The 57,671-nt window shown below is 70.3% G+C and carries 47 protein-coding genes, 1 tRNA gene and 1 riboswitch (1 of these 49 running past the window's edge); of the genes, 17 read left to right on the top strand and 31 right to left on the bottom strand.

Annotated features, from left to right (window positions below):
- Positions 1-134: 134 nt before the first annotated feature.
- Positions 135-208: transfer RNA gene (locus tag QSK18_RS07940), tRNA-Ala, on the bottom strand.
- 206 nt (positions 209-414) lie between these two features.
- Between QSK18_RS07940 and QSK18_RS07935 the strand changes: the two genes are divergently transcribed.
- Positions 415-1,506 (top strand): CapA family protein, encoded by a 1,092-nt coding sequence (locus tag QSK18_RS07935; protein WP_285617535.1) that lies wholly within the window; start codon positions 415-417, stop codon positions 1,504-1,506.
- Positions 1,507-1,513: 7 nt separating this feature from the next.
- On the opposite strand, the gene QSK18_RS07930 is transcribed toward QSK18_RS07935, so the two are convergent.
- The 3 genes from QSK18_RS07930 to QSK18_RS07920 form a co-directional block, all read right to left on the bottom strand.
- On the bottom strand, positions 1,514-2,185 hold the full coding sequence (locus tag QSK18_RS07930; protein WP_232809441.1) for an NADPH-dependent F420 reductase: 672 nt from the start codon (positions 2,183-2,185) through the stop codon (positions 1,514-1,516).
- A gap of 3 nt (positions 2,186-2,188) precedes the next feature.
- Positions 2,189-3,220, bottom strand: a complete 1,032-nt coding sequence (locus tag QSK18_RS07925) for an LLM class flavin-dependent oxidoreductase (protein WP_285617534.1) — start codon at positions 3,218-3,220, stop codon at positions 2,189-2,191.
- Between the two features lie 119 nt (positions 3,221-3,339).
- Complete coding sequence (locus QSK18_RS07920) at positions 3,340-3,561, bottom strand: hypothetical protein (protein ID WP_232809443.1); 222 nt, start codon at positions 3,559-3,561, stop codon at positions 3,340-3,342.
- 449 nt (positions 3,562-4,010) lie between these two features.
- On the opposite strand from QSK18_RS07920, the gene QSK18_RS07915 reads away from it, so the two are divergent.
- The gene (locus QSK18_RS07915) at positions 4,011-4,448 is read left to right on the top strand and encodes a nucleotidyl cyclase domain-containing protein (RefSeq protein WP_285617533.1); all 438 of its coding nucleotides are present in this window, start codon (positions 4,011-4,013) and stop codon (positions 4,446-4,448) included.
- Between the two features lie 38 nt (positions 4,449-4,486).
- A complete protein-coding gene (locus QSK18_RS07910) occupies positions 4,487-5,209 on the top strand; it encodes a GAF and ANTAR domain-containing protein (protein WP_285617532.1) in 723 nt (240 codons plus the stop codon).
- A 38-nt stretch (positions 5,210-5,247) separates the two neighbouring features.
- Here QSK18_RS07910 and QSK18_RS07905 read toward each other — a convergent pair whose 3' ends face one another.
- Entirely contained in the window at positions 5,248-7,623 is a 2,376-nt protein-coding gene (locus QSK18_RS07905) for an ATP-binding cassette domain-containing protein (protein ID WP_285617531.1), read from the bottom strand.
- 116 nt (positions 7,624-7,739) lie between these two features.
- The gene (locus QSK18_RS07900) at positions 7,740-8,363 is read right to left on the bottom strand and encodes an acyltransferase (protein ID WP_232809447.1); all 624 of its coding nucleotides are present in this window, start codon (positions 8,361-8,363) and stop codon (positions 7,740-7,742) included.
- A 140-nt stretch (positions 8,364-8,503) separates the two neighbouring features.
- On the opposite strand from QSK18_RS07900, the gene QSK18_RS07895 reads away from it, so the two are divergent.
- Together QSK18_RS07895 and QSK18_RS07890 are read left to right on the top strand one after the other, a co-directional pair.
- Positions 8,504-9,412 carry a phosphotransferase gene (locus QSK18_RS07895; RefSeq protein ID WP_285617530.1) on the top strand — a complete coding sequence of 303 codons (909 nt, stop codon included), beginning with the start codon at positions 8,504-8,506 and terminating at the stop codon, positions 9,410-9,412.
- 230 nt (positions 9,413-9,642) lie between these two features.
- Positions 9,643-9,879 (top strand): hypothetical protein, encoded by a 237-nt coding sequence (locus QSK18_RS07890; protein ID WP_232809449.1) that lies wholly within the window; start codon positions 9,643-9,645, stop codon positions 9,877-9,879.
- 27 nt (positions 9,880-9,906) lie between these two features.
- Here the strand turns inward: QSK18_RS07890 and QSK18_RS07885 are convergent, their stop codons facing one another.
- Together QSK18_RS07885 and QSK18_RS07880 are read right to left on the bottom strand one after the other, a co-directional pair.
- Positions 9,907-10,569, bottom strand: a complete 663-nt coding sequence (locus tag QSK18_RS07885; RefSeq protein WP_285617529.1) for a DUF305 domain-containing protein — start codon at positions 10,567-10,569, stop codon at positions 9,907-9,909.
- Complete coding sequence (locus QSK18_RS07880) at positions 10,566-11,417, bottom strand: lytic polysaccharide monooxygenase (protein ID WP_285617528.1); 852 nt, start codon at positions 11,415-11,417, stop codon at positions 10,566-10,568. The genes QSK18_RS07885 and QSK18_RS07880 overlap by 4 nt, the downstream gene beginning before the upstream one ends.
- 469 nt (positions 11,418-11,886) lie before the next feature.
- Here QSK18_RS07880 and QSK18_RS07875 point away from each other — a divergent pair, with 469 nt between their 5' ends.
- Positions 11,887-13,758, top strand: coding sequence for a rhamnogalacturonan lyase (locus tag QSK18_RS07875; protein ID WP_285617527.1), 1,872 nt, complete (start codon positions 11,887-11,889; stop codon positions 13,756-13,758).
- Between the two features lie 9 nt (positions 13,759-13,767).
- The gene (locus tag QSK18_RS07870) at positions 13,768-15,738 is read left to right on the top strand and encodes a sigma-70 family RNA polymerase sigma factor (RefSeq protein ID WP_285617526.1); all 1,971 of its coding nucleotides are present in this window, start codon (positions 13,768-13,770) and stop codon (positions 15,736-15,738) included.
- A 163-nt stretch (positions 15,739-15,901) separates the two neighbouring features.
- On the opposite strand, the gene QSK18_RS07865 is transcribed toward QSK18_RS07870, so the two are convergent.
- The 6 genes from QSK18_RS07865 to QSK18_RS07840 form a co-directional block, all read right to left on the bottom strand.
- Positions 15,902-17,155, bottom strand: coding sequence for a cytochrome P450 family protein (locus QSK18_RS07865; protein WP_232809453.1), 1,254 nt, complete (start codon positions 17,153-17,155; stop codon positions 15,902-15,904).
- Positions 17,156-17,229: 74 nt separating this feature from the next.
- Positions 17,230-18,513, bottom strand: a complete 1,284-nt coding sequence (locus tag QSK18_RS07860; RefSeq protein WP_352396492.1) for a cytochrome P450 family protein — start codon at positions 18,511-18,513, stop codon at positions 17,230-17,232.
- Between the two features lie 47 nt (positions 18,514-18,560).
- A complete protein-coding gene (locus QSK18_RS07855) occupies positions 18,561-19,169 on the bottom strand; it encodes a GTP-binding protein (protein WP_285617524.1) in 609 nt (202 codons plus the stop codon).
- A complete protein-coding gene (locus QSK18_RS07850; protein WP_269809748.1) occupies positions 19,147-19,476 on the bottom strand; it encodes a DUF742 domain-containing protein in 330 nt (109 codons plus the stop codon). The genes QSK18_RS07855 and QSK18_RS07850 overlap by 23 nt, the downstream gene beginning before the upstream one ends.
- Positions 19,477-19,553: 77 nt before the next feature.
- Positions 19,554-19,970: a roadblock/LC7 domain-containing protein gene (locus QSK18_RS07845; RefSeq protein ID WP_232809457.1), complete on the bottom strand. Its 417-nt coding sequence runs from the start codon at positions 19,968-19,970 to the stop codon at positions 19,554-19,556.
- Positions 19,967-21,445 carry an ATP-binding protein gene (locus tag QSK18_RS07840; RefSeq protein WP_232809458.1) on the bottom strand — a complete coding sequence of 493 codons (1,479 nt, stop codon included), beginning with the start codon at positions 21,443-21,445 and terminating at the stop codon, positions 19,967-19,969. Before QSK18_RS07840 ends, QSK18_RS07845 begins: the two co-directional genes overlap by 4 nt.
- Positions 21,446-21,621: 176 nt before the next feature.
- Between QSK18_RS07840 and QSK18_RS07835 the strand changes: the two genes are divergently transcribed.
- On the top strand, positions 21,622-21,990 hold the full coding sequence (locus QSK18_RS07835) for an RNA-binding S4 domain-containing protein (protein WP_232809459.1): 369 nt from the start codon (positions 21,622-21,624) through the stop codon (positions 21,988-21,990).
- A 93-nt stretch (positions 21,991-22,083) separates the two neighbouring features.
- The gene (locus QSK18_RS07830) at positions 22,084-23,691 is read left to right on the top strand and encodes a methyl-accepting chemotaxis protein (protein ID WP_232809460.1); all 1,608 of its coding nucleotides are present in this window, start codon (positions 22,084-22,086) and stop codon (positions 23,689-23,691) included.
- 239 nt (positions 23,692-23,930) lie between these two features.
- Here QSK18_RS07830 and QSK18_RS07825 read toward each other — a convergent pair whose 3' ends face one another.
- The 6 genes from QSK18_RS07825 to QSK18_RS07800 all read right to left on the bottom strand — a co-directional run bounded on the left by QSK18_RS07825 (position 23,931) and on the right by QSK18_RS07800 (position 31,600).
- On the bottom strand, positions 23,931-25,007 hold the full coding sequence (locus QSK18_RS07825) for a LacI family DNA-binding transcriptional regulator (RefSeq protein ID WP_232809461.1): 1,077 nt from the start codon (positions 25,005-25,007) through the stop codon (positions 23,931-23,933).
- 117 nt (positions 25,008-25,124) lie between these two features.
- The gene (gene mmsB / locus QSK18_RS07820; protein WP_232809462.1) at positions 25,125-26,525 is read right to left on the bottom strand and encodes a multiple monosaccharide ABC transporter permease; all 1,401 of its coding nucleotides are present in this window, start codon (positions 26,523-26,525) and stop codon (positions 25,125-25,127) included.
- Positions 26,526-26,530: 5 nt separating this feature from the next.
- Positions 26,531-28,066, bottom strand: coding sequence for a multiple monosaccharide ABC transporter ATP-binding protein (gene mmsA, locus QSK18_RS07815; RefSeq protein WP_232809463.1), 1,536 nt, complete (start codon positions 28,064-28,066; stop codon positions 26,531-26,533).
- A gap of 93 nt (positions 28,067-28,159) precedes the next feature.
- A complete protein-coding gene (gene chvE / locus QSK18_RS07810) occupies positions 28,160-29,287 on the bottom strand; it encodes a multiple monosaccharide ABC transporter substrate-binding protein (RefSeq protein ID WP_232809464.1) in 1,128 nt (375 codons plus the stop codon).
- Between the two features lie 71 nt (positions 29,288-29,358).
- On the bottom strand, positions 29,359-30,864 hold the full coding sequence (araA, locus tag QSK18_RS07805) for an L-arabinose isomerase (protein ID WP_232809465.1): 1,506 nt from the start codon (positions 30,862-30,864) through the stop codon (positions 29,359-29,361).
- A 61-nt stretch (positions 30,865-30,925) separates the two neighbouring features.
- Positions 30,926-31,600, bottom strand: a complete 675-nt coding sequence (locus QSK18_RS07800; RefSeq protein WP_232809466.1) for an L-ribulose-5-phosphate 4-epimerase — start codon at positions 31,598-31,600, stop codon at positions 30,926-30,928.
- Positions 31,601-32,165: 565 nt separating this feature from the next.
- On the opposite strand from QSK18_RS07800, the gene QSK18_RS07795 reads away from it, so the two are divergent.
- The gene (locus QSK18_RS07795; RefSeq protein WP_232809467.1) at positions 32,166-32,501 is read left to right on the top strand and encodes a hypothetical protein; all 336 of its coding nucleotides are present in this window, start codon (positions 32,166-32,168) and stop codon (positions 32,499-32,501) included.
- Between the two features lie 14 nt (positions 32,502-32,515).
- On the opposite strand, the gene QSK18_RS07790 is transcribed toward QSK18_RS07795, so the two are convergent.
- The 3 genes from QSK18_RS07790 to QSK18_RS07780 all read right to left on the bottom strand — a co-directional run bounded on the left by QSK18_RS07790 (position 32,516) and on the right by QSK18_RS07780 (position 35,173).
- On the bottom strand, positions 32,516-32,830 hold the full coding sequence (locus tag QSK18_RS07790; protein ID WP_232809468.1) for a DMT family transporter: 315 nt from the start codon (positions 32,828-32,830) through the stop codon (positions 32,516-32,518).
- An 11-nt stretch (positions 32,831-32,841) separates the two neighbouring features.
- A riboswitch (guanidine-III (ykkC-III) riboswitch) is annotated at positions 32,842-32,909 on the bottom strand.
- A 51-nt stretch (positions 32,910-32,960) separates the two neighbouring features.
- Positions 32,961-33,875: a ribokinase gene (locus QSK18_RS07785; RefSeq protein ID WP_285617516.1), complete on the bottom strand. Its 915-nt coding sequence runs from the start codon at positions 33,873-33,875 to the stop codon at positions 32,961-32,963.
- 53 nt (positions 33,876-33,928) lie between these two features.
- Positions 33,929-35,173: an MFS transporter gene (locus QSK18_RS07780; RefSeq protein WP_285617514.1), complete on the bottom strand. Its 1,245-nt coding sequence runs from the start codon at positions 35,171-35,173 to the stop codon at positions 33,929-33,931.
- Between the two features lie 84 nt (positions 35,174-35,257).
- Between QSK18_RS07780 and QSK18_RS07775 the strand changes: the two genes are divergently transcribed.
- The 6 genes from QSK18_RS07775 (at position 35,258) to QSK18_RS07750 (ending at position 40,729) form a co-directional block, all read left to right on the top strand.
- Positions 35,258-36,154, top strand: a complete 897-nt coding sequence (locus QSK18_RS07775; RefSeq protein WP_232809471.1) for a LysR family transcriptional regulator — start codon at positions 35,258-35,260, stop codon at positions 36,152-36,154.
- A gap of 229 nt (positions 36,155-36,383) precedes the next feature.
- Positions 36,384-37,784: a hemolysin family protein gene (locus QSK18_RS07770; protein WP_352396491.1), complete on the top strand. Its 1,401-nt coding sequence runs from the start codon at positions 36,384-36,386 to the stop codon at positions 37,782-37,784.
- Complete coding sequence (locus QSK18_RS07765; protein WP_232809473.1) at positions 37,781-38,794, top strand: hemolysin family protein; 1,014 nt, start codon at positions 37,781-37,783, stop codon at positions 38,792-38,794. Before QSK18_RS07770 ends, QSK18_RS07765 begins: the two co-directional genes overlap by 4 nt.
- Positions 38,795-38,842: 48 nt before the next feature.
- A complete protein-coding gene (locus QSK18_RS07760; RefSeq protein WP_232809474.1) occupies positions 38,843-39,349 on the top strand; it encodes a low molecular weight protein-tyrosine-phosphatase in 507 nt (168 codons plus the stop codon).
- The gene (locus QSK18_RS07755) at positions 39,346-40,107 is read left to right on the top strand and encodes a fructosamine kinase family protein (protein WP_352396490.1); all 762 of its coding nucleotides are present in this window, start codon (positions 39,346-39,348) and stop codon (positions 40,105-40,107) included. The genes QSK18_RS07760 and QSK18_RS07755 overlap by 4 nt, the downstream gene beginning before the upstream one ends.
- Positions 40,108-40,126: 19 nt before the next feature.
- Positions 40,127-40,729, top strand: coding sequence for a YdcF family protein (locus tag QSK18_RS07750; protein WP_232809476.1), 603 nt, complete (start codon positions 40,127-40,129; stop codon positions 40,727-40,729).
- Here the strand turns inward: QSK18_RS07750 and QSK18_RS07745 are convergent.
- The 7 genes from QSK18_RS07745 to QSK18_RS07715 form a co-directional block, all read right to left on the bottom strand.
- The gene (locus tag QSK18_RS07745; RefSeq protein ID WP_232809477.1) at positions 40,726-41,040 is read right to left on the bottom strand and encodes a Rieske (2Fe-2S) protein; all 315 of its coding nucleotides are present in this window, start codon (positions 41,038-41,040) and stop codon (positions 40,726-40,728) included. The genes QSK18_RS07750 and QSK18_RS07745 overlap by 4 nt on opposite strands.
- Positions 41,037-43,589 carry a nitrite reductase large subunit NirB gene (gene nirB, locus QSK18_RS07740; RefSeq protein WP_232809478.1) on the bottom strand — a complete coding sequence of 851 codons (2,553 nt, stop codon included), beginning with the start codon at positions 43,587-43,589 and terminating at the stop codon, positions 41,037-41,039. Before nirB ends, QSK18_RS07745 begins: the two co-directional genes overlap by 4 nt.
- Positions 43,586-46,060 (bottom strand): molybdopterin oxidoreductase family protein, encoded by a 2,475-nt coding sequence (locus tag QSK18_RS07735; protein WP_232809479.1) that lies wholly within the window; start codon positions 46,058-46,060, stop codon positions 43,586-43,588. The genes nirB and QSK18_RS07735 overlap by 4 nt, the downstream gene beginning before the upstream one ends.
- Positions 46,057-47,160, bottom strand: a complete 1,104-nt coding sequence (locus tag QSK18_RS07730) for a uroporphyrinogen-III synthase (protein WP_285617503.1) — start codon at positions 47,158-47,160, stop codon at positions 46,057-46,059. Before QSK18_RS07730 ends, QSK18_RS07735 begins: the two co-directional genes overlap by 4 nt.
- A gap of 70 nt (positions 47,161-47,230) precedes the next feature.
- The gene (locus QSK18_RS07725) at positions 47,231-48,589 is read right to left on the bottom strand and encodes a NarK family nitrate/nitrite MFS transporter (RefSeq protein WP_285617502.1); all 1,359 of its coding nucleotides are present in this window, start codon (positions 48,587-48,589) and stop codon (positions 47,231-47,233) included.
- Positions 48,590-48,750: 161 nt separating this feature from the next.
- Entirely contained in the window at positions 48,751-49,716 is a 966-nt protein-coding gene (bla, locus tag QSK18_RS07720; RefSeq protein WP_285617498.1) for a class A beta-lactamase, read from the bottom strand.
- A gap of 64 nt (positions 49,717-49,780) precedes the next feature.
- Positions 49,781-51,028, bottom strand: coding sequence for an FAD-binding oxidoreductase (locus QSK18_RS07715; RefSeq protein ID WP_232809483.1), 1,248 nt, complete (start codon positions 51,026-51,028; stop codon positions 49,781-49,783).
- A gap of 89 nt (positions 51,029-51,117) precedes the next feature.
- Between QSK18_RS07715 and QSK18_RS07710 the strand changes: the two genes are divergently transcribed.
- The gene (locus tag QSK18_RS07710) at positions 51,118-52,368 is read left to right on the top strand and encodes a D-arabinono-1,4-lactone oxidase (RefSeq protein ID WP_232809484.1); all 1,251 of its coding nucleotides are present in this window, start codon (positions 51,118-51,120) and stop codon (positions 52,366-52,368) included.
- Here the strand turns inward: QSK18_RS07710 and QSK18_RS07705 are convergent.
- A protein-coding gene (locus QSK18_RS07705; protein WP_285617493.1) for an IPT/TIG domain-containing protein crosses the window boundary here: on the bottom strand, positions 52,337-57,671 show its 3' portion. 12,509 nt of this gene lie beyond the right edge of the window; the window shows 5,335 of its 17,844 coding nt (coding positions 12,510-17,844); its start codon lies off the right edge, out of view; its stop codon occupies positions 52,337-52,339. The two genes, QSK18_RS07710 and QSK18_RS07705, sit on opposite strands and share 32 nt — an antisense overlap.

The raw sequence follows: 57,671 nt of genomic DNA, 5'->3' as shown, positions 1-57,671 counted from the left end.
CGGGCGGCCGCTGCGGTGGCGCGAGCCAGCTGCGCGCGACAGGCGAGCAGCGACCGGACCACTGCGCGCCTACCCAAGCCGCAAAGCCGTCAGGGGCGGTCTCCCGAAACCGGGAAACCGCCCCTGACCTGCGGTGGAGCTATAGGGATTTGAACCCTAGACCCCCTCGATGCGAACGAGGTGCGCTACCAGACTGCGCTATAGCCCCAACGAGAAGAAGACTAGCACTGACCGGCCCGATGCTCCGAATCGGTCGGGGGCGGGAGTGCGGCCCGTGCTCGGTTGCCCGTTCGGGCGACACCCGAATGTCTCAACCGACCCCCGGGTGGGACCGATGTTGCCAAAGAGCTGATGATGGCTTGGACAATCCCCTTTAATGGGGCACCGTCGTGGGACGGGGCCAGGGAGGGCCAAGTGTTAGGTCGTAAGCAGGCGGGCGCGTTGCTCTGCCTTGCCCTTGTCGCCGGGATGGCCGCCTGTTCCTCCGGTGACTCCTCCGGCGAGGACGTGTCGCTGCAGGCGGGCCCGGAAGCGCCCGCCACCTCGGAGCCCGCGCCGCAGCCCTCCGCGGAAGTCACGCCGAAGCCCAAGAAGCCCAAGAGCGGACGGGTGCGGCTGTCGTTCGGCGGCGACGTGCACTTCGCCGGTTCGTCGGCGAGCGCACTGGGCGGCGACATCGGCAGCGCCTCCAAGCCGCTGAAGAAGGCCGACCTGGCCATCGTGAACCTGGAGACGGCGATCACCGACGGCGGTGTGCCGGCCCCGAAGGAGTACACCTTCCGGGCGCCCGCCAAGGCTCTCAAGGCGCTGAAGAAGTCGGGCGTGGACGTGGTCACGGTGGCCAACAACCACGGGATGGACTACGGCCAGGAAGGGCTGGCCGACACCCTGGCGGCGGGTGAGAAGGCGGAGCTGCCGATGATCGGCGTCGGCCGCGACGAGGACGAGGCCTTCGCGCCCTACCAGACCACGATCAACGGGGTCCGGATCTCGGTCATCGGCGCCACCGACGTGCTCGACAACTTCGCCATCACCACCTGGACGGCCACCGACTCGCAGCCGGGCCTGGCCTCGGCCAAGGTGCCGGGCCGGCTGGCCGAGGCGGTGCGCAGCGCCGCGGACGAGTCCGACGTGGTGGTCGTCGTGCTGCACTGGGGCGTGGAGATGGAGTCCTGCCCCACCCCGCGCCAGCAGGAACTGGCCGCCGAGCTGACCGAGGCCGGGGCCCAGGTGGTCGTGGGCAGTCACGCGCATGTGCTGGAGCCGCACGTGGAGCAGGGGCGCACCGCGATCCACTACGGCCTGGGCAATTTCGTCTTCTACGCCACCCGGGCCGAGTCGGTGAAGTCCGGCGTCTACGACGTGGTGGTGGACAAGGGCGGGGTGGTCAAGACCAAGTGGCACCCCGCACAGATCCGCGGCGGCCGCCCGGAACTGCTCACCGGATCGGCCGCCGAGGCCGCCAACGCCGAAGAGGACGCGCTGGCCGAAAGCTGCGGGGTCTAGCGCAGGTCTAGCGCAGGTCCGGGGGCACGGTCGGCTGCTCCCGGGCCTCGAAGTCCTCGGCCAGCAGGCTGCGGATCGTTGCCGCGTCGGTGTTGGCCCCGAACAACGGGGTACCCGGCTGCAGGCGCGCCCCCTCGGCCAGTGACCCGGCCTCGACCGGGTCGAAGCCGAGCGCGTCGACGAACGCGGACACCTCGCTCACCGCTGCCGAGTCGTCGCCGGCCAGGGCGATCGCCTTGCGGTCGGCACTGCCCGCCGGCCGCGACCCGCTCTCCAGGTCGTGGTAGCCCATGTGGTTGAAGCCCTTGACCACCCGGGCCCCGGTCAGGAACTGCTGGACGATCTCACTGGAAGAGATGCGCGGATCGTTCAGATCGTCCCGCACTCCATCGGTCTCCCACCAGTAGTTCATCGCGTCGATCACCAGCTTGCCGCGCAGGGCCTCGACCGGGATCTCGCGGTACTTGCCCAGCGGCAGGGCCAGGATCACGATCTCGGCCTGCGCGGCCACCTCGGCCGAGGTGACCGCGCGCGCCCCGGGCGCCAGCACGCTGATGATCAGCGAGATCTTGGCCGGGTCACCGGAGCCGGAGATCAGGACGTCGTAGCCGGCCGCGGTGGCGAGCCGGGCCAGGACGGTGCCGACCTTGCCGGCCCCGAGAATGCCCACGGTGGTCATGGTTCAGCCCTCCACCAGGTCGCGGACCATCGGGACGACCTTGGTGCCGTACAGCTCGACGGTGCGCAGCCGGGCGCTGCTCGGCAGCGTGCCACCCGTGTAGGTCAGGTCGAAACGGCCCACGCCGAGTGCCTTCACGGTGTTGGCGATGCGCCGGGCCACGGTCTCCGGGGAGCCCACGTAGAGCGAGCCGTCCTCGACCTCGGCCTCGAACTGCGCCCGGGTGCGGGGCGGCCAGCCGCGCTCGGCACCGATCGTGTCCATCATCGCCTTGTGCGGCTCGTAGTAGACCTCCAGGGCCTCCTCGTCGGTGTCCGCGATGAACCCGTGCGAGTGCATGCCGACCGGGTACGCGGTGGTGCCGAGCTGGTCGGCCGCGCGCCGGTAGAGGTCGACGTAGGGCGCGAACCGGGCCGGGTCGCCGCCGATGATCGCCAGCATCAGCTTGAGGCCGTGCTGGGCGGTGCGGACCACCGACTGCGGGGAGCCGCCCACGCCGACCCAGGTGTCGAGCCGGCCGGACTCGGTCTTGGGGAACACGTCGGCGTTCTGCAGCGCCGGCCGGGTGGTGCCCTTCCAGGTGACCGGCTTCTCGTCGAGGAGCTTCACGAAGAGGTCGAGCTTCTCCTCGAACAGCACGTCGTAGTCGGCCAGGTCGTAGCCGAACAGCGGGAAGGACTCGGTGAAGGAGCCCCGCCCGAGGATCGCCTGGGCGCGGCCCTGCGACAGCGCGTCGAGGGTGGCGAAACGCTGGAAGACCCGGACCGGGTCGTCGGAGCTGAGCACGGTGACCGCGGTGGCCAGCTTGATCCGCTCGGTGCGGCTGGCGATGCCGGCCAGCACCGTCTCGGGGCTGGAGATCGCGTACTCGGAGCGATGGTGCTCACCCAGCGCGATGACGTCCACGCCGGTCTGGTCGGCCAGCACCGACTCCTCGACGACCTGACGGATTGCGGCGGCCTGGGACACCGGCGCGCCCGAGTCGTCCACCGGCACCTCTCCGAAGGTGTCGAGGCCCAGAACCAGCTCGCTCATGACTTTGTCTCCCGGTGGTTGATAGCTCAACTACATTGTGGACGACACGCTCAACCACACGCCACCCCGGGATATGCCCGCTCCGCCGCACGGGTGACGGAGGGGCCGGAAAACCTGCGTCAGGACAGGGCGGAGAGCCTCTGCTCGACCGCCATGGCGACGTCGGTGGGCGGGTACCCCCGCAGGGCGATGGTGAACACCGTGGTGCTCAGTTCCTGGCGGATCGCCGCCCGGGCGTCCGCGTCACCGTTCGCCAGCACCTCGTCGACGCGGGCGAAGAGCTCGTCGATCTGGGACGTGTCGTAGCCGCGCAGCACGACAGGGAAGAGCTTCTTGGCCATGCGGCGGAGTGTAGCCGGGCGGTCCCGGCCCTCCGGACAATCACATCGGACCGACCCGAAGACGACAGCGCTGATCCACAAGAACCTGAACTGCACCGTCACTGCACTACAAAGTGCCTTCTCGCCCCGAAGGGCAGACCGCTTCATGCGGCTTCCGAGATCCCGAACAGTTGCCCAATGAATCGACCTGTCTGTCGGAAACGCCTTTCCTACAGCAGTTTACGGATCGTCCAGAGCTCCGGACCGGGACGCGCCATCTGGTTTCCCGGACCAGACCTACCAGTATTTGCCAGAGGAAAGGCACTTAGGGTGACGCATCGACTACAGATGGCTTAGGGTTGTGGGGCTGGGCCACAGCCGCTTCGGACCGGGCCGCCGGGGACACCCCGCGACCAGGATGCATACGCAACGCCGAAGGCTCCGAGCGCGATCAATCTCCTGGAGCACACATGTCCACCGGACATGGTTTTCTCCTCAGGCAACCCCCGGCTGCCCGGAACCACACCTTCGTCCCGCAGGCCCGGCACCCCGCTGATCCGGGTGACCCGCAGTTGCGGCACGGTGCCGTGCTGGTGGCCGGGATCGTCCAGACCCCGGGCGGGAAGAGGCTCGACGCCGTACTCGCCGAGACCCTGCTGTCGTCGTACACCAAGCATCTGCGCCGACTGGTGCGGGCCCGGGACCCGATCCGCCGGATCGGCCCCGACCGGGTGGCCCTGGCCTGCCCGGGCGTGGCCGACTGGCACGAGCTGAGCGCGCTGCTGGAGCGACTGCAGCGGTCGGTGGGCCCACCGCTGCCCCGGCCGGACGGTGACGGTCACGTCGCCCTGTCCATCACCGGGATGCTGGCCCAGGACGCGGTCGAACGCCTGCTCGATCTTCCTTGACAGCCCCGTGGACCGGTCCAGGAAGGCACCCGATCACCATGACGGCAGATCCCGAACAGAACCTGCGGGACAGCCTCGAGGGCCTGGCCGGGGTCCTGACCGGGGACGAGCCCCTGGCCGCCACCCTGGCCCGGATCACCGCGTTCGCGGTCTGCGCGATCCCCGGCGCCGACGGGGCCGGGGTGATGCTGCTCGAACGCCACGGGCGCGACACCAGGGTGGCCGGCGACGAGCTCGTGGCGGCGGTCGATGCCGTGCAGTACGGCCTCGGTGAAGGGCCGGGCCTGCTCGCGGTCGAGTCGAGGACCACGCAACGTTCGGGTTCTCTCGGCGGCGAGTCGCGCTGGCCGCGGTTCGGGCCACGGGCCGGCCGGCTCGGGGTGCACAGTGTCCTTTCGCTGCCGCTGCTGATCACCGACCGGGCGGTCGGGGTGCTGAACGTCTACGGCCGCCCGCACGAGGCCTTCGACGACCGGTCGGTCACCGTCGGGGAGAGGTTTGCCCGGCCCGCCGCGGTCACCGCGTCGCACGCCCTGCTGCTGGAAGAGAGCCGGCGCGTGGCCGCGCAACTGCAGGAGGCACTGGTCAGCCGGGCGGTGATCGACCAGGCGATCGGCATCGTGATGAGCCGGACCGGCAAGAACGCCGAAGAAGCCTTCGCCGAGATCCGGGACCGCAGTCAGCGCGACCACGTCAAACTCAGCGAAGTGGCCGCGCGGATCGTGGACCGGGTCCGCGCCCGCTACCAGCGCACGCAGTAGCGAGAAACCGGTTGCGCCCGGCCACGATCCGGCCTGGCTCAGGCCCCGACGTACTCGGCCAGGTGCCGGCCGGTCAGCGTGCTCCGGTCGGCCACCAGCTCGGCCGGGGTGCCCTGGAACACGATGTTCCCGCCGTCGTGACCGGCCCCCGGGCCGAGGTCGATGATCCAGTCGGCGTGCGCCATCACGGCCTGGTGGTGCTCGATCACGATCACCGACTTGCCCGCCTCGACCAGCCGGTCGAGCAGGCCGAGCAACTGCGCCACATCGGCCAGGTGCAGGCCGGTGGTGGGCTCGTCCAGGATGTAGACGCCGCCCTTCTCCCCCATGTGCGTGGCCAGCTTCAGCCGCTGCCGCTCACCGCCGGAGAGGGTGGTGAGCGGCTGCCCCAGGGTCAGGTAGCCCAGGCCGACGTCTTCCATCCGGTCGAGGATCTTGTACGCCGCAGGCAGTTTCGCCTCGCCCGCCTCGAAGAACTTCTCCGCCTCGGCCACCGGCATGGAGAGCACCTCGCTGATGTTCTTGCCGCCGAAGGTGTACTCCAGCACCGCGGCCTGGAATCGCCGGCCCTCGCACTCCTCGCACGGGGTGGAGACCCCGGCCATCATCGCCAGGTCGGTGTAGATCACCCCGGCGCCGTTGCAGACCGGGCAGGCGCCCTCGGAGTTGGCGCTGAACAGAGCCGGTTTCACGCCGTTGGCCTTGGCGAAGGCCTTGCGGATGGGCTCCAGCAGCCCGGTGTAGGTGGCCGGGTTGCTGCGCCGGGAACCCTTGATCGGGGCCTGGTCGATCGCCACCACGTCGTCCAGCGGGGCGACCGAGCCGTGGATCAGCGAGCTCTTGCCCGACCCGGCCACCCCGGTGACCACCACCAGCACACCCAGGGGGATGTCGACGTCCACCTTTTTCAGGTTGTTGGCCTCGGCGCCGCGGATCTGCAGCACCTCGGCGGCCTCGCGGACCTCTGGTTTCAGCGCGGCCCGGTCGTCCAGGTGCTGGCCGGTGAGCGTGCCGCTGGTGCGCAGCCCCTCCAGCGGACCCTGGTAGACCACCTGGCCACCGGCGGTACCGGCGCGGGGGCCGAGGTCGACCACGTGGTCGGCGATCGCGATGGCCTCGGGCTTGTGCTCGACCACCAGCACCGTGTTGCCCTTGTCGCGCAGTTCCAGCAGCAGGTTGTTCATCCGCTGGATGTCGTGCGGGTGCAGGCCGATGGTGGGCTCGTCGAAGACGTAGGTGACGTCGGTGAGGGCCGAGCCGAGGTGCCGGATCATCTTGGTGCGCTGCGACTCCCCGCCCGACAGGGTGCCCGAGGGCCGCTCCAGGCTGAGGTAGCCCAGGCCGATCTCGACGAACGAGTCCAGGGTGTGGCGCAGCTTGCCGAGCAGCGGGGCCACGCTCGGCTCCTTCAGCTCGCCGACCCACACCGCCAGGTCGCTGATCTGCATCCGGGCGGCGTCGGCGATGTTGATGCCCTTGATCTTCACCGACCGGGCGCCCTCGGCCAGCCGCGTGCCGTCGCAGTCCGGGCAGGTGGTGAAGGTGACCGCGCGCTCGACGAAGGCCCGCACGTGCGGCTGCATCGACTCGACGTCCTTGGACAGCATCGACTTCTGGATCTTGGGGATCAGCCCCTCGTAGGTGATGTTGATGCCGTCGACCTTGATCTTGGTCGGCTCCTTGTACAGCAGGTCGTGCAGCTCGCGCTTGTTGTACTTGCGGATCGGCTTGTCCGGGTCGAAGTAGCCGCTGCCGATGAAGATCCGGCCGAACCAGCCCTCCATGCTGTACCCGGGGATCTTGAACGGGTTGTCGTTCAGCGACTGGCTGTCGTCGTACAGCTGGGTCAGGTCGATGTCGTTGACCGAGCCGCGGCCCTCGCAGCGTGGGCACATGCCGCCGACCCGGGAGTACTCGGCCTTGACGGCACGGGTGGCGGCGCCCCGCTCGACGGTGATCGCCCCGCTGCCGGAGACCGAGGCCACGTTGAACGAGAACGCGCCCGGCCCGCCGATGTGCGGTTTGCCCAGCCGGCTGAACAGGATCCGCAGCATGGCGTGGGCGTCGGTGGCGGTGCCCACGGTGGAGCGCGGGTCGGCACCCATCCGCTGCTGGTCGACGATGATCGCGGTGGTCAGGCCCTCCAGCACGTCCACGTCGGGCCGGGCCAGGGAGGGCATGAAGCCCTGCACGAAGCTGCTGTACGTCTCGTTGATCAGCCGCTGCGACTCGGCCGCGATGGTGCCGAAGACCAGTGAGCTCTTGCCCGATCCGGAGACCCCGGTGAACACCGTGAGCCGGCGCTTGGGCAGCTCGACACTGATGTCTTTCAAGTTGTTCTCGCGGGCTCCGTGCACCCGGATGATCTCGTGGGTGTCGGCGACGTGCGGCGGCTGCGCAGTGGCCCTGCTCATCGGGTCTCCATCGGTCGGGCGGACGGACGTCCGTCGCATCGTGTCACGCAGGCGCCACGCATCCGGGCAACCCGCTTCTCGATTACTGACCGATCGGGAGAACCGAAGTCATCGGCTCAGGCGCTGCGGATGCTGCGGGTGCTGTGCGGCGCGGTGGCCTGGACCGCCTGCACCACCCGCATCGCCTTCTCGTCGTGCTCGAGCCGACCCTTGCCCACCCGCCGGGTCCAGATCGCGTTGCTGCGGACCACCCGGGCCGGCACCCCGACGCACACCGACAGCGGCGGGATCACACCGGAAACCACCCCGCGGGCCCCGACCACGCTGCCGGAGCCGACGTCGGCGCCCTTCAGCACGATCGCCTGCTTGCCCAGCCAGACGTGGTCGCCGATCCGGATCGGCTGGTCGGGGTTGACCCGGCCGCCGCCGTCGACGTCGTAGATGGCGTGGGTGTCGGTGGTGCGGATCTCGACCGCGAACGAGAACATGCAGTCCTCACCGATCAGGACGTCGCCGTTCTGCGCCACGATCTGCGTGGTCTCGCAGGTCGTGCTGCGGCCGATCACCACCCGGGCGCCGCCCGAGACGGTGATGTTCCACTTGCCTTTGACGCCCTCGCCGATGTGCACCGAGCAGGGCCCCGCGTCGTCCCGGGCCTTGATCTGACCGGTCACCCCGGCGGACGGCGCGATCCGGATGTCGTGTCCCCTGCCCTGCAGGTCGAAGCGCATGTCCTCCACGAGTTCGGGAGTGTTCCACAGGATTCTTGACCTGACTAGTGAACAATGCTTTTGGACGTCGGTGAGCGGTATTTCGGTGAACGAGCGGGTCCGATCGGCTAAGTTCCGGAACGGTCCGGTGAAGCGGGAGGGCGGGTACGTTGCACGAGGATCAGCTGTCGATCTCCACCCCCACGGTGGCCGAACTGCTGGCCACACAGTTCCCGCAGTGGGCCGGGCTCGCGGTGCGGCCGCTCGAGGCGGTCGGCACGGTCAACGCGGTGTTCCGGATCGGCGCGGAGCTCACCGCCCGGTTCCCGCTGCGCCCAGGGGATCCGGCCGCGATCGAGGCCGAGTTCGCCGCCGAGGCCGAGGCCGCGCGGAAACTCGACGCCTACACCCGCTTCCAGGCACCCCAGCAGCTGGCGATCGGCGCCCCCGGCCCCGGTTGTCCGATGCCCTGGGTGGTCCAGACCTGGCTGCCCGGGACCACCGCCACCGAGGTCGATCCGGCCGGCTCAACCGCCTTCGCCCGCGATCTGGTCGAGCTGATCGGCCGGATCCGCACGATCCCGACCGAGGGCCGGCCGTTCTCCGGCTCCGGGCGGGGTGGCGACCTGAAACAGCACGACGACTGGATGGAGACCTGTCTCCAGCAGAGCGAGAGCTTGCAGGTGCTCGACGTGGCCCCCCTGCGGGCACTCTGGCAGCGCTTTCGCGAACTGCCCCGCACCGCCCCGGACGTGACCAACCACAAGGACCTGATCCCCGGAAATCTGCTCGTGCACCGGGACGCCGGGCAGATCCGCCTGGCCGGGGTGCTCGACTCCGGCGGGCTCGGCCCGGCCGATCCGGCCCTCGACCTGGTGGCCGCCTGGCACCTGCTCGACGGCCCGGCCCGGGCGGTGCTGCGGGCCGGGCTACGCTGCGACGACCTGGACTGGGAACGCGGCCGGGCCTGGGCGTTCGAGCAGGCCATGGGTCTGGTCTGGTACTACCGGGAGACGAACCCGACGATGAGCCGGATGGGCCGCCGGACCTTGCACCGCCTGACTCACGAAAAGGTCTGACTTTTGAGTGGCGCGGGTTGTGACGTGCTGTCACAGGGCAAGCCTGGGGTGCAGGCGTACGGCTACGGTGAGTTCTTCCGGCCCGGTTCAATGGTCCGACTTAGCGCGGCTTTCGCCGCCTGACCAGGCCGGACGTACCGTCGCTGCGTGGTAGCTTTCGAGCCGTTTAGCTCCAGAACATCCGCCCGGTCGCGTCTTTCGCTGCCCCCGCCGAAAGGACCAGTGCGTTCATGACCGCCACGCGAGGCATCATCGCGTCCCTGGTCGCCGTGACCCTGATCGCGGCCGGGGCGTTCTTCTGGGTGCAGACCCGGTCCACCTGCCCCGACCCGTACGGCGCGGGCCAGGACTACCAGGTGGACGACGAGGTCAAGTTCGCCGGCCAGGCCTGGCGGGCCGAGGTCGCCGGGACCAGCGAGGTGCCCGGGCCCAACGCCACCGAGTGGACCGCCCTCGGCGCCTGCTGACCGCAGCCGCCGAGGACAGTCCCGCACTCAGGCCGGAGTCTCCGCCAGCAGCCCGAGCATCTGCTTGACCTGCGCGGACCGGGAGGTCTCGATCCGCGTGGCCAGCTCGAGCACCTCGGGGTTGCTGCCCTTCTCACCCACGTAGCGGGCGATCTCGACCGCGTTGCTCTGCTGGGCGATCAGCAGGTTCAGGTACTGCGTCTGGAACTGCCCGGCCGAGGCCGACTTCAGGCTCTTCACGTCGGACTCGGTGAGCCGGCTGACCCCACCGTGCTCGGCGTGCAGGTCGGCCTCGTCGGCCATCTCGGCCGGCTCGCCCCAGGCCTTCAGCCAGCCGCTCATCTGCGCCTGCTCGTCGGTCTCGGTGATGCCGATCGCCGAGACCAGGGCGGCGGCCTGCTTCGTCAGCCGGCCCTCGGCGGCCAGGTCGGTCAGCTTCGCCGTCTCGACCTGACGGGCCACCATCATCTGCAGGAACATCACGTCGGCGTCGTTGTGGCCGGCGGCGGCCGACTGGGTGCCGGTGCCGTGGGCCCCATGGGTGGACTCGGCCGCCGCCACCTCGGCGGTGGCAGCGTCACTCGAGCCGCTCACCGAGAGCCCGTTCAGCGCACCGCATCCGCCCAGGAACAGCACCGCTCCGGTGGCCAGGCTCAGCCCGGTGAGGGTGACCGCCCGCAGACGGCTCACTGGGGCAGCCAGAGCGCGAGCACGACCGGCGGCTCCCAGCCCGGCAGCGTGGTGTGCGACTGACGGCACTCGTAGGTCACGCCGTCGTAGGTGACCTTGTCACCGCGGTTGTACCACTTCCAGCTCTGCCACTCGCCTTCCGCCGGGGCCTCGGTGTCTTCCGGGGCCGTGGTGGTCGGGGCCGTGGTGGGCGCCTCGGTGCTCGGCTCCTCGGTGGGCTCCTGCGTGGGTGCCTCGGTGGTCGGCTCTTCGGTGGTCGGCTCCTCGGTGGGGGTCTCGGCCGGGGTTGACGGCGCGGTGGTCGGCTGCCCGTTGCCACCACCGTTGCCCGAGCCGGTGCCGCCGATGTTCAGGTCGATGCAGTTGTAGAACGCCATCGCGGTGTCGCCGATGTTCCAGACCGCCAGCAGCGTCTTCTCGCCCGAGTAGGCGCTCAGGTCGACCTGGTGCGAGACGGTGGCGTTGGGGATGGCGTTCTTGTCGTCGAACTCCTTCACCAGCTTGCCGTCGATGTAGTACTGCCAGGTGCTGGTGCGGTGCCGGGCGGTCAGCGTCCAGTTGAAGGTGGGGGTGCTGCTGACCGAGGTGTGCGGCCAGTCGATCGACTCGTCGTCCAGCGCGGCGGCCATGGCGTTGCCGCCGCTGCACTTGGTCGAGCCCTTGGGCGCCTCGACGCTCTGCGGCTCGTACTGGATCTGGCCGCAGCCGGAGACGGCGCCGCTGGCGCACAGGGCCTGGCGGCTGGGCGGCGACGAGACGTAGCCGTGAGCGCTGGCCGGGGCGGCGAGGGCGACGCCGGCGGCCAGTGTGCCCATCGTCGCCAGAGGGAGGACGACCTTCTTGAGCATGGGAAATGCACTCCTGTCAGGGATGGAGCACTCGGCGGGTCGGGCCGGGCGAGGCCCTATGTTTCTGAACGTGAGCGCCCGTGCACAAGTTGGTTGCAACCTCTTATCCGGCTCTTGATCGACACCTGACGCTGCCGGGCGCGCCGTGACGACCTGTCACGGCAGGCGCACCGAAGGTAGGGGGACCGGAAAGGTTGCCCGGAACCGCTGCATTTCTTTTCCGCGATTTACGTTATGCATTCGCCTCCGCAGCGACGCGAACACAGTCTTTACGTTCCCCGCACCTGCTCATGACCTGTAGCGGGGCAACCTTTTTGAGGTTTGACAGCCTCCATCAAGGTGAGCAGGATTCTCGACACCATCACGGAATCGAAAAGCCCACCCGCACAGACGGATTGCCTGGGCCGATTCCACGCGCCCACTCCCGCCGGGAAGCCGCGCAGCCGATGACCGGTGAAAAGAGGAATCCGTGAGTCAACGTCGCCGTCCTGTCGCCCGCCGCAGACCCGGCCGCACCCTGGCCGTCGCCGCCGGTCTCGCCCTCACCGGTGGGCTGGCCGCCGGTGGCGCCGCGATCGCCGCCAACCAGACCACCACGGCCGCCCAGGGCACCGTAGGCAAGGCCGCCGCCAAGGTCACCGTGGCCGGCCACCAGCTGGAGACGCTCGGCCGGGGCGCGATCAGCGTGCGCTCCGGCAGCGACAACCTGATCAGCTGGCGTCTGCTGGCCACCGACGCCAAGACCGCCGCGTTCGACGTGTACCGCGACGGCAAGCTGGTCAAGGCCGGGATCACCGGCTCCACCAACTATCTCGACAAGGGCGCCGCCGCCGGCGCCACCTACACCGTGAAGACCGGTTCCGAGACGGCCACGGTGCGCAACCTCTCCAGCGGCTACCTGCGGGTGCCGATCGCCAAGCCGGCCGGGGGCACCACGAAGGACGGTGTGGCCTACACCTACACCGCCAACGACGCCTCGGTGGCCGACCTCGACGGCGACGGCGAGTACGAGGTCGTGCTGAAGTGGGACCCGACCAACGCCAAGGACAACTCGCAGTCCGGCTACACCGGCAACGTCTACGTCGACGCCTACGAGCTCGACGGCAAGCGGCTGTGGCGGATCGACCTGGGCAAGAACATCCGGGCGGGCGCGCACTACACCCAGTTCCAGGCCTACGACTACGACGGCGACGGCAAGGCCGAGGTCGCGATGAAGACGGCCGACGGCACCAAGGACGGCAAGGGCACCGTGATCGGCACCGCGAGCGCCGACCACCGAAACAGCAGCGGCTACGTGCTCACCGGTCCCGAGTACCTCACCGTGTTCAACGGCCAGACCGGGGCCGCCGCCGCCACGGTCAACTACCTGCCCGCCCGCGGCGCGGTCTCGAGCTGGGGCGACAAGTACGGCAACCGGGTCGACCGCTTCCTGGCCGGCACCGCCTACCTCAGCGGCAGCACGCCGAGCCTGATCGAGGCCCGCGGCTACTACACCCGCTCGGTGATCACCGCCTGGGACTACAAGGCCGGGAAGCTCACCCAGCGCTGGCAGTTCGACTCCTCGAAGCAGACCAAGCCGGCCGAGTGGGCCGGGCAGGGCAACCACCAGCTCTCGGTGGCCGACGTGGACAGCGACGGGAAGGACGAGATCGTCTACGGCGCGATGGCCCTGGACGACAACGGCAAGGGCCTGTGGACGACGAAGCTCGGCCACGGTGACGCGCTGCACGTGGGTGACCTGATCCCGTCCCGCGCCGGGCTCGAGGTGTTCAAGGTCAACGAGAGCAAGGGCAGCGGCCCGGCCGACTACGTGGCCGACGCGGCCACCGGCAAGATCATCACCAAGTCGGCCAGCTGCGCCTGCGACACCGGCCGGGGTGTGGCGGCGGACATCTGGGCCGGCAGCCCGGGCGCCGAGCAGTGGTCCTCCAGCGTCGACGGCACCCGGGACACGGCCGGCAAGAAGATCGGCAGCAAGCCCGGTTCCACGAACTTCCTGGTCTTCTGGGACGGCGACACCTCGCGGGAACTGCTGGACGGCAACAAGATCAGCAAGTGGTCGCCGACCGGTGAGACCCGGCTGCTGACCGCCGCCGGGGTGCACTCCAACAACAGCACCAAGTCCACCCCGGCGCTGTCCGGCGACATCCTGGGCGACTGGCGCGAAGAGGTGATCTGGCCGGAGTCCGACGACTCGGCCCTGCGCATCTACAGCACCCCGCACCAGAGCTCCACCCGGTTCGTCACCCTGATGCACGACTCGCAGTACCGGGTGGCCGTGGCCTGGCAGAACACCGCGTACAACCAGCCCCCGCACCTGAGCTACGCGCTCCAGAAGTAGAGACCAGAAATGCAGGACGACGAACCGGTGGGGGTACCTCCCGGAGCCGGAGGCGATGGGGGCCTGGTCCGCGCGGCCCAGGCCGGCGATCAGGCGGCTCTTCAGGAGCTGCTGGCCCGGTACGTCGTCCTGGTCCACAACCTCGTCGGCCGGTCGGTGAGCCGGCCGGCCGACGCGGAGGACGTCACCCAGGAGGTTCTGCTGCAGGTGGTGCAGGACCTGCCCACCCTGCAGAGCCCGGCCAGCTTCCGGTCCTGGCTGGTGGCGATCACCAGCCGCCGCATCGCCGACCACCAGCGTCGGGTGGGGGCCGAACCACTGCTGCCGGCCGTCCCCGCCGAGCCGGCGGAGACCTTCGAAGACCTTCTGGTGCTCCGGCTCGACCTGCAGGGCCAGCAGCGTGACCTGGTCCGAGCCGGGCGGTGGCTCGACCCGGAACACCGTGCGCTGCTGGCGTTGTGGTGGCAGGAGTGCGCCGGGCGGATCAGCCGGGCCGAGATCGCGAACGCGCTCGAGCTCGGCGAGGCCCACACCGCGGTGCGCCTGCAGCGCATGCGCGAGCAGCTGGAGCAGTGCCGACTGGCCGTGGCTGCGCTCGACCGCGAGCCGCGGTGTGGTGGGCTCGTCCCGGTGCTCCAGGAATGGACGGGGCAGGCGAACCCGTTGTGGCGCAAGCGGATCACCAAGCACGTGCGCACCTGCGTGGTCTGCCTGCGCGAGGCCGAGGACCAGCTCCCGGCCAGCCGGCTGATCGCCGGCCTGCAGTTGCTGCCGCTGCCCGCCGCGCTCGTCGCCGGGCTGATCGGCAAGGGCCTGCTGGCACCGGAGTCCGGGCCGATCGAGCTGACAACGGCCACAATTGAAGACGACCGGCCGGACTGGGAGGTCGAGGAACCGGAACGGGGTGCCTGGGCTGCGGTCAAGTGGGCCGGGCGGGTGGCCACCGTGACTGCGGCGGCCACCCTGCTGCTGTTCACCGGGGGCTTCCTCTACGACGTGAACCGGCCGCCCACCGTGCGTTCGGAGCATCCGGTGGGTGCCGAAGCGCTCAGCGCTTCGCTGTCCACCTCTCCACCTGCGGTCTCGGTTTCGCCCACTCCCCCACCGGCTCCGGCGAAAACGGCCAAGGCCCCGGCGCCGGCGGTGAAAGACCGCTGCGACCGGTCCGGCCTCCCGAGCCGGGTCTGGCCCGCCTGGACCATGCCCAATTCCGGCGCCGATCTGCCCAGCCAGCAGCGTTATTCGGTGCGCGAAGACGGAACCGTGCGCGACCAGAACACCTGTCTGACCTGGCAGCGGGAAACCCCGTCGGGGCGGTACACCTTCGCCGCCGCCAAGAAGTACTGCGCGAACCTGACCCTCGCCGAAGGGAACTGGCACCTGCCCACCCGGGTGCAACTCACGTCCATCATTGACACCACCCGACTGGGCCCGGCCATCGACCCCGAGGCCTTCCCGGGTACTCCGGTGTCGTTCTTCTGGACGGCATCGCCGTGGGCCACCCCGCACGATCCGGCCTTCGCCTGGATCGTCAACTTCTACGAGGGCCTGACCAGCAACGCGGCCGATCAGTCGGGTGAGTTCGCGGTGCGGTGTGTGCAGTCGCCGTCCGGCCAGGGCTCGGTGCAGTACGAGGTGAACGGCGACGAGGTGTCGGATCCGATGACCGGGCTCACCTGGCAGCGGGCTACTTCGCCGACGATGGCGGCGGGTGAAGCGGCTGCGTACTGCGCCGGTCTGAAGGGCGGGAACTGGCGCCTGCCGGGGGTTCAGGAACTGGCCACGTTGGTGGACGAGTCACTGGTGGGTCCGGCCATCGACCGCGAGGCCTTCCCGAGCACCCCGGCCCGCGGCTGGTACTGGGCCGCGAACCGGGCTGCTGAGGACGAGAAGGCGCGGTGGGCGCTGAACTACGACGACGGGTACACGAACTACCGGGATCTGGATGCCGGCGTGGTGCGCTGCGTGCGGAACCAGTAGGGGTAACCGGATCGCTGCCTGCAGCATCCTCCACCCGCATCGGGCACCGCCGTCCGGCACCCGGCACCCGGCACCCGTGCTGCCCCGGGCTCAACCTTGCGTTCGGCGTGTCGTGTTACCCCGGGTGGGAGGGCGGGTCAGGTGCGCTACTTTCTGACCACTTTCAGCCCAGTCGAACCGGCAGCGTCGAGGAGCTGTTCGAGAACATCGACGGGATCGGGATCAGTTCCGCCTCGTCCACCGCCAGCTCGATGCCCGGGAAGCGGTCGAACACCGCCGGGATCGCGATCACGCCCTCCATCCGGGCCAGCACCGCGCCCAGGCAGACGTGCATGCCACCCCCGAAAGCCAGGTGCTTGCGCTGGGTCCGGGTGATGTCGAAGACCCCCGCGTCGTCCCCGTGCTGCTTCTCCTCACGGCCGACCGCGCTGTACGGCGCCATGATCGCCTCCCCCTTGGGGATCACGACCCCGGCGATCTCCACGTCTTCCAAGGGGTAGCGGAACGGGAAGTTGCCGATCGGGGCGTCCCAGCGCAGGGTCTCCTCGACCACCGCGGCCCAGACCTCCGCGCCGCCGGCGACCGCGATCGTCCTCTGTTCGGGGTGGGTCAGCAGGGCCCGCACGGCGTTGGTGATCAGCGCGACCGTGGTCTCCTGCCCGGCTGCGAGCATCACCAGCAGGGTGCCGACCAGTTCCTCCTCGCTCAGCGCGTCGGGCTCGGCGTCCCGGGCCGCGATCAGGGCGCTGGTCAGGTCGGCGCCCGGTTCGGCCCGCCGGGCCTCGACCACCCGGGCCAGCAACTGGTACGTCTCGATCTGGAAGCCGACCACCTCCTCGGAGGTGAGGTCGGAGCGGAAGATCTGGTCCATCAGGAACTTCAACCGCGCCCGCTCGGCCTCCGGCACCCCGAACAGCTCGCAGATCACCCGCACCGGCACCACGTCGGAGAAGTGCTTGCGCAGGTCCACCACACCGTCCGGGCCGGCCTGGGCGGGCAGGCCGGCCAGCAGTTCGGCGACGATCTGCTCGATCTGCGGGCGCAGCTCCTGCACCCGGCGCGGGGTCAGGTTGGCGGTGACCAGCTTGCGCAGCCGGCGGTGCTCGTCGCCGTCCGCGGTGACCATGTTGTTGACCTTGACCATGCCGATCAGCGGCCAGGAGTCGTCCACCTGACCGGAGCGGATGGCGTTCCAGTTGCGCCAGTTCTTGCTGAACCGCGGATCGGTGACCAGGTCGTTGAGCAGGGCGTGGTCGGTGACGCTCCAGGCGCCCACGTTGCCGGGCAGCTTGATCCGGACCACCGGGCCGAGGGCCCGCAGCCGGGCCGCCTCACCCTGGTGGTCACGGGCGGCGGGATCCAGTTCGACGACCGGGATGCTGTCGGGATCGACGGTGGTTGCGACGCTTTCGGACACGGTGGCCTCCTGGCAGATGAAAAGGGCAACCTCCCGGGCCGCGTCCGTGCGTCCCGGTCAAGTGATCAGCTCGATCAGCGGTGCTGCAGCTCCGGTGCCGCCGCCACGGTGGAGAACTCGACCGGCAGGGCGGTCGGCACCCGCGTCCACGGCGAGGGCAGCCAGGTGATCTCGGCCGCCGGTACCGAGAGATGGATGTCCGGCAGCAGGTTGAGCACGGTGCTGACCGCGGTGCGGGTGATCAGCCGGGCGGGCACCCGGGCCGGGCAGGAGTGCGGGCCGGCGGCGAAGGCCAGGTGCGCGCGGTTGCCCGGCTCGGCCATCGGGCCGAAACCGGTCTGCATCAGCGGGTCGTCGACCACCGCTCCCAGGCCGAGCAGGAGCACGTCACCCTTGCGGATCTGCTGACCGCCGAGCTCGGTGTCGTGCAGCGCGTAGCGGGCCGGCATCACGTTCATCGGCGGGTCGCGCCAGAGCGCCTCGTCGAGCGCGTCGTCGACCCCCAGACTGCCTCCGCGCAGCTGCGCCGAGAACCGCGGGTCGGTGAGCAGGAAGCGCAGGGTGTGCGAGATCCAGGCGGTGACCGTCTCGTTCGCGGCGGCGATCATCACCACCATCGACTGCAGCCGCTCGGCCTCGTTCTCCAGCGCCGGGTGCCGCAGGAACACCCCGGTCAGGTCGTCGCGGGTGTCGTCCGGATCGGCCGCCCGGGCGCGCAGCAGGTCCAGCAGGATCTCCTCGAACTGCCGGTTGCCGGACTGCGAGTTGTCCTGGCTGCCGAACAGCGCGATCAGCGCCTGGCGCAGCTCCAGGCCCTCTTCCCGCTCCATCCCGAACAGCGAGGCCAGCGCCAGCAACGGGATCACCGCGGCGTACTCACCGATCAGGTCGGCCGAGCCCCGGCCGGCGAACGAGGCGACCAGATCGGCGCAGATCGCCTCCACCTCGCGGCGGGTGCGGCGCTGGTCGATGTGGGCCACGCCCTCGTCGAGCGGGCGCCGCAGCCGGCGGTGGGTCTCCCCGTCGGCGCCGATCACGTTGGCCCGCCAGGCCATCATCGGCAGCAGACCGGAATCCGGGGCGACCACGCCGTCCTGCAGGTCTTTCCAGTTACGGGCGTCGTGCACGAAGGTGCGCTCGTCGCGGGTGATGGTCAGCAGCTCGCGGTAGCCCATCACCAGCCAGGCCCCCACGCCCGGCTCCAGCTCGACCCGGGCGACCGGCCCCTGCTCGGCCCGCAGCTGCCGGTAGACCACGCGATGGTCGAGCGAACCGGTGGCGGAGATCAGCGGAGTCAGCCCGGCCGTGCTCGAGTGGGCCGGACAGCCCGGGGGCGGGGTGTCCGGCTTGAGCTTCATGGTGTCCGAGACGGATCCGAAGACCCTTTCCGGCTCTGGCGTTTCGGTCACGTGGCGTACTCCCGGAAGGAACGCGGATCGTGGGTGGCGACGTACTCGCACAGGGCGAGGAGGGCCTGGGCGCTGGAGTGTCGGTTGCGCGCGTCGCACTCCACCACCGGTGTCTCGGGCAGCAGGTCGAGGGCGGCCCGTACCTCTTCGAGCTCGACCACCGGGCTGTCGGGGAAGCGGTTCACCGCCACCGCGAACGGCAGATCGCGCTCCTCCAGCTGCTCGAGGACGTCGAAACTCTGCTCCAGGCGGCGGATGTCGACCAGCACCAGGACGCCGATGGCGCCCACCGCCAGATCGGTCCACAGGTCCCAGAACCGCCGCTGGCCAGGCGCGCCGAACAGGTACAGCACCAGCTCGGCGTTGATGGTGATCCGGCCGAAGTCCATCGCCACGGTGGTGGTGCGCTTGTGGCTGTCTCCGGGCAGGTCGTCGACCCCGACCCCGGCCTCGGTCATCACCTCCTCGGTGCGCAGCGGGGTGATCTCGCTGACCGAGCCGACCAGGGTGGTCTTGCCCACCCCGAAGGCGCCGACGACGAGGATCTTGGCCGAGCGCTGGACCGTGTCCGGCAGGTAGCGGTCAGCGGATGCCGCGGAGTCCATGCAGCACCTCCTGCAGCAGAGAGGAGTCGGGGGCGGCCGGACGGGCGGTGCCCGAGCGGGCCGAGAGGTAGCCGGCGTCGATCAGGTCCGAGGCGAGCACGCTGACCAGGCTGACCGGCAGGTCGAGGTGCGCCGCGGCCTCGGCCAGGGAGAGCAGCCGGGCGCACATCCGCACCAGGGCGCGTTCTTCGCGGGTGGCGGTGACCGGCAGTTCGCGGGTGGGGTCGGGGGCGATCAGCAGCGTCTCCACCCCGACGGTGTTGCGGCTGGCCCGGGCCCGGCCCCGGGTGATCACGTAGGGCCGCAGGGCGCGGGCGGAGAACTGCCCGGTGGGCGGGGCTGCGGCCCGGACTCTGGTTTCGTGGTCTGGTTCCCCAGACCCGGTCACTGGGGCGCGTCCTGGCGGGCGGGACTGCTGAGGTTGGCGGCACCGATCTTGAGCACCTGGGCCTGCATCGCCCGGGCCACCTGCCGCGGGTCGACCACCGGATCGGCGACCACCGCCAGGTGGGCGCCGTCGGCGCTGCGCAGGAACAGGAAGCCGCCGTCGAACTCGATCATCTGGTGGCGGACCAGCCCGTCGCCGGTGCCGAACTCCTGGCCCAGGGCGCGGCCCAGCGACTGCAGCCCCGAACAGGTGGCGGCCAGCCGTTCGGCCCGGTCGCGGCCGAGGCCGGCCGAGCCGGCCAGGAGAAGGCCGTCGACGCTGAACACCACCACGTCACGGACCCCGGGGACGACGGTGACCTCGGCGATCATCCAGCCTCGGTCCGGGCGGGCGGTCCTCTGCTCCTGGCTCATCCCTGAGTCGCGTCCTTCCGGGTGGTCGAGGGGGTGTCCCCACCCTCGAGATCGGTTCCTGGCGTGGTCGTCCCGGGCTCGGCCGGGGTGACCGGGATGGGCTGGGAGCCCTCGAAGAACCGCTCCATCCAGTCGCCCGCGTCTTCGGGGTCGGTGGCCGGGGCGGTGGGGACGACCGGGCGGGTGGCTGCGGCCGGTTCGCTCCCGACCGGGGTGGCCGGGTTGCGTCGGCGGGACGAACGTCGTTGCGGTAGCTGGGTTTCGCCACCCGGTGCGGGTTCGACGACGGGTGCGGGTTCGACGACGGGTGCGGCCGGCCGGGTGTCGACGACCACCGGGGCGGGCGGCTCGGGCACCACCGGTGCCTCGGGCTCCGCGACGGGTTCCGGCACCGCGACCGGGGCGGGCAGGGCCACCGTCTGGACCAGCACGCTGGGTACCAGGACGACCGCCCGGACCCCGCCGTACGGGGAGATCCCCAGGTCGACGGTGAAACCGTGGCGGCGGGCGAAGCGGCCGACCACGGCGAAACCGGTCTGCGGGATCTCACCGACGTCGCTGACCCCGAGCAGACGACGGCCGGAGACGATCTCCCGGGCCTCGGCCAGACGGTAGTCGTCGAGGCCGAAACCGCTGTCGTCGACCTCGATCACGGCGCCGCGCTGGACCCCGCGCACCCCCACGGTGACCGGGGTGGAGGGGGCCGAGTACTCGGTGGCGTTGGCCAGCAGCTCGGCGATCAGGTGGATCAGCGGCTCGACCACGCTGGGCACCGCGGCCACCGTCTGGTCGCCGGTGACCTGCACCCGGCTGAAGGCGACGATCCGGCCGGAGGCGGCCCGCACCACGTCGACCAGGGCGAGCGGGGCCGGCCACTGCTGCCCGGGCCACTCGTCGCACAGGACCTTCACGCTCTGCGCGTGCCGGGCCTGCTGGGTGGCCGCGTGGTCGACCCGCATGGTGGTCTCGAGCAGGTCCGGGTCGCCCGGGTGCTGCTCGGCCAGGCCGCTCATCGCCTGCTGGATCCGGTGTGCGGAGGTCTGCACCCGGCCGGCCAGCTCGACCAGGGCCAGGCGGCGCGACTCCTCCCGCTCCCGCACGGTGCTGCCGACCTGCTCCAGCATCTCCTCGAGCAGGGCGGCGGTCTCGGGACTGAGCTCCTGGGGCCGGTCGGCCGGGGGCACCTCGGCCCCGGCCAGGGCGGCCGGCATCCGCGCCTTGACCACGTGCTGCAGCTCCTGCTGCAACTGGATCAGGCGCTGACGCTCACGGGCCACCGCCAGGTCGAGCTCGGCCGGAGTGATCACCGGGCCGTCCGGCACCGGGGCGGCGGGCGGCGGGGTGGGCAGCGCCCGGGCCTTCTCGGGCCAGGGCAGCGAGCCCCCGCGCCGGGCCCAGGCGGCGGCCCCGGCGACCAGAGCACCGACCAGCCACGGAGACGGAGAACGACGTGGAGGCCGCGCTGTGCTCGTCAATGGACACCCTTCGCGTTGCGAGCCGAACACTTCGCCGAATTCGAGCCGTCCGATACGCACGCGGTCATCAAAGTCCTTTTACGACCGTATCGGACTAATGGGCCGAAAACCTAGCACAGGTGTCTGGGCGCACCACAGGACGAAATGCGGCGTGACAGCGCTCGTAAAGTAGGCGCATGGATCCGGCAGAAGTGCGCCTGGACGTCTGGGTCTCGTCCGTGCGGTTGTTCAAGACCCGGTCGGCGGCCTCGAGCGCCTGCCGGGGCGGCCACGTCGCGGTCAACGGCAACAAGGCCAAGCCCTCGACGATGGTGCGGGTGGGCGACAAGGTCGAGGCCCTCACCCCTGGTGGGGAGCGGATCGCGCTGGTGCGCAGGCTGATCCAGAAACGGGTGGGGGCCGCGGTGGCGGTGACCTGTTTCGAGGACCTGACCCCGGCGCCGCCGCCGAAGGAGGAGATCGTGCACGTCGCCGTGCGCGACCGGGGGGCGGGCCGGCCGACCAAGCGGGAGCGCCGGCAGCTCGACCGGTTCCGCATCCAGTAGGTGGGGCCGCACCTTTCCCGCCGGTAGTCCCGAGGCTCAACTTCGTCCTGGTGACGTCCGAAGTACCACTGTCGGACGCGTCCAGGAGGATCAGTGCTCAGTCAGCTTCGCCGGTTCCGCATCGGCACCCGTCTGGCAGCGGCGTTCGCGGTGGTCACGGTCCTGCTCGCGATCGCCTCCGGGGCGGCCCTGCACGGCCTGTCCAAGCAGCGGGCCTCGGCCGAGCGGGTGGACGAGCTCACCGACCTGGTGCGCGCGGTGGACAAGGTCAACTTCTACAACGCGGACGTGACCGGCTGGCAGGCCGTCTACGGCTGGGACGCCCGGCGTCTGGGCAGTCAGGCCGCGATCGCCGACGACTCGCCGAACCGCGCCGGATTCCTGACCTCCAAGGCCGGGCTGCTGCAGTTCCTGCAGGACTTCCCGGTGGGGTCGATGACCGCCGCCGAGCGGGAGACCTTCGACGCCATGTCCGCGTCCTGGAACAGCTTCTTCGCCGCCGACGACGAGGCGGTCGAGCTGTACCGGGCCGGCCGGGTCCGGGCCGCCGAGACCCAGATCCTCGAGACCGGCATGACCGTGTACACCGACGTCCTGGAACAGACCGCCTCGATCGCCGACTCGGTGACCGGGCGCCGGGACGCCGAGACCGAGGCCGCCGCGACCAGCGCCACCGAGGTGCGCACCACCGTCCTGGGCGTGCTGGTCGTCGCCGTGGTGCTGGCCACCCTGCTGGCCTGGACGGTCACCCGGAGCATCACCGGTCCGCTCGGCCAGACCGTGAGCAGCCTGCGCCGGGTCGCCTCCGGCGACCTCACCAGCACCCCGACCCCCTCCGGCAACGACGAGATGACCACGGCCGACCGCGCCCTGGGCGAGGCCGTGGGCAACACCCGGACCGCGGTGCTGGCCCTGACCGAGAGTTCGACCACGCTGCACAGCCTTTCCGAGAGCCTGAACCGCACGGTGGTCAAGCTGACCGCCGGCAACACCGAGAGCGCGGCGCAGGCCGGGCTGGTCGCCTCGGCCGCGGACACCGTCTCGACCAACGTCCAGACGATGTCCGCGGGCAGCCAGGAGATGGGCCAGTCGATCCAGGAGATCGCCACCAATGCCACCGAGGCGGCGCGGGTCGCCGCCCAGGCGGTCGGCAGCGCCGAGGCCACCAGTCACGTGATCGGGCGGCTGGGCGAGGCCTCGGCCGAGATCGCCACCGTGGTCCAGGCGATCACCTCGATCGCCGAGCAGACCAACCTGCTGGCGCTGAACGCGACCATCGAGGCGGCCCGCGCCGGGGAGTCCGGCAAGGGGTTCGCGGTGGTCGCCAACGAGGTGAAGGAACTGGCCCAGGAGACCGCCAAGGCCACCGAGGACATCGTCTCCAAGGTCGCCGCGATCCAGTCCGACACCAGTGCGGCGGTCGCCGCGATCAGTGAGATCTCCGAGGTCATCGACCAGATCAGCACGTACCAGAACACCATCGCGGCCGCGGTGGAGGAACAGACCGCGGTGACCGCCGAGATGACCCGGAACGTGGCCGGGGCGGCCGGCAGTTCCGGTGAGATCGCGGCCAACGTCCAGGCCGTGGCCCGGGCGAGCGAGCAGTCGTCCCGCGACCTGGGCGAGGTCCGGGACGCGGCCGGGGCGCTCGAGGCGTCGTCACGGGACCTGCAGAACGTGGTCCGCCGCTTCCAGGTCTGAGGACAGCTCAGGTGTCCACATCGAGCGGATTGTCCGGATGCCCCGGCGTCGCGCCTACTGGAGGAGTACCACCTACTCGTCCCCGGCACCCAGAGACCGACGGGCGGATGCCGGACGCCCTGCGGGTGGGGCAGGACGCCGCTCGGGCGGCGGCGCGTAGGACGGACGCGCGGTCCCTGACCGACGGGGGCAGGGACCGCGCTCCTGAACGAACGGCGGTGCAGAGATCGGCGGACCGTCTAGGACGGCGGCGCCGAGCTCTCCCGGATCACCAGCTCCGGCTCGATCACGAGCCGCTCCGGCACGCTCTCACCGGTCTCGATCTGCGCCAGGAGGGCCTTCAGGCTGCGACGCCCGACCTCCTCGAACGGCTGGCGCACCGTGGTCAACGGTGGGCTGAAGTAGCCGGCCTCGGGGATGTCGTCGAAACCCACCACGCTGATGTCGCCCGGCAGGTCGCGGCCGTTCTCCCGCAGCGCCCGCAGCACCCCGACGGCCATCGAGTCGTTGGCCACGAAAACGGCCGAGACGTCGGGCATCCGGCTCAGGATCTGCCCGGCCTCGTAGCCGGTGGGGGCACTCCAGTCGCCGTAGAGCAGCGGCGGCACCTCGGCACCGGCCCGCTCCAGAGCGGCCGCCCAGCCCGAGATCCGGTCCTGGGCCTCGTAGAAGTGGCTCGGCCCGGCGACGTGCCAGACCGTGCGGTGGCCGAGCGCGAGCAGGTGCTCGGTGGCCACGGTGGCCCCGGCGATCTGGTCCACCGAGATCACCGGAAGGGCGCTGTTGAGCGAACTCTCGACCGCCACCAGGGGAAGGTGGCGGGCCATCGTGGCCAGGCTCTCGCCCACCGAGGTGAGCGGGGCCACCACGACGATGCCCTCGACGCCCTGGCGTTCCAGCCTGGTCACCGCACGTTCAACCGAACCACCCTCACCGCCACCGACGTTCGCGACAGTGAGGATGTAGCCTTCCTCGCGGGCGGCCGACTCGACGCCGTAGAGCATCGACATCGGCCCGTAGAGGGCGCCCCCGATGGTCACCAGCCCGAGCACTTTCGAGCGCCCGGTGACCAGTGTCCGGGCCGCCGAGTTGGGCCGGTAGCCCAGCTCGTCGATCGCGGCCAGAACCACTGCGCGGGTGCGGGAGCTGACGCCGTCACTGCCGTTGAGCACACGTGACACCGTCTGGTGGGAAACGCCGGCGAGGCGGGCGACGTCGTGCATCCCTGGGCGTTTGCGCGCTGCCGCGCCGCCCGGAGAGCTGGGATGGGCTGGATCGCCGCCGGCCTGGGCCGCCGCCCGGGACGGAGGTCTCATCGATCTGGTCCATTCCTCGCGGGAATCACCGGCCCGGTGTGGGACCTACGGCCCGGGCACCTGGAAGGGAGCCCGGGCCGTAGGCCTCACCCGGCTGTCAACCGAACCGCAGCACCACTATCTGGAGCTGGAGCCGGCCCGGCGCTTGGTGATCACGTCGAAGGCGACCGCGGCCAGCAGCACGAGGCCCTTGACCAGCATGACCTCCTCGCTGCCGGCACCCAGCAGCGACATCCCGTTGTCGATCACGGCCATGATCAGACCACCGGTGATGGCGCCGATCACCTTGCCGACACCACCCTGGACGGCCGCACCACCGATGAACGCGGCGGCGATGGCGTCCAGCTCGAAGCTGTTACCGGCGGTCGGGCCGGCCAGGTTGAGCCGGCCGGAGAAGATGATGCCGGCCACGGCGGCCAGCACACCCATGTTCACGAACAGCCAGAACGTGACCTGCTTGACCTTCACGCCGGACAGCGTGGCGGCGTGCAGGTTGCCACCGATCGCGTAGATGTGACGGCCGAAGACGGCGCGGTTGGTGACCAGCGTGTAGATCAGGATGAGCGCACCGAGCAGGACCAGCACCCAGGGCAGGTTGCGGTAGCGGGCGAGCTGCACGATGACGAACATCAGCACCAGCGACGGCGCGATGATCTTCACCAGGAACAGGCCGAACGGCTCGACCGACTGGCCCAGCTTGATCCGGGCGGTGCGCGAGCTGTACTGGGTCCAGACGATCGCGGCCACCAGGGCCAGGCCGACCAGCAGGGTGACCAGGTCGGCGCCGCCGAGCCCACCGAGCGCGACGTTGCCGAGCCAGCCCGGGGTGAACCCGTTGGCCATGGTGCGGACCGCGTCGGGGAACGGGCCGATGCCCTGGTTGCCCAGGATGATCAGGGTGACCGCGCGGAACACGAGCATGCCGGCCAGGGTGACGATGAAGGCCGGGATGCCGAAGTAGGCCACCCAGTAGCCCTGCCAGGCGCCGATCGCGGCACCCATCAGCAGGGTCAGCGGGATCGCGATCGCCCAGTGGACGTCGTGATTGACCATCAGTACGGCCGAGAAGGCACCGGTGGCCGCGAGAACCGATCCCACCGACAGGTCGATGTGACCGGCGATGATGATCAGGATCATCCCGATCGCGAGGATCAGGATGTAGCTCTTCTGCACGATGATGTTCGACAGGTTCTGCGGCTGCAGCAGGTCGCCGCCGGTCAGAACCGCGAACAGCACCACGATCAGGGCGAACGCGAAGTAGATGCCGTTCTCACGCAGGCTGCCGGCGTTGAAACCCCGTCCGCCACTGCGGGTGGCGGTCGCGGCTCCGGCCGTCGCCGCCGCGGGGGCGGGCGAGGACGCGGCGACCGGGGCGGGCTGCGGCTTCTCGGCCGTGACCTCGGTGGTGGTCTCCGCCTTGGTGCCCTCGGCCTTGGTGGCTCCGGTGGCCTCGGGGGTGCCGTCGTCCTTCTTCCCCACCTCGTCGGTGGGGGTGGGCGAGGAGTCAGAGGTTGCCATCGGTCTCACACCTGCCCTTTGGTCATGTACTGCATGAGCAGCTCCTGGGTGGCTTCTTCACGGGACACCTGGCCGGTGATCCGGCCCTCGGAGAGGGCGTAGATCCGGTCGCAGATGCCCAGCAGCTCGGGCAGTTCGGAGGAGATCACCAGGATCGCCTTCCCCTCGGCCGCGAGCTGGTTGATGATCTGGTAGATCTCGTACTTGGCGCCGACGTCGATACCGCGCGTCGGCTCGTCGAGGATCAGCACGTCGGGGTTCGTGTAGATCCACTTGGCCAGCACGACCTTCTGCTGGTTACCACCGCTGAGCTTGCCGGTGATCGAGGCCACGGTCGGCGCCTTGATCCGCAGGCTCTTGCGGAAGCCCTCGGCGACGCTCAGTTCCTCGTTGTCGTCCACCCAGCCGCGCTTGGCCAGCTTGCCCAGGGCGGCGGCGGAGACGTTCCGGGTGATGTTGTCGATCAGGTTCAGCCCGTAGCGCTTGCGGTCCTCGGTGGCGTAGGCCAGACCGTGCTTGATCGCCTGCTGGACGTTCTTGGCCTCGATCGGCTTGCCGAACTTGTACAGCTGACCGCTGATGCCGGTGCCGTAGCTGCGGCCGAAGATGCTCATCGCCAGCTCGGTGCGCCCGGCGCCCATCAGGCCCGCCAGGCCGACGATCTCGCCGGCCCGCAGGCTGAGGTTGGCCTCGCGGATCAGGACCCGGCCGTGCTGGGTGGAGCTGTGCACGGTCCAGTTCTCGACCCGCAGCACCTCCTCGCCGATCTGGATGCTGGGATCCTTGTCCGGGTAACGGTTCTCCAGCGACCGGCCGACCATCAGCGAGATGATCCGGTCCTCGGTGACCTCGTCGCGCTTCATGTTGAGCGAGTCGATGGTCTGGCCGTCCCGGATGATCGTGACCGAGTCGGAGATGGCCTGGATCTCGTTGAGCTTGTGCGAGATGATCACACAGGTGATGCCCTCGTCACGCAGACCACGCAGCAGGTCGAGCAGGTGCTCGGAGTCGTCGTCGTTGAGCGCTGCGGTGGGCTCGTCGAGGATCAGCAGGCGCACCTTCTTCGACATCGCCTTGGCGATCTCGACCAGCTGCTGCTTGCCCACACCGAGATCGATGATCTTCGTGGTGGGGTTCTCGGCCAGGCCCACGCGCTTGAGCAGCTCCGCCGCCCGCGCGTTGGTCTCGTCCCAGTTGATCAGGCCGCGGGTGGCCGTCTCGTTGCCGAGGAAGATGTTCTCGGCGATCGAGAGTTCCGGCACCAGCGCGAGTTCCTGGTGGATGATCACGATGCCGCGCGACTCGCTGTCGCGCGTGCCGCTGAACTGGCAGACCTCGCCGTCGTAGACGATGTCGCCCTCGTACTCACCGAACGGGTAGACCCCTGACAGAACCTTCATCAGGGTGGATTTCCCGGCGCCGTTCTCGCCGCAGATGGCGTGGATCTCGCCCTCGGCCACCGTGAAGGTGACGTTCTGCAGCGCCTTCACGCCCGGGAAGGTCTTGCTGATGTTGCGCATTTCGAGAATGTTGCCGGGCATCCGTGCTCCTCAAGGGCTCTGCCAGGGGATGCGCCGGCCCGTCCACGGGCGGAGGGGTTGCCCGTGGACGGACCGGCGGCTGGGGAGCTCAGGTCAGCTGAGATCCGACTCGGCGTAGTAGCCCGAGTCCACGAGGGTTTCCTTGTAGTTGTCCTTGTTGACGATGACCGACTCCAGGAGCTGCGACGGGACGACCTTCTTGCCGTTGTCGTAGTCCGTGGTGTTGTTCACCTCGGGCTCCTCGCCCTTCATCACCGCGTCGGCCATCTTCACGGCCACGTCGGCCAGCTGGCGCGTGTCCTTGTAGATGGTGGCGTACTGCTCGCCGGCGATGATCGACTTCACCGAGGCGACCTCGGCGTCCTGGCCGGTGACGATCGGCCAGGGGTTGTCGGAGGTGCCGTAGCCGGTCAGCGCCGACAGGATGCCGATGCTCATGCCGTCGTACGGGGACAGCACGCCGTCGAGGCGAGCGCCCTTGTACGCCTTGGTGATCACGTTCTCCATGCGGGCCTGAGCGGTCTCGGGCTTCCACTGCAGGGTGGCGACCGTCTTGAAGTCCGTCTCGCCGCTCTTGACCACGAGGGTCTTGTCGTCGAGGTACGGCTTCAGGGTGTCCATCGCGCCGTTGAAGAAGAACGTGGCGTTGTTGTCGTCGGGCGAGCCGGCGAAGAGCTCGATGTTGAACGGGCCCTTCTCGTCGGTCCGGGTCGTGCCGTCGGCCTCGACCAGGCCGAGACCCTGCAGCAGCGAGGTGGCCTGCTGCACGCCGACCTTGTAGTTGTCGAAGCTCGCGTAGTAGTCCACGGCCTCGGTGTCACGGATCAGGCGGTCGTAGGAGATGACCTTGATCCCCTGCTCCTGGGCCTGCTCCAGCTGCGTGGTGAGCGCGGTGCCGTCGATCGCGGCGACGATCAGGACCCGGGCGCCCTGGGCGATCTGGTTCTCGATCTGCTCGACCTGGGTCGGGATCTTGTCCTCGGCGTACTCGAGGCTGACCTCGTAGCCGAGCTTCTCCAGGGCGGCCTTCACGTTGTCGCCGTCGGCGATCCAGCGCTCGGACGAACGGGTCGGCATGGTCACGCCGACGAGCGAGCCCTCGACGTCCTCGCCGGCCTTGGGGGCGGCGCCACCGGTCTTCTCGGTCGACCCACCACAGGCGGCCAGGGCGGCCACGAGGGTGAATCCGGCGACGATCCGGGTAACTCTGCTGCGTTGCATAGTTCTCTCTCCGGTTTCTCAGACGGCCATCCTTGGCCGCCGGGCAGTTGTGTTACTGGGGAGGGCTTGCGTCAGAACCCTTGAGCCAGGCGGAAGTACGCCTGGTTCCACTTCAGTTCACGTCCGAACCTACGGACGTCGGTCGAAGCGTCGATCAGTGCCAGCTCGGTCTCGAGCATGTCCGCAAGGTCACCGAGGTGCTCTGCGGTCAGCGCGCTGGACAGTACCGTGTGGTGGGGGCCACCGGCAGTGAGCCAGGCCTCGGCCGAGGTAGCCAGGTCCGGCTGGGGTTTCCAGACGGCCCGGGCGACCGGCAGCTTCGGCAGTTCCTCGAGGGGTTCTACCACCTCGATCTCGTTCGCGACGAACCGGAAGCGGTCACCCATGTCGGCGATGCCGATCGTGACCGCCGGGCCGGGGGCGGCGTCGAACACCATCCGGACCGGGTCCTCGCGCCCGCCGATACCGAGCGGGTGGATCTCGATGCGCGGCTTGGCCACCGCGATCGACGGGCAGACCTCGAGCATGTGCGCCCCGAGGATCACTTCCTGGCCCGGCACCAGGTGGTAGGTGTAGTCCTCCATGAAGGACGTCCCGCCGGGCAGGCCCTGGGCGGCGGCCTTGAGGGTGTGCAGCAGGACCGAGGTCTTCCAGTCCCCCTCGCCGCCGAACCCGTAACCGTCGGCCATCAGCCGCTGGACTCCCAGGCCGGGCAGCTGCCGAAGGCCGCCCAGGTCCTCGAAGTTGGTGGTGAAGGCGCCGAAGCCGCCCTCGGTGAGGAAGCTGCGCAGGCCCAGCTCGATCCGCGCGCCGTAGCGCAGCGAGTCGTGCCGCTCGCCGCCCACGCGCAGCTCCTCGGACACGTCGTAGAGGTCCTGGTACTCCTCCACCAGCCCGGTGACGGCCGCGTCGTCGATCGCGTCGACGACCTCGACCAGCTCGTTGACCCCGTAGGTGTTGACCGAGACACCGAACTTCAGCTCGGCCTCGACCTTGTCGCCCTCGGTCACCGCGACGTTACGCATGTTGTCGCCGAACCGGGCCAGGCGCAGGGTGCGCACGGCGTGCCGGCCGGCCGCGGCGCGGGCCCAGACGGCGACCTTCTCGATCGTGCGCGGCGAGCTGACGTGACCGGCCACGGTCTTGCGCGGGACGCCCAGACGGGTCTGGATGTAACCGAACTCGCGGTCGCCGTGGGCGGCCTGGTTCAGGTTCATGAAGTCCATGTCGATCGAGGACCAGGGCAGGGCCTCGTTCGCCTGGGTGTGCAGGTGCAGCAGCGGCTTGTCCAGCGCGTCCAGGCCGGAGATCCACATCTTGGCCGGCGAGAACGTGTGCATCCAGGCGATCAGGCCGATCACCGAGTCGTCCGAGTTGGCCTCGAGCATCAGCCGGCGGATCGAGGCGGAGTCCTTCAGGACCGGCTTCCAGACGATCTCGAAGGGGATCGCCTCGGCGCCGTCCAGGGCCCGGCTGATCGCCTGGGACTGCTCGGCGACCTGCTGGAGGACGTCGTCGCCGTACAGGTTCTGGCTGCCGGTCAGGAACCAGATGGTGCGGGTGGGCTGCTGCGTCATGTGGGAAGTCCTTGTCAGCGTTCCGGGTGGGGACGGGCGGTGGCCGCGCGGGCCACCGGCGTCACCGGCCGTAGACGTTCTGGTAGCGGTCGAAGAGGCTGTCGATGTCGGACTGGGCGAGCCGCTCGACCGGGCCCAGGGTGCGGGCCGTGTGCACGGTGCGGGCCACCTCCTCGAGCAGCACCGCGGCCTTGACCGCGGCCTTGGCGCTCTTGCCGATGGTGAACGGGCCGTGCTGGGCCATCAGGACCGCCGGGGAGTTGTGCCCGGTCAGGGTCTCGACGATGCCGCGGCCGATCGAGTCGTCACCGATCAGGGCGAACGGGCCGACCGGGATGTCGCCGCCGAACTCGTCGGCCATCATCGTCAGCACGCAGGGGATCGGCTCGCGCCGGGCCGCCCAGGCGGTGGCGTAGGTCGAGTGCGTGTGCACGACCCCGTTGACGTGGGGCATGTGCTTGTACACGTAGGCGTGCGCCGCGGTGTCGGACGACGGCGAGCGGGTGCCCTCGACGAGGTTCCCGTCGAGGTCCACGACCACCATCGAGTCAGCGTCGAGCTCGTCGTAGGAGACCCCGGACGGCTTGATCACGGCCAGGTCGGCGCCGGGCACCCGGGCCGAGACGTTGCCGGCGGTCCAGACCACCAGGCCGTTGCGCGGGAGCTCGGCGTGCAGGCGGGCGACCTCCTCCCGGACGGCCGACAGCGTGGTGCGGATGTCTTCGGTGATGGTCACTGCTTCTCAGCAATCTGTGCGCGGGCCCCGCGCGGGCGGGCCGGGGCGACGGTCACCGGCGCTGTGCACACCCGTCCTGCCGCCATGCCCGTCTCCCTCGACGCGAGTCAAAGATTGTGAACGTTAACAACGTTCGCTGCCGTGAGAGCTTGAGGGACAGGCCGCACCCGTGTCAAGAATCTCTTTACTGCCGGGTTACATCCACCTGGTCAGGGATCTTGTTCCCAGCTCAGAGGCCCGGTGCCGGGGTTCGCGCCGAGGGCGGCGCCGGCCTCGGCGGGGGCTTTGTGACCGTTAACTACTACTTCACTAATCGGGCATTCGCTCCGCGCCGTATCAGACCACAGTGCGTGCGACGCGTGTGACAGAAGTACCGTTGCCCGTCGACAAGCGGTCGAATCGGACCGCCGAACGGTCGGTGCGGTGCGGCAGGCGGTCATGGATGGCTCATCGGAAGATCGGCTTTGCTGCGCAAGGGAAAGACCGGCCGATCACCCGATCCGCTGACAGATCGTCACCGAAAGTAGACTGTACGCACTGAATGCCTGGTCAGAGGGGGGTTTACGTGCCGCGGTCGGGAGTTCTGTCCCGTCGTTCGATCCGTTACCGACATGCAATCTCCACGGCCCGCGTGGCCGCCCTGGTCAGCCTCACCTTCACTCTGACGGCGGGTCTGGAACTGCTGGTCGTCGTCACCGCGGCCGAACGGGCCGCCGGCGGCTCCGCCCTCGGGGCCGCCCTGGCCACGCTCGCCCTGGCCGCGCTGCCACTGGTCACGGCCATCGTCGCAACGTTGTGGCTGCGGCGCTCGGCGCTGAACTACCGGCAGCTGCTCACCGAGACCTGCTTCTGGGTGAGCAGCTGCGATGTCCTGGTGGCCCTTCTGGTGCTGCGCGGCTGAGCCGGAACGGCCCGTCAGTGGGCCAGTTTCAGCCCGACCACGCCGCCGACGATCATCAGCAGCAGGAGGATCTTGGTCACCGAGACCGTCTCGTCGCCGGTGACCATGGCGTACAGCACGGTGAGGACGGCCCCGATCCCCACCCATACGGCGTAGGACGTGCCTACCGGCAGCGAGCGCATGGCGTACGCGAGGCCGGCCATGCTGGCCACCACCCCGACCGCGAACACCAGGCTGGGGACAAGTTTGGTGAAACCTTCGGACCGGCCCAGGGCGGTGGCCCAGACAGCCTCGAGAACTCCGGAGACGATGAGAACGATCCACGCCATGACGAGCCTCCCCGATGCCGTCTTGTCGCGCTCCGGGTACGGCACCCCTCGTCCGGGGGCTGCGGATGAGGCAGGCCCTGCCGAACAGGCTCGCAAAACCCCGGTCGCTTGTCCAGGCCGGAGGCAGCACTCAGGCCGGGTAGGCCTTCAGCACCTCTTCACGCCACGGGATGCTGCTGGCCGCCCCGGGCCGCTGCACCGCCAGGGCACTGACCGAGGTGGCGAAGCGGGCGCCCGCCACCAGCCGGTCCAGAAGATCGGAAGACGGCTCGGCCCGGTCGATCTCGGCCGCCAGGGCGCCGCAGAAGGCGTCACCGGCGCCGGTGGCGTCGACCGCCTTCACCGGATGGGCAGGCACGGCGACCGGCTCCGCACCACGCACCGCGACCAGTGAACCGGCGGCCCCGAGGGTCAGCACGACGGCCGGAACCCGTTCCAGCAGAGCCTCGATCAGGACCGGAGGGGTGGCCGGGGCCCCGTGCAGGTCGGCTGCCTCGTGCTCGTTCACGATCAGCACGTCGACCAGGGCCAGCAGCTGCGGCGAGACCTCGCGGGTGGGAGCCGCGTTCAGCAGCACCAGGGCCTCCGGCGCCACCGCCGAGGCCGCGTCGAGCATCGCCGACTCGGGAATTTCCTGCTGCAGCAACAGGATCCGGGCCGAGGCGACGAGACCGCGCTCCTGCGCCGACAGTTCGGTGACCGTGGCGTTGGCCCCCGGAACCACGATGATCACGTTCTCCCCGTCGTCCCCCACCGTGATCCACGCGGTGCCGGTCGGCACCCCGGCTGCGGCGGTGCGTACCTGGGCGTCGACCCCGGCCCCGCGCAACTCGGCCAGCAGACGCGAGGCTGCCGGATCGTCTCCCATCGCACCGACGAAAACCGTCTCGGCGCCGCTGCGCCCGGCTCCGATCGCCTGGTTCGCCCCCTTGCCGCCGGGGTGCTCGGCCACCCCGGTGCCCAGGATCGTCTCGCCCGGACCGGGGATCCGCGGGGCGCGGACCACGTGGTCCAGGTTCACACTGCCGACGACGCAGACGCTCATCCGGGGCGGCCTTTCCGTACTGGGCTTCGGGTGTTGATCGGGTGCGGTGAAGCCTACGCGCGGCGCGCGGCCCGGCGGTCGAGGACCGCGACCCCGGCGAGCAGGAGCACCAGGATCGCGGCGAACCAGGTGAGGACGGTGGCGGTGGGCCAGTTGCGCACGCCCAGGCCCATGCCCAGGACCGGGCCGATCAGGCCGAGGTAGCCGATCAGGAACAGCCCGGCCAGGGCCTCACCGCGGCGGGCCGGGGCGGCCATCGCCACGACGGTGCCGATCGCGGCCTTGAACAGCACGCCCGCGCCGATCCCGGCCAGCACGCCGCCGACCACGAAGAGCGCCAGGTTCTCGGTGCGGGTCCCGGCCACCGTGGCCACCAGACCGGTCACCTCGAACAGCAGGCCGACGTTGAGCTTGGCCCGGGCGGTGAGGCGGGCGGTGAGCACCTGGGCGGCGGCGGCCGCGCCGAACACCACGAACACGATCAGCCCGGCCAGCGCCCGCGAGGGGTGGTGCAGCGTGCCGGCCACGAAACCCGGTGCCACCGAGGTGAACAGGCCGAACACCGAGAAGCCGACGAACGCGGCGGCCGCGGCGGTGACGTAGCCGGCCGGGTCGCCGTGGTCGGCGCTGACCCGCTGCGGCCGGTAGGTGGGGGCGATCTCGGGACGGGTGACGGTTTCCGGTGCCTTCAGCACCGCGGCGACGGCGAGCAGCAGGAGCACCACGAAGACCAGGTACGGCGTGCGCAGCGGCGCGTCCACCCACTGGGCCAGGAAACCGGCGACCAACGGGCCCAGACCCAGTCCGCCGATGTTGGCCGCGGTGGAGACCGTCTCGAACCGCTGGGCCGAGGCGGTGGGCCGATGGGCGGCGTGCAGCTCGGCCAGGTGCGCAGTGGCGGTGGCGGTGATCATCCCGACCCCCAGGCCGGTGACCAGCCGGGCGAGGAGCAGCACGGTCAGGTCGGTGCTGACCACGAAGAGGACGGCGGCCACGAGTTCCAGCAGCAGCGCGGGCACCAGCACCCGGCGCCGGCCCACCCAGTCCGAGACGTGGCCGGCCAGGACCAGGCTGATCACGACGCCGAGCGCGTAGACCGCGAACACCACGGTGACCATGAAGGTGGAGAACCCGTCGCGCGCCATGTAGAGCGGGTAGAGCGGGGTGGGGACGGTGGAGAAGGCCATTGCGGTGAGGAAGGCGAAGGCAATCAGCCAGAACCCGGCGCCGTGGCGACGGGAGCCCAGCGGGGCGGCGAGAGGAGCCGGCCGGGCCGGCGAAACAGCCGATGAGGACATGGCTCCCACTGTGGCGATCGACAGCTATCGCGTCCAACGAATGTTCTCGCTCATAGCCATCTCGGATCGCGATAGTTTGGTCAGGTGGAGCTCCGTCACCTCGAGTACTTCGTCGCGGTCGCCGAGGAGCAGAACTTCACCCGCGCGGCCGAGCGCCTGCACATCGTGCAGTCCGCGGTCTCCGCGGCGGTGAAGAACCTGGAACGCAGCCTCGGTTCGCAGCTGCTGGAACGCGGCGGCCGCCGGGTCACGCTCACCGATGCCGGAGCAGTACTCCTTCCGCACGCCCGAGCAACTCTGGACGCTGCCCGCGACGCCCGCGACGCGGTCGCCCGGGTGCGGGGCGGGTTGGGCGGATCGTTACGGATCGGCGTGCTCACCTCGATCCGCTTCGTCGACGTGCCGGCCCTGCTGGGTGAGTACCACCGGCGCCACCCCGGGGTGCAGCTGCACACGCGCACCGCCGCGACCGGCACCCAGGGCCTGTTCGGCCTGCTCGCCGACCACCGCCTGGACCTGGCCTTCGTCACCCCCGGCGGGCCCCCGCCGGCCGGGATCCAGCTGATCGACCTGACCGCCTCGATGCTCGACCTGGTGCTGCCGGAGGGGCATCCGCTGGCCGAGCAGGACACCGTGCCGATCCAGCGGCTCGCCGACCTGAACTTCATCGACGCCCCGGTCGGCTACGGCAGTCGCACCGTGGCCGACCAGGCCTTCGCCGCGGCCGGGGTGCGCCGGCGGGTGGTCATCGAGATCACCGAGTACGCGATCGGCCCGGACTACGTGCGCAACGGGCTCGGGGTGGCTCTGTTCCCCCGCTACGGCCTGGCCGGGGTGCCCGGCATCGCGGTGCGCCCGGTGACCGGCGCGGACTTCACCTTCCCGCTGGCCCTGGCCGTTCCCGACGACCGCACCCCGAGCGCGGCCGCCCAGGCCCTGATCGGGCTGATCCGCGAGCGGGTCGAGGCTCCGGAGGACTGATGACCGGCGCATTCAGCAGGGATTAGGGAACCGTCGGGCACGATTGCGACGAAAGACCTGTGGCCACTGCGACATCCGGGTGAAGCGGCGCGCAGAGCCGGGAACCAGAGCGTTGGATGGCACGTTATGGCCCGGAGAACTGCCCCCCTACCCGGAGAGAGATGGACGACGACCACTATCCATGCCCCCTGATGCGCGCCACACCTGACGCGGGGAAGGGGGGAACGAACTGATGTGGGTCCTTTCACTGCTCCTGGGCATCCTGGTGGTGCTGGCGATCACCGCCGTCACCGGATACTTCGTGGCGCAGGAATTCGCATACATGGCGGTCGACCGGGCCGCCCTCACCGCCCGGGCCGCCGCCGGGGACAGCGCGGCCGAGCGGGCGCTCAAGGTCACCCGGCGCACCTCGTTCATGCTGTCCGGCGCCCAGCTGGGCATCACCGTCACCGGTCTGCTGGTCGGATACGTGGCCGAGCCGCTGATCGGTGAGGCCCTCGGCGAGGCGCTGGGCGGCGTCGGCGTGCCCACCGGCGTCGGCATCGCCATCGGCACCGTTCTCGCACTGCTGTTCTCCACCGCGGTGCAGATGATCTTCGGCGAGCTGTTCCCGAAGAACCTGGCCATCGCCCGGCCCGACCCGGTGGCGCTCTGGCTGGCCGCCTCCACCACCGCCTACCTGGCGGTGTTCGGCTGGCTCATCCAGATCTTCGACAAGTCGTCCAACGCGCTGCTGAAGGTCCTCGGCATCGAGCCGGCCCACGACGTGGAGCACTCGGCCACCGCCCGCGACCTGGAGCACATCGTGGCCGAGTCGGCCGAGAGCGGCGACCTGCCCAAGGAGCTCTCGCTGCTGCTGGACCGCATCCTCGACTTCCCGCAGCAGGACGTGCAGCACGCGATGATCCCGCGGGCGGCGGTGGGCGTGGTGCACGCCGACGACCCGCTGACCCGGGTGCGCGAGCTGATGAGCACCGGCCACAGCCGTTACCCGGTGCTCGGCCCGGCCGACGAGGTGCTGGGCGTGGTGCACATGCAGGACGTGCTGCCGCTGGCCCTGGACCAGCCCGGGACGGCCCGGGACATCATGCGCCCGGCCACCCTGGTGCCGACCACCATGCCGTTGCCCGCCCTGCTGCAGCTGCTGGTGATCAAGCGGGCCCAGATGGCCTGCGTGCTGGACGAGTACGGCGGTTTCAGCGGTCTGATCACCGCCGAGGACCTGGCCGAGGAGCTGGTCGGCGAGATCACCGACGAGCACGACCCGGCGTTGCGGCCCCGGGCCCCGCAGACCGCGGACGGCGTCTGGGTGCTTCCCGGCTCGCTCCCCCTGGACGAGGTGGAACGGGTGGTCGACGTGGACCTGCCGCGGGGTGACTTCGAGACGCTGGCCGGCCTGGTGATCGCTCGCCACGGCACGCTGCCCGGGGTGGGCACGGTGGTCGAGGTCGAGCTGCCGACCGACCCGGCGCTGCTGGCGATGGACGGCGAACCGCCCCGGTTCGTGATGCACGCCGAGGTGGTGCGGGTGCACCGGCACGTGCCCGCCGAGCTACGGGTCCGGATCGAGCAGTTCAGCAGCAAGCCGGAGGACGACGAGACCGCGCCGGCCAAGGAGGTGGACCGATGAGCAACCCGATCGTCGTCATCGTGACGACCATCGCGCTGATCGCGCTCAGCGCCTTCTTCGTGGCGGTGGAGTTCGCCCTGCTGGCGGCTCGCCGGCACCGGCTGGAAGACATGGCCACCGACAGCCGGGCGGCCCGGGCCGCGCTGCGCAGCTCCTCGGAGCTGACCGTGCTGCTGGCCGGTTCGCAGCTCGGGATCACCGCCTGCACCCTGGCGCTGGGTGCGGTGACCAAACCGGCCGTGCACCACTGGCTCACCCCGATGTTCGAGTCGTGGGGCATGGGTTACCTGCCGGCCGACATCGTCGGATTCGTGCTCGCCCTGATCATCGTCACCTTCCTGCACCTGGTGGTCGGCGAGATGGCGCCGAAGTCGTGGGCGATCGCCCACCCGGAGACCTCGGCGGTGCTGCTGGCGCTGCCGATGCGGGCGTTCATGGCGTTCACCCGGCCGCTGCTGACCGGGCTGAACGAGATCGCCAACTGGTGCCTGCGCCGGGTGAACGTGGAGCCGGCCGAGCAGGTGGCCTCCGGCCGGGACCCGGCCGCGCTGCGCAGCCTGGTCGAGCACTCGGCCAGCGTCGGGGCGCTCGAGGTGGGCTACTCCGACCGGATCAACAGCGCCCTGCAGCTCGAGGCGCTGACCATCGGCGACCTGGTGCAGCGCGAGCGCGGCACCACCTCGGTGCCGTCGGGGGCCAGCGTGCGGCAGGTGCGGGAGGCCTCGATGGCCTCGGGGCACCTGCGCATCCTGATCGGGGAGGGCGATCACATGCACGCCGTGGTGCACGTGCGCGACACCCTGCTGACGCCGGACGAGACCCCGGTCGAGGCCCTGGCCCGGCCGGTGTACACCCTGCCGGTGGAGACCAAGGTGTTCCAGGCGCTCAACCAGATGCGCGAGACCCGCAACCACCTGGCCGCGATCACCGAGAACGGCCGCTACGTGGGCGTGATCACCCTGGCCGACCTCCTGGAACGACTCTTCCCGGAGGCCGTCCCGGCCGCCTGATCACCCGATGAGATCCGGTACGCCGACCGCCCTGAGAGAATGTGGGGCATGTCGGCGTACCGGATCTGTTTCGTCTGCACGGGCAACATCTGCCGCTCGCCCTCGGCCGAGGTGATCCTGCGGGCCCGCGCCGAGGACGCGGGGCTGGACGTGGTGGTCGACTCGGCCGGCACCGACAGCTACCACGTCGGCGATCCGGCCGACCAGCGCGCGCTCCGGGCCATGAAGACGGCCGGATACGACGGCTCGGCCCACCTGGCCCGGCAGTTCGACGAGGACTGGTTCGCCGAGCGCGACCTGGTGGTGGCGCTCGACCGGGGGCACCTGCGGATCCTGTACAGCCTGGCCCCGGACGACGAGGCGGCGGCGAAGATCCGGATGTTCCGCTCCTTCGACCCGGAGCTGGAAGACCTCGACGAGGACGACCCCCGGCTCGACGTGGCCGATCCCTACTACGGCGACGACGCCGGGTTCACCACGATGATCGAAGAGCTCGAGGCGGCGGCCGACGGCCTGGTCGACTTCCTGCTGGAGCGCACGGAACACCCGGCCTGATGCAGTTCACCAAGCGCGACCCGCAGGCCGCGGCCGGTTTCTACCGGGTCGAGGCGGCGGGGTTGCGCTGGCTGGGCGAGGCCCAGGGCGGTGTGCCCACTGCCGAGGTGCTCGAAGTGACCGACACGTCGATCACCCTGCCTCGATACCCCACCGTCGCGCCGACGCCGGATCAGGCCCGCGAGTTCGGCCGCCGACTTGCTCTCACTCACCAGGCCGGGGCTCCGCACCACGGTGCTCCCCCGCCCGGCGTCGACGATGGTTTCATCGCCACTCTCCCCCTGCGCCATCTGTCGCAACCCCCGCGCCACTGGGGTGAGTTCTACGCGCGTTGCCGTGTGGAGCCGTTCGCCCGCTCCGCAGCGCAATCCGGCGCCCTGGACGCAAAGGGGCTCACAAGCGTCCTCAAGCTCTGTGACCTACTGATCGAAGGCCGGCTCACCGGCCCCGAGATCCCGGCCGCCCGCCTGCACGGCGATCTCTGGAGCGGCAATGTGCTCTGGACCGCGAAGGGAGCGCTGCTGATCGACCCGGCAGCCCACGGCGGCCACCCGGAGACCGATCTGGCCATGCTGGCTCTGTTCGGCCTACCCCACCTCGAAGTGGTGCTCGACGCCTACATCCAGACCGCGCCGCTGCCCGAGGGCTGGCAGAAACGCGTCCGTCTGCACCAACTGCATCCTCTGCTCGTGCACGCTGCCCTCTTCGGGCCGTCGTACGGAGCACAGTCGGCCGCGGTGGCACGCGCCTATTTGTGAACCAGCCAGAATATGGTCCATGACGGCACCGGGGGGCGAACGCAGAGGCGCACTGATCACGCTGCCGCCGCGCCGCTGGATCCGCCGTACAGCGATCGCCTCGGTGGTGTTTGCGCTGGTGGTCGGGGTAGGAGGTGGGCGGCTGTACTCCTTCCCGCGCACAGACGTGCTGAAGCCGGGCGACCAGGTGGACGCGGTGCTCGCCCTCGGTGGGCGCACCGAGACCGCCTACTACGCGATCTCGATGGCCGAGCAGGGCATCACCCCGGTGGTCCTGGTCTCCAATCCCTACCCCCAGGACGAGGCCTTCCAGGGCATCCACGACCTGTGCGCCACCCGGCCCACCACCTACGAGCTGATCTGCTTCGACCCCGACCCCCGCACCACCCGGGGCGAGGCCCAGGAGCTGGGCCGGCTCGCCGCCGGGCGGGGCTGGGACGAGGTCGCCGTAGTAGCGGCGAAATATCACATCAGCCGAACTCGTACGATCACGAAACGCTGCTACCCCGGCCGTCTCTATCTGGTCGAGGCGCCGATGGAGATTCCGCCGGCGAACTGGGTGTACCAGTACGTGCGACAGACCCTGGGTTACGCGAAGGTGGCTCTGCAGCAGGGGTGTTAGGCCTGCAGCACGATCTGCCCGTCCACCTCCTGCACCTCCAGGACCTCCAGATCGGGCTGCCCCGAACGGGAGCAGCCGGTGGTCAGGTCCCAGGCGTTCAGGTGCAGCGGGCAGATGATCGTGTTCTCGTCGACCTGGGAGTCGGCCAGCGGCCCACCGGCGTGCGGGCAGACCGCCGGAACGGCCCGCAGCGCACCGGATCTCAGGCGGAACACGGCGATCGTACGTTCACCCAGCTGGTAGGCCCGGCCCTCGCCGGGCGGGATGGCCTCGACCGTGTCGAGAACGACCCCGGTGGACAGGATGGTCATGATGCATTCCCTTCGGTCACCAGCGGCAGGCGCGGGTCGGTGGTGGTGGAGCGACCGGCCCGGCCCCCCAGCGCGGTGCTGCCGTCGCGCACCGGCACCTGGGGAAGCGAGATCAGCGGCAGGGAGGTGCGGAACTGCCCGGGAACGGCGGGTTCCTGGCCTTCCTTCCACGGGTCGCGGTAGCCCTCGACGGTTTTCTGCATGCGTTCATCCAGACCGGCCGCGTCCTGCTCCATCTCCTGCCGGATGAAGTCCAGACCGAGCCGGGGCACGAAGGCGTAGGTGCGCTCCAGCCACTTGGCGTTCTCGCGGTAGTACTGCAGGAAGCGGCCGCTGACGGTGAGCACCTCCTCCGGGGTGTCCACCGTGACCAGCAGGTCGCCCTTGCGGATGTGGGCCCCGGCCGCGCCGCCGACGTAGATCTCCCACCGGCCGCCCTCGACCGCGACCACGCCGATGTCCTTCACCAGCGACTCGGCGCAGTTACGGGGGCAGCCGCTGACCGCCATCTTGACCTTGCCGGGCGACTCGATGCCCTGGAACCGGGTCTCGATCGCCACCCCCAGCGCGGTCGAGTCGCCCAGGCCGAACCGGCAGAAGTCGGACCCGACACAGGTCTTCACCGTACGGAAGCTCTTGCCGTAGGCGTAGCCGGAGGGCATGTCCAGGTCGGCCCAGACGTTCGGCAGGTGCTCCTTGGGGATGCCGAGCAGGTCGATCCGCTGACCGCCGGTGAGCTTGATCATCGGCACCTGGTACTTCTCGGCCACGTCGGCGATGGTGCGCAGCTGCTCGATCGTGGTGACCCCGCCCTTCATCTGCGGGACCACCGAGAACGTGCCGTCGCGCTGGATGTTCGCGTGCACCCGGTCGTTGATGAACCGGCCGTCGCGCTCGTCCACGAACTCCTGCGGCCACATCGTGCGCAGCAGCGAGGTCAGGCCCATCTTGCTCTTGGCGTCCTCCGAGCCCCCCGGGGCCAGGGCCGCGAACACGGCCGAGACCGAGTACAGCTTCAGCTCACGGATCCGGTCCATCAGCTCGGGCTTGGCCAGCGGGATGCCTGGCACGTAGTAGTGCTCGGCCGGGTCGGCCTGGACGTTGTCGCCGGCCGCCCACTCCACGATCTGCTTGACCAGCGACTTGCACGAGCCGCAGCCCTTGCCGGCCCGGGTCTTGTCCATCACCCCGGAGACCGTCTTGCAGCCGTCCTCGACGGTCTTCACGATCGTGCACTTGGCCACGCCGTTGCAGTTGCAGACCTGGGCGTCGTCGGGCATGTCGGCCACGCTCGGCTCGGCCGACGGCCCGCCCAGGTCGAACAGCAGGCTGACCCGCTCCTCGGGCAGGGCCAGGCCCCGGTCGAAGGCCTGCAGCAGGAACGCCACCTTCTTCACGTCGCCCACGCAGGTGGCGCCGATCAGCCGGTCGTCGCGGATGATCACGCTCTTGTACACGCCCCGGCGCGGCTCGCGGAACACCACGAACTCGTCGTCGTCGCGCTCGGGGGCGGTGATCCCCATCGAGGCCACGTCCACCCCGGCCACCTTGAGCTTGGTGGTGATCCGGGAGCCGTGGTACTCGGCGTCCGGGGCCACCCCGGTGAGGTGGTCGGCCAGCACCTTGGCCTGGTCCCAGATCGGCGCGACCAGGCCGTACACGCTGCCGCGGTGCTGCGCGCACTCACCGACCGCGAACACGTCCGGGTCGTCCAGGGTGCACATCCGGTCGTCCACCACGACCGCCCGCTCCACGGTGAAGCCGCTGGTGACCGCGACCTCGGTGTTGGCCCGGATCCCGGCCGCGACGACGACCAGGTCGCAGGGGATCTCGGTGCCGTCCTTCAGCACCACCCCGGTGACCCGGTCGGTGCCGGTGACCCCGGAGCTGAGGGCGTTCAGGCGCACCGAGATGCCCAGCGCCTCCACGCTGTTCTTCAGGATCTCGCCGCCGTCGGGGTCGAGCTGCTGGTTCATCAGGTGCCCCATCGCGTGCAGCACCTCGACCTGCAGCCCGTGCGACTGCAGACCGCGGGCCGCCTCCAGCCCGAGCAGACCGCCGCCGATCACCACCGCCCGCCGGTGCTCGCGGGCCAGCCGGACGATCTCGCGGGTGTCGTCGAGGGTGCGGAAGCCCAGCACGCCGTCGAGCAGGCTGCCGTCGGCGCGGAACACCCCGTCCATCGGCGGGATGAACGAGCGGCTGCCGGTCGCGATGATCAGGATGTCGTAGGGGGTCTCGCTGCCGTCGTCACCGTGCACCAGCTTGGCGAACCGGTCGATCCGGGTGATCCGCACCGGCACCCGCAGGGTGACGTCGTTCTCCTCGTACCAGGCCAGGTCGTTGAGGAAGATGCCGGTCTCCTCCTCCTCGCCGGACAGGACGTGCGACAGCATGATCCGGTTGTAGTTGCCGTAGGGCTCGTCACCGAACATGGTGATGTCGAACATCCCGGCCCCGCCCCGCTCGAGGATCTCCTCGACCGTGCGGGCGGCGGCCATGCCGTTGCCGATGACGACCAGGCGGCGCTTGCCGACCAGCGGGCTCATACCTCCACCAGCCCGAAGTCGATCACCAGCGTGCCCTCGACGTCCTCCGGGGCGGCCAGGTGCAGCTCCAGAACCGTTCCACCGAGGAGGTCCTCGACCACCCGCAGCGGGACGTGCACGTCGGACCGGGCGCCGATCGGGAAGTAGCGCATCGGCCGGCCGTCGCGCATCAGTACCGCCGTGACCAGCTCGGCACTGGAGTTGCCACCGCGGAAGTACAGCACCTGCGCGGTCTTTCCGGCCGGGACGGTGTAGCTCAGCGCCGGATCGACCGGGGCGGGCTTCAGCAGTCCCTGACCGGTGAAGGCGAAGACTCCCTGGAGGAACCTCGGTGTGCTGTGCATGGCGCTGTTCTCCTCAATCGCGGTTTCGCGGTCCGGTTCGTCCTCGTCGTGCCTGCCGATCGCCACCGCGCAGACCTTGAAGGCCGGCATCCGCGAGAACTGGTCGAGCACGGGGTTGGTCAGGGCGTTGGCGTTGGACCGGCCGCCCCAGTGGAACGGGACGAAGATCGTGTCCGGCCGGACGGTGTCGGTCAGGCGGGCCCGGAAGACTCCGGTACCGCGCCGGGTTCGCAGTTCCACCTCGTCGCCCGGGCCGATCCCGTTGCGGCGGGCCAGGTCCGGGTGGATCTCGGCGAAGGCCTCGGGCTGGGCCATCCGCAGCGAGGCGACCCGCCGGGTCTGGGCCCCGCTCTGGTAGTGCTGCATCACCCGGCCGGTGGTGAGCAGGTACGGGTAGACCTCGTCGGCGGCCTCGGCCGGCTCGCGGTAGTCGGTGCGGACGAACCGGGCCCGGCCGTCCGGGGTGGGGAAGCGGTCGGTGAACAGCCGCCGGTTGTCCTGCCCGCTGCCCTGTGCGAGCGGCCAGAACACGCCCTCTTCGCGCTCGGCGGCCGCGTAGGTGATGCCGCTGTAGTCGGCGATCCCGCCCCGGCTGGCCTCGCGCAGCTCGGTGAACACCGTCTCGGCGTCGGCGCTGAAGAACTCGCCACGGCCGAGCCGGTCGGCGATCTGCTTGAGCACGGTGAGGTCGTCGCGCACGCCTTCCGGTGGGGGCAGGGCCCGGCGCCGGCGGATCACCCGGCCCTCCAGGTTGGTCAGCGTGCCCTCCTCCTCGGCCCACTGCGCGGTGGGCAGCACCACGTCGGCCAGGGCGGCCGTCTCGGTGAGGAAGATGTCGCTGACCACCAGCAGCTCGAGGGCCTGCAGGCGGTTCTGCACGTGGGCGGCATTGGGGGCGCTGACCGCAATGTTGGAGGCCATCACCAGCAGGGCCCGCACCCCGCCGGCGGTGCCGCAGCGGTCGAGCATCTCGTAGGCCGACAACCCCGGCTGAGGCAGCTCACCCGGCTCGATGCCCCAGACCCCGGCGACGTGCGTGCGGGCCGCCGGGTCGTCGAGCTTGCGGTAGCCCGGCAGCTGGTCGGCCTTCTGCCCGTGCTCCCGGCCGCCCTGGCCGTTGCCCTGGCCGGTCAGGGTGCCCCAGCCGCTGAACGGCTTGCCCGGCAGGCCCAGGGCCAGGGCCAGGTTGATGAACGCCTGGGCGGTGCGGGTGCCCGCGCTGTGCTGCTCGGCCCCGCGCGCGGTGAGGATCATCGCCGAGCGGGCCCCGGCCAGGATGTCCAGCGTCTCGTGCAGCTGGGCGGCCGGTACCCCGGTGATCCGCTCGACCCGGTCCGGCCAGAACGCGTTGACCCCGGACCGGGCCCGCGCCCAGCCGGTGGTGCGCTCGGCGATGTACTGCTCGTCCACCAGACCGCGCCGCACGGCCAGGTGCAGCAGGCCGTTGGCCAGCGCCAGGTCGGTGCCCGGGCGGGGCTGCAGGTGCAGGTGCGAGCCGCGGGCGGTGGGCGTGGCCCGGGTGTCGACCACGACGTGCCGGGCCCCCTCGGCCCGGCCCTGGTCGAAGAACTGCATGGCCGGCGGCATGGTCTCGGCCGCGTTGGAGCCGACCAGCAGCACCGCCTCGGCCCGGGCGATGTCCTCCAGCGGGAAGGGCAGGCCCCGGTCGATGCCGAACATGCTGTTGGCCGCCGCCGCGGCCGACGACATGCACCAGCGGCCGTTGTAGTCGATCGCCGGGGTGCGCAGCGCCACCCGGGCGAACTTGCCCAGCGTGTAGGCCTTCTCGTTGGTCAGGCCGCCGCCGCCGAAGCAGCCGACCGACTCCACGCCGTACTTCTCCTGGGCCCGCCGGATGCCCAGGACGATCCGGTCGAGCGCCTCGTCCCAGCTCGCCCGGCGCAGCGGGCTGGTGCGGTCGCCCTCCCGCTCGCGCACCAGCGGGTGCAGCAGCCGGTCGGGGTGGTCGAGCAGCTCGGCCGCCGTCCAGCCCTTGGAGCACAGGCCGCCCCGGTTGACCGGGAAGTCGGGCTGCGGCTGCAGGGTGACCGGGCGGTCGCCCGCCGTGAGCTCGATGCCGCACTGCAGCGAGCAGTAGGGGCAGTGGGTCAGCGTGGTGGTGCTCACGTCTCCACGACCAGTCGATATCCGCGTTTCACCACGGTCTGAACGATTTTGGGGGTTCCCAGGGCGGCCCGCAGCCGGGCCACCGCGACCTCCACCGCGTGCAGGTCACCGGCCCCCGGCAGGGCCGAGAGCAGCGTTGTGCGGTCCACCACGTGCCCCGGCTGACGGGCCAGTTCGCGCAGGATCGCCATCGGGGCGGGCGAGAGGTTCAGGGTGCGCCCGTCGAGCCGGGCCACCTGCCCGCGCAGCTCCAGCGTGCCCGCCGAGGTGGGCAGGGTGCGCACCCGCACGGTGGTGAGGTGGTCGACGGTGGTCCGGATCAGGGCCCCCAGCCGGCCCCGGTCGGGGATCAGCGGGTCCAGCCCGGCGTCGAGCAGCGGGCGGGCGGTGACCCGGCCGACCGCGGCCGGCACCACGTCCTCCCGCATCGCGTCGAGCAGTTCCTCGTGACGGCCCATGTCCTGGGCCGCCTTCAGGAACGCCTCGGCCCCGGGGGCGCTGGTGAACACCACCACGTCGACCGTGCGGCTGCAGGTGGCCTCGATCGAGCGCTCCACCGCCACCGGGTCGGGGGCCGGGCCCCAGCGGTAGACCGGCACCGGCACCACGTCGGCGCCGGCCAGGCGCAGCTTCTCGATCAGGTGCTCGTCGGTGGCCCCGTGCAGCTGGAAGGCCACCCGGCGGCCGGCCACCCCCTGCGACAGCAGCGCCTCGACCACCTCGGAGGTGGTCTCCGAGGCCGCCGACCAGCTCTCGATCAGCCCGGCGGCGCGGATCGCACCCCGCGCCTTCGGGCCCCGGGCCATGATCCGCGACTCGGCCAGCACCTCGAGCAGGTGCGGGGCCAGCCCGGCCGAGTCGGCCGTCTCGATCCAGCCGCGGAAGCCGATCGCCGTGGTGACGATCACCGCGTCCGGCGGGCGTTCCACCACTTGTCGTGTCGCGCTCAGCAATTCGTCATCCTCTTCGAGGGGAAGGAACCGCAGGGTCGGCGCCTGGATCACGCCGGCCCCACGCCGGATGAAGTTCGCGGCCAGCTCGTCGGCGCGCCGGTCGCAGGTGAGAAGGATGCTGAAACCCGTCAGGGCCTCGGTGGCCATGTCTGTCGTACCTCCCGAGGGATAGGGAGCCAAAGCCTAAGCCCCCCAGGAGATCAGCGACAGAGACCGGTCAAACTCGTTCGCGCGCAAGCAGACTTCCCCGGCGGGCGTAGCGGAACCATGTCACGAACAGAAGAACAATGAAGAAGACCAGGTAAAATCTCAGGGCCGGCTCGATCGTGCCGAAGGTCGATTTCGACCACGCGTAGCAGATCGGGACGGCGAATCCACCGAAGGCGCCGACCGAACTGATCACTCCCAGCGCCCCGGCCGCCTCCCGGCGTGAGCGCAGCATGGTCTCCGGCGATCCACCCTCCTGCAGGCCCTTGAGCTGGAACAGCCGGGAGATCATCCGGTAGGTCGAGCCGTTGCCGATGCCGGTGGCCACGAACAGGAACATGAAGCTGAAGAAGAACAGCCCGAGGCTGGCCTGCTGCACCGACCAGAGGGCGGCGGCCGCCCCGATCGCCAGACCGGCGAAGGCGGCCATGGTCACCTGGGCCCCGCCCACCCGGTCGGACAGCCAGCCGCCCAGCGGCCGGGCCAGCGAGCCGATCCCGGCGCCGAGGAAGGCCCAGGCCAGGGCGATGTCCTGGCGGTCGAAGACGGCCACCAGCAGGGTCGGGAAGGCCGAGGAGTAGCCGATGAACGAGCCGAAGGTGCCGATGTAGAGCAGCGACAGCACCCAGGTGTCGGGAAAGCGCAGCGACTGCAGCACCGGCTTGGGGTCGGCCTTGGCCTCGGTCAGGTTGTCCATGAAGAGGAAGGCGCAGACCGCGGCCACGACGGCCAGCGGGATGTACATCAGGCCGGCGTAGGAGAGGGTCAGCCCGCCACCGAGCACGATGATCTGCGGTACGAACTTCTGCACCACGGCCACGCCCAGGTTGCCGCCGGCCGCGTTCAGCCCGAGGGCGAAGCCCTTCTCCCGCTCGGGGTAGAAGAACGAGATGTTGGCCATGCTGGAGGCGAAGTTGCCACCGCCGAAACCGGCTGTCGCGGCGATCAGCAGCAGTGTCCCGTAACCGATCTCGGGCCGCTCGACCGCCCAGGCCAGACCACCCGCGGGGATGATCAGCAGCAGGGCCGAGGCGATGGTCCAGTTACGCCCGCCGAACTTCGGCACGGCGAAGGTGTAGGGGATCCGCAGGAACGCCCCGACGCCGCTGGGAACCGCTGTCAGCCAGAGGATCTGGCTGGTCGAGAGGTTCCAGCCGACGTCGTTCAGGCGCACCACGACGATGCTCCACAGCAGCCAGACCGAGAAGCCGATGTGCTCGGCGAAGATCGACCAGACCAGGTTGCGCCGGGCGATCGGGCGGCCGGTCTCCTCCCAGAACTGCGGGTCCTCCGGGTCCCAGTGGTCGATCCAGCGACTCCTGGCTCCTGGGGCCGTTACGGCGGGCGGCGTCGTGACGGTCTCAGCCATCGGGCAGCTCCTGGTCTCGGTCCGGGCAACTCGCGATCAAGGCGCGATCGACTCCTCACCGACAGTAGGAATCGCGTGTTACCCGGCCGTCCCGTCACCATTACCCGGCCGCTACGTTGTCCGCACAAGCCACCCGCCCGGTTGTGAGGTCGCGCCCCCGCTCAGGCCTGGACCGCCTCCAGGGCGGCCCGGGCGGCCTCCTCCAGGAGCTTCTCGTCCGGTTCGGCGTTCTTGCCGCTCTTGTCGGACATGATGGAGATCACGATCGGGGCCCGGCCGCCCTTGGGGTAGACCAGCGCGATGTCGTTGGCCGTGCCGTACGAGCCGGTGCCGGTCTTGCCGGCCACCTTCCAGCCCTTCGGGACGGCCGCGCGGATCCGCTCGCCGCCGGTGTTGCTGCCCTGCATCCACTGCTTCAGCCGGCGGCGGGCCGCCTCGGGCAGGGCGTCGCCCTCCAGCAGCATGTACAGGTCCAGACCGAGCATCTGGACGTTGCTGGTGTCGCGCTCGTCGCCGGGGACGGCCTCGTTCAGGTCCGGCTCGATCCGGTCCAGCCGGGTGACCTTGTCGCCCAGGGACTGCACGAACCGGTTGACCCCCTGCGTGCCGCCCACCTTCGCCAGCAGCAGGTTGCCCGCGGTGTTGTCGCTCTCCTGCAGCGCCGCCTGGCACAGCTCGCCCAGGCTCATCGAGGTCTTGCCCTCGGTCACCGGGGAGAAGTCGACCATGTCCTCCTCGGTGTAGCTGATCTGCTCGGACAGGCCCGGCACGCCGACCGCGGACAGCACCGTGGCGGCCGCCAGGAACTTGAAGGTGGAGCACATCGCGAACAACTCGTCGGCCCGGTAGGCGATGTCCCGGCCGGAGTCGGTGTCCACCGCGTACAGCCCCAGGCGGGCCTCGTAAGTCTCTTCCAGTTCGGTGAACACGGCCGTGCTCGGCGCCGCCGAGGCGGTCGTGGTCGGGGTGGGCGAACTGGTGGAGGTGGTGGCCGGAGGCGTCGCAGCGGCGTCGTCGGAGGACCCGCAGGCGGCCAGGGCGAGGCCGGTGAGCCCGACCAGGGCACCCCCGAGCAGGCCGCGTCTGTCTATCGTCGGAACTTGGTGTCTCAGCGTCGGATCCAGCACGCCCAGAACCCTAGTCGCCAACCCTGCACCGGCACGTCGGATATACCCGAATTACCGGTGACGGTCACGGCAACGGGATGCCGGCGAAGCTGTCTTCCGGGTCGTACGCCTGCTTGACCTGGCGCAGCCGCTGGGTGTTGGGCCCCCAGGCGGCGGCGATCTGAGCGGTGTCGTCGGCCGCCAGGATGTTCGGGTAGCCCCCGGGCAGGGCCAGCGGCTCGAGGGCGGACCAGGCCTCGGCGGCCCACTGCCGGTGCGGGGCCGGGTCCTCGTCGCGCCAGGCGGCGATCAGCTCGAGCATCAGGTGCGGCCGGCGCTCGCCGAAAGCCGTTGCCTCCGGCGCCACCCGGGTGGCCTGACCGTGGAAGTGGTGCAGGCCGAAGGCCTCGTGACCGGACGGGGCGGCGGAGAAGGCCTCGACCAGGGCGCCGACGATGTCGGGGGTGAGCCCGGGCAGGTTGCGATTGCGCAGGTACCAGCCCCGGCCGTCGGCGGCGAACATCTGCTCGGTGGCCCGTAGCGGCTCGGTCAGCGGCAGCCGGGCGACCTGGCTGACCAGGGGCACACCCCAGCCCTCGATCCGGCGCACCCAGGCCGCGCCCTCGGCCGCCTCGCCCACCCAGGTGGGGTTGGCGGCGATCACCCGGGTGCCGTCGGGCAGCCCCACCCCGCCGACGTGGACGGACAGTTCGTCGGGCACCGAGGGGGCGGTCTGCGCCCAGGCGTTGAGAACGTCTTCGGCCTGGCTCCAGGGGAACAGGATCGAGCCGGCCAGGGCGGTGGCGAACGGGCGCAGCCGCAGGCGCAGTTCGGTGACCACCCCGAAGTTGCCGCCGCCACCGCGCAGCGCCCAGAACAGGTCGGGCTCGTGCTCGGCGTCGGCCACCACCAGCGACCCGTCGGCCAGGACCACGTCGGCTCCGACGATCATGTCCGACGCCAGCCCGGCACTGCCCAGCTGCGGCCCGTAACCGCCGCCCAGAGCCAGACCGGCCATCCCCACCGAGCCCACCGAGCCCGCCACCACGGTCTGCCCGGCGGTGACCGAGGCCTCCATCACATCGAGCGAGGTGGCCCCGCCCCCGGCCAGGGCCACGTCGCCGGAGACGGCCACCCGGTTCATCGGGGAGAGATCGATGACCACCCCGCCCTCACGCACCGCCCGGCCGGCCCAGTCGTGCCCGCCGCCCAGCACCGAGACCGGCCGCTCCTCGCGGCGGGCGTTCCGGACCGCCTCGCTGACCTGCTCGTTCGTGCCGCAGCGGACGATCTGCGCTGGTCTGGTGCTGATTGCGGCGTTCCACAGCCTCATGCCGACCACGCTATTCGGCGCGGCCCGCGAATGGCAGGATCAAGTGCGGTGCCACGCGGTCGTTGTGGCCAGGAGAAAGGACTTCAGGCATGACGCTGACCAACTGGGCCGGGAACGTGGTCTTCACCCCGGGCGACTACGTCCGGGCCACGAGTGTCGAACAGGTGCAGGAACTCGTGGCGGGCGCGCCCCGGGTGCGGGTGCTGGGCAGCGGGCACTCGTTCAGTACGGTCGCGGCCACCGACGGGCTGCTGCTCAGCCTGGAGGACCTGCCGCTGAGCGTGGACGTGGACACCGCCGCGGCCGAGGCCCGGGTCACCGCCAGCGCCCGGTTCGCCCACGTCATGCCCGCCCTGCACCAGGCCGGTCTGGCCCTGCACAACACCGGCTCGCTGCCGCACATCTCGGTGGCCGGGGCGGCCGCCACCGGCACCCACGGGTCCGGCACCGGCAACCGCTGCCTGGCCGCCGGCATCACCGGGATCGAGCTGATCGCCCCGGACGGCAGCCTGCGCACGCTGCGCACCGGCGACAAGGACTTCGACGGCTCGGTGGTCGCGCTCGGCCTGGCCGGGGTGGTCACCGCGCTCACGCTGAAGGCCCAGCCGGCCTTCGACGTGCGCCAGTACGTCTACGACGACCTGCCGCTGGCCGCCCTGGCCGAGAACTTCGGCGAGATCATGAACAGCGCCTACAGCGTCAGCGCGTTCACCCACTGGAACGGCCCCACGATGGACCTGCTGTGGCGCAAGCAGCGGGTCGACGAACCCGAGGCCCCGCAGACCTATTTCGGCGCGCGGCTGGCCGACGGGGCCCGGCACCCGATCGCCGGCATGCCCACCGAGAACGCCACCCAGCAACTGGGGGTGCCCGGTCCCTGGCACGAGCGGCTGCCGCACTTCCGGTTCGAGTTCACGCCCTCGCGCGGCGACGAGATCCAGTCCGAGTTCCTGCTGCCGATCGAGCAGGCCGGTGCCGCGCTGACCGCTCTCGACGCCGTGCACCCGCAGTTCCGGCCCGCCCTGCAGGTGGCCGAGATCCGCACGATCGCCGGTGACGACCTGTGGCTCAGCCCGGCCTACGGGCGCACCACCGTCGCCTTCCACTTCACCTGGACCGACGACCTGTCCGAGGTCACGCCCGCCATCGCCGCCGTGGAGAGCGCCCTGGCCGACTTCGACGCCCGGCCCCACTGGGGCAAGGTGTTCGGTCTCTCCCGCGAGCAGGTGCGCTCGCGTTACCCCCGGCTGGACGACTTCGAAGAGCTGGTGAACCGGGTCGACCCGCAGGGCAAGTTCACCAACGCCTTCACCCGCGCCTACCTGGATCTTCCGGCGTAGTCCCGGTCTGCTGCTCCTCTTCCTCCTTCCGGCGCCGGCGACGGGCCAGCAGGAGGAAGAGGAGCAGCAACAGCAGAAGACCAAGAGCGGGAAGAGCGAAGAACAAATAATGGACGTTTGACGCGTCTTGGTCGTTGCGGCCCACCGCCGGGGTGGTCGGGGACATTGAGGACGACGGGGTCGCCTTGGGCGTCGCAGTCGGGTCGATCTCGTTGTTGCCTCCCGACCCTCCGGTGCCCTCCCCCGCCCCGGAGCCGCCCTTCCCGCCGTCCCCCTTACCGCCGTTGTTGCCGTTGCCGTTCCCGTTGTTGCCGCCCGGCCCGTTCGATCCGTTGCCGTTGCCGTTGTTGCCGCCGTCACCGCCGTTGCCGGTGCCCTCGCCGTTGTCGTTGCCCCCGGCGCCGCCGGAACCCCCTCCCTCGGAACCGTTGTCGTTCCCTCCGCCTCCGCCGCTTCCGGTACCGCCCCCGCCGTTGTTGTTGCCGCCTCCCCCGCCGGTCCCTTCGCCGCCCTGGCCGGTGTCGGTGATCGTGATCCGCACCGCCTGCGAGGCCTGCTGCCCCAGAACGTCGGTGACCTGCATGGTGAAACTGTCTACGCCGGTCTGGGCGGGCGCGGTGTACCGGCAGAACGCCGCGTTCGCACCGACGACGCTGGTGCCCGAATTGGGCGTGGTGCAGGCCGTTACCCGCAGCCCGGCGTAGAGCGAACCCTGCGGCGCGACTGCGGTCGCCGTGTTCACCGCCACCCGCAGGCTGATCGTGGCGTTGTCCAGCACCGGGACGAACGTGAACGGCTCGGCTGCTGAAGCGCTTCCGGCCGAGTTGCTGACTACGACCTCGGCCGGCCCCTCCGCGCGGGCAGGCGTTCGTACCGTCAGAGTGGTCGAGGCCGCGGCCCGGATCCCGCCAGAGAGCCGCGCAGGAGACAGCAACGACTGCTCAGCATCGCCCAGAACGACTTCCGCGCCCGGAATTCCGTCGAACGTCACCGTGGTCTGGCTGTCGAAACCGGAACCGGTGATCGTCACTTGGGTATTTCCGGCGACCGGTCCGACCGACGGCGACAGACCGGTCACGGTCGGGACGACTGCCGGCGCCACATAGACGTAGTCCACAGCATCAGTGCTGGTCCCGTCCGGAGTGATTACCGAAACCCGGACTGCTCCTTCAGTTCCTGCCGGAACCGTGGCCGTGATGGTCGTGTCGTTCTCCACCGTGAAACTTGCCTCGGCTGCGCCGAAGCGCACCGCGGAAGCTCCACTGAAGCCGACGCCGGTCAGCGTGACCCGATTCCCGCCGGCCACCGGTCCACTCGCCGGGTCGACCTGGGACAGCACCGGGGCAGCCCGCGGCGCCACGTAGGTGAACTGCCCGCTGGCCGTGCCCCCCGCAGTGGTCACAGCCACTGTGACCGGACCGGCCGGGTGAGCCGGAGTGCGGATCACGATCTGGTTGCTGCTCACCGACTCCGGCGTCACGCCCTCGCCGTCCACGGTGACCACGCCGTCGTCCAGGCCGGATCCGGTGATGGTCAGCACGGTTCCGCCGCTGGTGGGGCCGGCGTCGGGCGAAAGCTGGGCAACAAGTGGGACCGGTACGAAGGTGAAGCGCCCGGGCGCCGAATCACCGCCCGGGGTGGTCACCACCAGGTCGGCCGGGCCGGCGGCGTGCCCCGCCGTGATCGCGACGATGGTCTGGTCGTTCTGGACGGTGAACGAGTCCGCGGCGGCCGATCCGAACCTCACCTGTGTGGCGCCGGCCAGACCGGTGCCGCGGATGACGACCGACGTTCCCCCGCTGACCGGCCCCGAAGTCGGCGCCAGGCTGAAGATCACGGGCCTCAGCAGATAGGTGTAGGGCACCGCCACCGAATCCCCGCCCGGTCCGGTGACCACTACCCCGATCGGCCCGGCCAGGAGCCCGGCCGGAACCTGAGCCGTGATGGTGGCATCGTCGTTCACCGTCCAGCTCGGAGAGGCCGTGAGACCGAATCGCAGGGCAGTGGCACCGCTGAACCCGGACCCCTTGATCGTCACCGTGCCACCGCCGGCCAGAGGGCCGACCGACGGTGAGACGCTGGTGATGGCCGGCAGGTCCCGGTACTCGAAGCCCACCGAGTCGGCGCCGCCCGGTCCCGAGATGCCGACCGTCTCGGTGCCGAGCGTTCCGGCCGGGGTGGTGAAGGTGATCGTGTTGTCGTCCACCACGCTGAACGGCACGCTCGCACCGCCGACACTCACGCGGTCGACACCGGTGAAGCCACTGCCCGACACGGTGACCGGGGTGCCTCCGCCGATCGGGCCGGAAGTCGGTGCGATGGTGGTGATCTGAGGCCGGGCCCGGTAGGTGAACTCGTCCGCGCTCGCCGTGGCGGAGGTTCCGCCGCTGGTGACCACCGTGAGGTCGACCGTGGCCGGGGCACCCGCGCCCGGCGAGACCGCGGTGATGCGGGTGCTGCTGTCCACGGTGAAGCTCAGGGCCGGATCAGCACCGAAGAAGACCTGCGAGGCACCGGTGAAGCCACTTCCCGTGACCGTCACGACGGTACCCCCGGCCACGGGACCGCTGTCGGGCTGGATCCCGTCCACTACCGGCCGAGCGACGTATTCAAAGGTGACCCCCGCCGCTGACGACCCACCCGCGGTGGTGACCACCACGTCCTCAATTCCGATCGGTCGGGCCGGGCTCGTGACCACCAGCTGGCTGGTCGAGGCCCACTGAACCGCAGTTGCGTTCGCCCCACCGAAGGTCACCGTCGCCCCCGGAGAAAAGCCGGTGCCGGTGATGGTGACGCTCGTGCCACCGGTGGTCGGGCCGGCCCCGGGCGTCAGGCTGGAGACGACGGGAATGTCGAGGTAGGTGTACCGGGACCCCACGCTCCCCGGTGACGCACCCCCGGAACCGGCGACGCGGACGTCCACTGTTCCTGCTGTGTGCGCCGGAACGGTGGCGGCGATCTCAGTGTCACTGTTGACCGTGAAGCTGGTGGCGGGGGTAGCGCCGAAATCGACGGCTGTGACTCCGGTGAAGCCGGTTCCTCGCACGGTGACCGTGTTTCCACCCGCAACCGGTCCTTCTGCCGGCTGGATGCTGGTGACGAAGGGGGAATCAGTGTAGGTGTAATCGTTGGCGGTGCCGCTGGTCCCGGAGTTGCCGTAGGCGGTGGCGACCACCACGTCGACCGTTGCCGGGGAACTTGCGGCGGGCGCCTGGGCGATCAGCACAGTGGGGCTGATCCACTGCAGGGTGGTGACCGGCTCCGGCCCGAACGAGACCGTAGAGGCGAGGGTGAAGCCGGTGCCCGTGATGGTCACGCTGTTTCCGCCCCCGAGCGGTCCTGCCGATGGGTCGAGGTCGGTCACGGTGGGCGCGTCCACATAGGTGAAGGTCTCGGTGACCGTGCCGCCCGGCGTCGTGATGACGATGGACTTGGAGCCTGCGGTTCCGGCGGGAGTGGTGAACGTGATCGTCGAATCGTCGACCACGGTGAACGGCACCGCGACACCGCCGAAGGTCACATCAGCGCCGGTGAATCCGGAACCGGAGACGGTGATCAACGTACCCCCGTTCACCGGCCCCAAGGTGGGCGAGATGCTGGAGACCTGCGGGGCATCCCGGTAAGTGAACTGATCTGCTGGGGTGGAGGTTCCACCCGGGGTAGTGACCAGGACATCAACTGTTCCGGCGGACCGTGCCGGGGTACGGGCCAGGATCTCGGTGGCGCTGTTCACCACGAAAGTCGTTGCCGGAGACCCGCCGAAGGTAACGGCAGTCGTGCCGGTGAACCCGTTTCCGGTGATGGTCACCAGTGTGTTGCCCCCGGTCGGTCCCTCTGCCGGGGAGAGGCCGGTGACGGCCGGGAGCGGCGCGTAAACGAACTGCACGGCCGAGCTCGTTCCGCCCGGGGTGGTCACTTCCACGTTCTTGCTGCCGGCGCTGCTCGGCGGGGTGGTGAAGGTGATCGTGGAGCCGTCGACGACGGTGAAGGGGATCGAGACCCCGTCGATCGTCACGCCCGACGTGCCGGTGAAGTCAGTGCCGGTCAGGGTGACCAGGGTGCCCCCACCCAGCGGACCAGCGGCGGGCGAGACCGTGCCCAGGGTGGGAATGCGTGCGTATCGGTAGGGCTCGGGCGCGGTAGTCCCGCCCGGTGTGGTGACTGTGATGCTGACCGTGCCGCTGCCGGGCGGTGCGACGGCGATGATCTCGGTGTCGCTGAGCACGCTGTAGGTGGCCGTTGCGGAGCCGAAACGGACATTGCTTGCTGAGGTGAAGCCGGTGCCGGTGATCGTTACGGAGGTGCCGCCGGCCTCGGGTCCAGCGTCGGGCCGTACCTGGGTGACGGCCGGAACGCCGGCGTACCGGAAGCTGCCCGTGTCGGTTCCGCCCGCGCCGGTCACGCGGACCACGGCGGTGCCGGCCGAACCAGGCGGGGTAGTGGCGGTGATGGTGTTGTCGTCGTCGACGGTGAACGCCGCAGCCGGGTTCCCGTCGAAGGTGACGGCAGTGATGTCGGTCAGGTGGTTGCCTGCGATGGTCACGATGGTGCCGCCCGCGGCCGGGCCGGCCGGCGGCGAGACGCTGGTGACGGTGGGAGGTTCGACGTAGCGGAACTGGACCGCGGTCGAGGCGCCGCCTGGCGTCGTCACCACCACGTTCGTGCTGCCTGCGCTGCCCGGTGGGGTGGTGAAGGTGATGGTGGAGCCGTTGACCACGGTGAACGGCACCGAGACCCCGCCGATGGTCACGTCGGTGGTACCGGAAAGACCCGTGCCGGTGAGGGTGACCAGGGTTCCCCCGCCCAGGGGCCCGGTTGAAGGACCGGCCGACCCGAGGGTGGGCACCGGGGCGTAGACGTACTGCTCGGCCGCCGAGGTGCCGCCTGGGGTGGTCACCGTGATGCCGACCGTTCCCGTCCCGGGTGGGGCAGTGGCCGTGATGCTCGTGTTCGAAGAGACGGTGAAGGTGGCGCCGACCGAACCGAAGCGGACTGCCGTGGCCCCGGCAAAGCCGCTGCCAGTGATGACCACCGTCGTGCCCCCGGCCTCAGGACCGGCCCTGGGCGTGATCGAGGTGATCGCAGCAACACTGCGGTAGGTGAAGTCGGCGGAATTGGACGTGCCGTACGGGGTGGTGACGACGACCTGGACGGTCTCGGCCGGGGAGTGGGCGGGGGACTCGGCCGAGAGTTCGGTGGGGCTGACGTACTGGACCGACGTTGCGCTGGTGCCGCCGAACGTGACGGTTGAGCCGGGGGTGAAGTCGGTTCCGGTCAGCGTGACCGTGGTGCTGCCGGTCAGC

This window comes from Kineosporia sp. NBRC 101677, assembly GCF_030269265.1.
GTDB classification, from domain to species: Bacteria; Actinomycetota; Actinomycetes; order Actinomycetales; family Kineosporiaceae; genus Kineosporia; species Kineosporia rhizophila.
The sequence above is the reverse complement of the archived record's forward strand: the minus strand, read 5'-3'. Positions and strand labels throughout refer to the sequence as shown.

Bases quoted from the DNA above. Each gene is read 5' to 3' on its own strand.
- QSK18_RS07930 (WP_232809441.1), bottom strand. From the start codon at position 2,185: ATGACCACCGTGGGCATTCTCGGGGCCGGCAAGGTCGGCACCGTCCTG.
- QSK18_RS07925 (WP_285617534.1), bottom strand. From the start codon at position 3,220: ATGAGCGAGCTGGTTCTGGGCCTCGACACCTTCGGAGAGGTGCCGGTG.
- QSK18_RS07920 (WP_232809443.1), bottom strand. From the start codon at position 3,561: ATGGCCAAGAAGCTCTTCCCTGTCGTGCTGCGCGGCTACGACACGTCC.
- QSK18_RS07915 (WP_285617533.1), top strand. From the start codon at position 4,011: ATGTCCACCGGACATGGTTTTCTCCTCAGGCAACCCCCGGCTGCCCGG.
- QSK18_RS07910 (WP_285617532.1), top strand. From the start codon at position 4,487: ATGACGGCAGATCCCGAACAGAACCTGCGGGACAGCCTCGAGGGCCTG.
- QSK18_RS07905 (WP_285617531.1), bottom strand. From the start codon at position 7,623: ATGAGCAGGGCCACTGCGCAGCCGCCGCACGTCGCCGACACCCACGAG.
- QSK18_RS07890 (WP_232809449.1), top strand. From the start codon at position 9,643: ATGACCGCCACGCGAGGCATCATCGCGTCCCTGGTCGCCGTGACCCTG.
- QSK18_RS07880 (WP_285617528.1), bottom strand. From the start codon at position 11,417: ATGCTCAAGAAGGTCGTCCTCCCTCTGGCGACGATGGGCACACTGGCC.
- QSK18_RS07870 (WP_285617526.1), top strand. From the start codon at position 13,768: ATGCAGGACGACGAACCGGTGGGGGTACCTCCCGGAGCCGGAGGCGAT.
- QSK18_RS07860 (WP_352396492.1), bottom strand. From the start codon at position 18,513: ATGAAGCTCAAGCCGGACACCCCGCCCCCGGGCTGTCCGGCCCACTCG.
- QSK18_RS07855 (WP_285617524.1), bottom strand. From the start codon at position 19,169: ATGGACTCCGCGGCATCCGCTGACCGCTACCTGCCGGACACGGTCCAG.
- QSK18_RS07845 (WP_232809457.1), bottom strand. From the start codon at position 19,970: ATGAGCCAGGAGCAGAGGACCGCCCGCCCGGACCGAGGCTGGATGATC.
- QSK18_RS07835 (WP_232809459.1), top strand. From the start codon at position 21,622: ATGGATCCGGCAGAAGTGCGCCTGGACGTCTGGGTCTCGTCCGTGCGG.
- QSK18_RS07825 (WP_232809461.1), bottom strand. From the start codon at position 25,007: ATGAGACCTCCGTCCCGGGCGGCGGCCCAGGCCGGCGGCGATCCAGCC.
- mmsB (WP_232809462.1), bottom strand. From the start codon at position 26,525: ATGGCAACCTCTGACTCCTCGCCCACCCCCACCGACGAGGTGGGGAAG.
- mmsA (WP_232809463.1), bottom strand. From the start codon at position 28,066: ATGCCCGGCAACATTCTCGAAATGCGCAACATCAGCAAGACCTTCCCG.
- chvE (WP_232809464.1), bottom strand. From the start codon at position 29,287: ATGCAACGCAGCAGAGTTACCCGGATCGTCGCCGGATTCACCCTCGTG.
- araA (WP_232809465.1), bottom strand. From the start codon at position 30,864: ATGACGCAGCAGCCCACCCGCACCATCTGGTTCCTGACCGGCAGCCAG.
- QSK18_RS07790 (WP_232809468.1), bottom strand. From the start codon at position 32,830: ATGGCGTGGATCGTTCTCATCGTCTCCGGAGTTCTCGAGGCTGTCTGG.
- QSK18_RS07785 (WP_285617516.1), bottom strand. From the start codon at position 33,875: ATGAGCGTCTGCGTCGTCGGCAGTGTGAACCTGGACCACGTGGTCCGC.
- QSK18_RS07780 (WP_285617514.1), bottom strand. From the start codon at position 35,173: ATGTCCTCATCGGCTGTTTCGCCGGCCCGGCCGGCTCCTCTCGCCGCC.
- QSK18_RS07765 (WP_232809473.1), top strand. From the start codon at position 37,781: ATGAGCAACCCGATCGTCGTCATCGTGACGACCATCGCGCTGATCGCG.
- QSK18_RS07760 (WP_232809474.1), top strand. From the start codon at position 38,843: ATGTCGGCGTACCGGATCTGTTTCGTCTGCACGGGCAACATCTGCCGC.
- QSK18_RS07750 (WP_232809476.1), top strand. From the start codon at position 40,127: ATGACGGCACCGGGGGGCGAACGCAGAGGCGCACTGATCACGCTGCCG.
- QSK18_RS07745 (WP_232809477.1), bottom strand. From the start codon at position 41,040: ATGACCATCCTGTCCACCGGGGTCGTTCTCGACACGGTCGAGGCCATC.
- nirB (WP_232809478.1), bottom strand. From the start codon at position 43,589: ATGAGCCCGCTGGTCGGCAAGCGCCGCCTGGTCGTCATCGGCAACGGC.
- QSK18_RS07730 (WP_285617503.1), bottom strand. From the start codon at position 47,160: ATGGCCACCGAGGCCCTGACGGGTTTCAGCATCCTTCTCACCTGCGAC.
- QSK18_RS07725 (WP_285617502.1), bottom strand. From the start codon at position 48,589: ATGGCTGAGACCGTCACGACGCCGCCCGCCGTAACGGCCCCAGGAGCC.
- QSK18_RS07715 (WP_232809483.1), bottom strand. From the start codon at position 51,028: ATGAGGCTGTGGAACGCCGCAATCAGCACCAGACCAGCGCAGATCGTC.
- QSK18_RS07710 (WP_232809484.1), top strand. From the start codon at position 51,118: ATGACGCTGACCAACTGGGCCGGGAACGTGGTCTTCACCCCGGGCGAC.